The 55,463-nt window shown below is 73.4% G+C and carries 49 protein-coding genes, 1 pseudogene and 1 riboswitch (2 of these 51 running past the window's edge); of the genes and pseudogenes, 21 read left to right on the forward strand and 29 right to left on the reverse strand.

What is annotated here, in order from left to right; genetic code table 11:
- Both ACF9IK_RS02670 and ACF9IK_RS02675 read left to right on the forward strand, forming a co-directional pair.
- Positions 1-1,006 carry the 3' portion of a protein kinase domain-containing protein gene (locus ACF9IK_RS02670; protein ID WP_395292606.1) on the forward strand. The gene continues 2,222 nt to the left of window position 1, outside the view, so only the last 1,006 of its 3,228 coding nucleotides appear in the window; its start codon lies beyond the left edge, outside the window; its stop codon occupies positions 1,004-1,006.
- Positions 1,007-1,255: 249 nt separating this feature from the next.
- Positions 1,256-2,452 (forward strand): glycosyltransferase, encoded by a 1,197-nt coding sequence (locus tag ACF9IK_RS02675; RefSeq protein ID WP_395292607.1) that lies wholly within the window; start codon positions 1,256-1,258, stop codon positions 2,450-2,452.
- Between the two features lie 233 nt (positions 2,453-2,685).
- Here the strand turns inward: ACF9IK_RS02675 and ACF9IK_RS02680 are convergent, their stop codons facing one another.
- Entirely contained in the window at positions 2,686-3,639 is a 954-nt protein-coding gene (locus ACF9IK_RS02680; RefSeq protein ID WP_395292608.1) for a LysR family transcriptional regulator, read from the reverse strand.
- A 105-nt stretch (positions 3,640-3,744) separates the two neighbouring features.
- Between ACF9IK_RS02680 and ACF9IK_RS02685 the strand changes: the two genes are divergently transcribed.
- Positions 3,745-4,725 (forward strand): reductase, encoded by a 981-nt coding sequence (locus ACF9IK_RS02685; protein WP_395292609.1) that lies wholly within the window; start codon positions 3,745-3,747, stop codon positions 4,723-4,725.
- Between the two features lies 1 nt (position 4,726).
- Positions 4,727-5,623, forward strand: a complete 897-nt coding sequence (locus ACF9IK_RS02690) for an aldo/keto reductase (RefSeq protein ID WP_395292610.1) — start codon at positions 4,727-4,729, stop codon at positions 5,621-5,623.
- 148 nt (positions 5,624-5,771) lie between these two features.
- Here the strand turns inward: ACF9IK_RS02690 and ACF9IK_RS02695 are convergent, their stop codons facing one another.
- The 3 genes from ACF9IK_RS02695 to ACF9IK_RS02705 all read right to left on the reverse strand — a co-directional run bounded on the left by ACF9IK_RS02695 (position 5,772) and on the right by ACF9IK_RS02705 (position 8,058).
- A complete protein-coding gene (locus ACF9IK_RS02695) occupies positions 5,772-6,011 on the reverse strand; it encodes a hypothetical protein (protein WP_395292611.1) in 240 nt (79 codons plus the stop codon).
- A 228-nt stretch (positions 6,012-6,239) separates the two neighbouring features.
- On the reverse strand, positions 6,240-7,124 hold the full coding sequence (locus ACF9IK_RS02700; RefSeq protein ID WP_395292612.1) for a carbohydrate kinase family protein: 885 nt from the start codon (positions 7,122-7,124) through the stop codon (positions 6,240-6,242).
- A 4-nt stretch (positions 7,125-7,128) separates the two neighbouring features.
- Positions 7,129-8,058 (reverse strand): pseudouridine-5'-phosphate glycosidase, encoded by a 930-nt coding sequence (locus ACF9IK_RS02705; protein WP_395292613.1) that lies wholly within the window; start codon positions 8,056-8,058, stop codon positions 7,129-7,131.
- A gap of 112 nt (positions 8,059-8,170) precedes the next feature.
- Here ACF9IK_RS02705 and ACF9IK_RS02710 point away from each other — a divergent pair, with 112 nt between their 5' ends.
- Both ACF9IK_RS02710 and ACF9IK_RS02715 read left to right on the forward strand, forming a co-directional pair.
- Positions 8,171-9,073 carry a LysR family transcriptional regulator gene (locus ACF9IK_RS02710; protein WP_395292614.1) on the forward strand — a complete coding sequence of 301 codons (903 nt, stop codon included), beginning with the start codon at positions 8,171-8,173 and terminating at the stop codon, positions 9,071-9,073.
- A gap of 339 nt (positions 9,074-9,412) precedes the next feature.
- Positions 9,413-9,700, forward strand: coding sequence for a hypothetical protein (locus tag ACF9IK_RS02715; RefSeq protein ID WP_395292615.1), 288 nt, complete (start codon positions 9,413-9,415; stop codon positions 9,698-9,700).
- 80 nt (positions 9,701-9,780) lie between these two features.
- Here ACF9IK_RS02715 and ACF9IK_RS02720 read toward each other — a convergent pair whose 3' ends face one another.
- The 3 genes from ACF9IK_RS02720 to ACF9IK_RS02730 form a co-directional block, all read right to left on the reverse strand.
- The gene (locus ACF9IK_RS02720) at positions 9,781-11,436 is read right to left on the reverse strand and encodes a phospholipase D-like domain-containing protein (RefSeq protein ID WP_395292616.1); all 1,656 of its coding nucleotides are present in this window, start codon (positions 11,434-11,436) and stop codon (positions 9,781-9,783) included.
- Positions 11,437-11,824: 388 nt separating this feature from the next.
- The gene (gene pgm, locus ACF9IK_RS02725; RefSeq protein ID WP_395292617.1) at positions 11,825-13,474 is read right to left on the reverse strand and encodes a phosphoglucomutase (alpha-D-glucose-1,6-bisphosphate-dependent); all 1,650 of its coding nucleotides are present in this window, start codon (positions 13,472-13,474) and stop codon (positions 11,825-11,827) included.
- Between the two features lie 189 nt (positions 13,475-13,663).
- A complete protein-coding gene (locus tag ACF9IK_RS02730) occupies positions 13,664-13,963 on the reverse strand; it encodes a YciI family protein (RefSeq protein WP_395292618.1) in 300 nt (99 codons plus the stop codon).
- Between the two features lie 312 nt (positions 13,964-14,275).
- Between ACF9IK_RS02730 and ACF9IK_RS02735 the strand changes: the two genes are divergently transcribed.
- Positions 14,276-14,581, forward strand: coding sequence for a hypothetical protein (locus tag ACF9IK_RS02735; RefSeq protein WP_395292619.1), 306 nt, complete (start codon positions 14,276-14,278; stop codon positions 14,579-14,581).
- A 218-nt stretch (positions 14,582-14,799) separates the two neighbouring features.
- Here ACF9IK_RS02735 and pstS read toward each other — a convergent pair whose 3' ends face one another.
- Complete coding sequence (gene pstS / locus ACF9IK_RS02740) at positions 14,800-15,927, reverse strand: phosphate ABC transporter substrate-binding protein PstS (protein WP_395292620.1); 1,128 nt, start codon at positions 15,925-15,927, stop codon at positions 14,800-14,802.
- A gap of 333 nt (positions 15,928-16,260) precedes the next feature.
- Entirely contained in the window at positions 16,261-16,689 is a 429-nt protein-coding gene (locus ACF9IK_RS02745; protein WP_395292621.1) for a MarR family winged helix-turn-helix transcriptional regulator, read from the reverse strand.
- A 133-nt stretch (positions 16,690-16,822) separates the two neighbouring features.
- On the opposite strand from ACF9IK_RS02745, the gene ACF9IK_RS02750 reads away from it, so the two are divergent.
- Positions 16,823-17,707 (forward strand): MBL fold metallo-hydrolase, encoded by an 885-nt coding sequence (locus tag ACF9IK_RS02750; RefSeq protein ID WP_395292622.1) that lies wholly within the window; start codon positions 16,823-16,825, stop codon positions 17,705-17,707.
- A gap of 242 nt (positions 17,708-17,949) precedes the next feature.
- Here the strand turns inward: ACF9IK_RS02750 and ACF9IK_RS02755 are convergent, their stop codons facing one another.
- On the reverse strand, positions 17,950-18,954 hold the full coding sequence (locus ACF9IK_RS02755; protein ID WP_395292623.1) for a chitinase: 1,005 nt from the start codon (positions 18,952-18,954) through the stop codon (positions 17,950-17,952).
- A gap of 731 nt (positions 18,955-19,685) precedes the next feature.
- On the opposite strand from ACF9IK_RS02755, the gene ACF9IK_RS02760 reads away from it, so the two are divergent.
- Complete coding sequence (locus ACF9IK_RS02760) at positions 19,686-20,300, forward strand: hypothetical protein (protein WP_395292624.1); 615 nt, start codon at positions 19,686-19,688, stop codon at positions 20,298-20,300.
- Between the two features lie 309 nt (positions 20,301-20,609).
- Here ACF9IK_RS02760 and ACF9IK_RS02765 read toward each other — a convergent pair whose 3' ends face one another.
- Together ACF9IK_RS02765 and ACF9IK_RS02770 are read right to left on the reverse strand one after the other, a co-directional pair.
- A complete protein-coding gene (locus ACF9IK_RS02765; protein ID WP_395292625.1) occupies positions 20,610-21,821 on the reverse strand; it encodes an ROK family transcriptional regulator in 1,212 nt (403 codons plus the stop codon).
- 145 nt (positions 21,822-21,966) lie between these two features.
- A complete protein-coding gene (locus ACF9IK_RS02770; RefSeq protein ID WP_395292626.1) occupies positions 21,967-22,812 on the reverse strand; it encodes an SDR family oxidoreductase in 846 nt (281 codons plus the stop codon).
- Between the two features lie 112 nt (positions 22,813-22,924).
- Here ACF9IK_RS02770 and ACF9IK_RS02775 point away from each other — a divergent pair, with 112 nt between their 5' ends.
- Both ACF9IK_RS02775 and ACF9IK_RS02780 read left to right on the forward strand, forming a co-directional pair.
- Entirely contained in the window at positions 22,925-23,407 is a 483-nt protein-coding gene (locus tag ACF9IK_RS02775; protein ID WP_395292627.1) for a MarR family winged helix-turn-helix transcriptional regulator, read from the forward strand.
- Positions 23,408-23,557: 150 nt separating this feature from the next.
- The gene (locus ACF9IK_RS02780; RefSeq protein WP_395292628.1) at positions 23,558-25,363 is read left to right on the forward strand and encodes a SpoIIE family protein phosphatase; all 1,806 of its coding nucleotides are present in this window, start codon (positions 23,558-23,560) and stop codon (positions 25,361-25,363) included.
- A 90-nt stretch (positions 25,364-25,453) separates the two neighbouring features.
- On the opposite strand, the gene ACF9IK_RS02785 is transcribed toward ACF9IK_RS02780, so the two are convergent.
- On the reverse strand, positions 25,454-27,958 hold the full coding sequence (locus ACF9IK_RS02785) for a DUF6185 family protein (protein WP_395292629.1): 2,505 nt from the start codon (positions 27,956-27,958) through the stop codon (positions 25,454-25,456).
- Positions 27,959-28,150: 192 nt separating this feature from the next.
- Positions 28,151-28,972, reverse strand: coding sequence for a DUF2182 domain-containing protein (locus tag ACF9IK_RS02790; RefSeq protein ID WP_395292630.1), 822 nt, complete (start codon positions 28,970-28,972; stop codon positions 28,151-28,153).
- A gap of 284 nt (positions 28,973-29,256) precedes the next feature.
- Here ACF9IK_RS02790 and ACF9IK_RS02795 point away from each other — a divergent pair, with 284 nt between their 5' ends.
- Both ACF9IK_RS02795 and ACF9IK_RS02800 read left to right on the forward strand, forming a co-directional pair.
- On the forward strand, positions 29,257-29,910 hold the full coding sequence (locus tag ACF9IK_RS02795; protein ID WP_395292631.1) for a DUF1326 domain-containing protein: 654 nt from the start codon (positions 29,257-29,259) through the stop codon (positions 29,908-29,910).
- Positions 29,911-30,495: 585 nt separating this feature from the next.
- Positions 30,496-31,419, forward strand: coding sequence for an ATP-grasp domain-containing protein (locus tag ACF9IK_RS02800; RefSeq protein ID WP_395292632.1), 924 nt, complete (start codon positions 30,496-30,498; stop codon positions 31,417-31,419).
- 49 nt (positions 31,420-31,468) lie between these two features.
- Here the strand turns inward: ACF9IK_RS02800 and ACF9IK_RS02805 are convergent, their stop codons facing one another.
- Both ACF9IK_RS02805 and ACF9IK_RS02810 read right to left on the reverse strand, forming a co-directional pair.
- Positions 31,469-33,178: a vWA domain-containing protein gene (locus tag ACF9IK_RS02805; protein ID WP_395298454.1), complete on the reverse strand. Its 1,710-nt coding sequence runs from the start codon at positions 33,176-33,178 to the stop codon at positions 31,469-31,471.
- A gap of 56 nt (positions 33,179-33,234) precedes the next feature.
- Positions 33,235-34,329: an ATP-binding protein gene (locus ACF9IK_RS02810; RefSeq protein WP_395292633.1), complete on the reverse strand. Its 1,095-nt coding sequence runs from the start codon at positions 34,327-34,329 to the stop codon at positions 33,235-33,237.
- A 461-nt stretch (positions 34,330-34,790) separates the two neighbouring features.
- Here ACF9IK_RS02810 and ACF9IK_RS37020 point away from each other — a divergent pair.
- Positions 34,791-34,964 (forward strand): annotated as a pseudogene (locus tag ACF9IK_RS37020) (IS701 family transposase); the annotation flags it as partial.
- A 325-nt stretch (positions 34,965-35,289) separates the two neighbouring features.
- Positions 35,290-35,889 (forward strand): NPCBM/NEW2 domain-containing protein, encoded by a 600-nt coding sequence (locus tag ACF9IK_RS02815; RefSeq protein ID WP_395292634.1) that lies wholly within the window; start codon positions 35,290-35,292, stop codon positions 35,887-35,889.
- A gap of 92 nt (positions 35,890-35,981) precedes the next feature.
- Here ACF9IK_RS02815 and ACF9IK_RS02820 read toward each other — a convergent pair whose 3' ends face one another.
- From ACF9IK_RS02820 to ACF9IK_RS02830, 3 genes are all read right to left on the reverse strand, one after another.
- Positions 35,982-37,070: an IS630 family transposase gene (locus tag ACF9IK_RS02820; RefSeq protein ID WP_395292202.1), complete on the reverse strand. Its 1,089-nt coding sequence runs from the start codon at positions 37,068-37,070 to the stop codon at positions 35,982-35,984.
- Positions 37,071-37,122: 52 nt separating this feature from the next.
- The gene (locus ACF9IK_RS02825) at positions 37,123-38,256 is read right to left on the reverse strand and encodes an IS630 family transposase (RefSeq protein ID WP_395292635.1); all 1,134 of its coding nucleotides are present in this window, start codon (positions 38,254-38,256) and stop codon (positions 37,123-37,125) included.
- Between the two features lie 105 nt (positions 38,257-38,361).
- Positions 38,362-40,065, reverse strand: a complete 1,704-nt coding sequence (locus tag ACF9IK_RS02830; RefSeq protein ID WP_428846364.1) for an IS1634 family transposase — start codon at positions 40,063-40,065, stop codon at positions 38,362-38,364.
- A 792-nt stretch (positions 40,066-40,857) separates the two neighbouring features.
- On the opposite strand from ACF9IK_RS02830, the gene ACF9IK_RS02835 reads away from it, so the two are divergent.
- From ACF9IK_RS02835 to ACF9IK_RS02855, 5 genes are all read left to right on the forward strand, one after another.
- Positions 40,858-41,184: a hypothetical protein gene (locus ACF9IK_RS02835; protein WP_395292637.1), complete on the forward strand. Its 327-nt coding sequence runs from the start codon at positions 40,858-40,860 to the stop codon at positions 41,182-41,184.
- A 333-nt stretch (positions 41,185-41,517) separates the two neighbouring features.
- Positions 41,518-42,195, forward strand: coding sequence for a Tat pathway signal sequence domain protein (locus ACF9IK_RS02840; RefSeq protein WP_395292638.1), 678 nt, complete (start codon positions 41,518-41,520; stop codon positions 42,193-42,195).
- 235 nt (positions 42,196-42,430) lie between these two features.
- Positions 42,431-43,021, forward strand: a complete 591-nt coding sequence (locus ACF9IK_RS02845) for a DM13 domain-containing protein (protein ID WP_395292639.1) — start codon at positions 42,431-42,433, stop codon at positions 43,019-43,021.
- 258 nt (positions 43,022-43,279) lie between these two features.
- Positions 43,280-43,933 carry a molybdopterin-dependent oxidoreductase gene (locus ACF9IK_RS02850; protein ID WP_395298455.1) on the forward strand — a complete coding sequence of 218 codons (654 nt, stop codon included), beginning with the start codon at positions 43,280-43,282 and terminating at the stop codon, positions 43,931-43,933.
- Positions 43,917-44,537 (forward strand): cytochrome b/b6 domain-containing protein, encoded by a 621-nt coding sequence (locus ACF9IK_RS02855; protein WP_395292640.1) that lies wholly within the window; start codon positions 43,917-43,919, stop codon positions 44,535-44,537. The genes ACF9IK_RS02850 and ACF9IK_RS02855 overlap by 17 nt, the downstream gene beginning before the upstream one ends.
- A gap of 152 nt (positions 44,538-44,689) precedes the next feature.
- On the opposite strand, the gene ACF9IK_RS02860 is transcribed toward ACF9IK_RS02855, so the two are convergent.
- The 9 genes from ACF9IK_RS02860 to ACF9IK_RS02900 all read right to left on the reverse strand — a co-directional run bounded on the left by ACF9IK_RS02860 (position 44,690) and on the right by ACF9IK_RS02900 (position 52,975).
- Positions 44,690-44,947 carry a PLP-dependent transferase gene (locus ACF9IK_RS02860; protein ID WP_395292641.1) on the reverse strand — a complete coding sequence of 86 codons (258 nt, stop codon included), beginning with the start codon at positions 44,945-44,947 and terminating at the stop codon, positions 44,690-44,692.
- Complete coding sequence (locus ACF9IK_RS02865; protein ID WP_395292642.1) at positions 44,842-45,960, reverse strand: trans-sulfuration enzyme family protein; 1,119 nt, start codon at positions 45,958-45,960, stop codon at positions 44,842-44,844. The genes ACF9IK_RS02860 and ACF9IK_RS02865 overlap by 106 nt, the downstream gene beginning before the upstream one ends.
- A gap of 176 nt (positions 45,961-46,136) precedes the next feature.
- Positions 46,137-46,415, reverse strand: a complete 279-nt coding sequence (locus tag ACF9IK_RS02870; protein WP_395292643.1) for a hypothetical protein — start codon at positions 46,413-46,415, stop codon at positions 46,137-46,139.
- 297 nt (positions 46,416-46,712) lie between these two features.
- On the reverse strand, positions 46,713-47,732 hold the full coding sequence (lepB, locus tag ACF9IK_RS02875) for a signal peptidase I (protein WP_395292644.1): 1,020 nt from the start codon (positions 47,730-47,732) through the stop codon (positions 46,713-46,715).
- Between the two features lie 56 nt (positions 47,733-47,788).
- On the reverse strand, positions 47,789-48,505 hold the full coding sequence (locus ACF9IK_RS02880) for a helix-turn-helix domain-containing protein (protein ID WP_395292645.1): 717 nt from the start codon (positions 48,503-48,505) through the stop codon (positions 47,789-47,791).
- A 336-nt stretch (positions 48,506-48,841) separates the two neighbouring features.
- Complete coding sequence (locus ACF9IK_RS02885; protein ID WP_395292646.1) at positions 48,842-49,060, reverse strand: hypothetical protein; 219 nt, start codon at positions 49,058-49,060, stop codon at positions 48,842-48,844.
- Between the two features lie 178 nt (positions 49,061-49,238).
- Positions 49,239-50,408 carry a magnesium and cobalt transport protein CorA gene (locus tag ACF9IK_RS02890; protein WP_395292647.1) on the reverse strand — a complete coding sequence of 390 codons (1,170 nt, stop codon included), beginning with the start codon at positions 50,406-50,408 and terminating at the stop codon, positions 49,239-49,241.
- Between the two features lie 367 nt (positions 50,409-50,775).
- A riboswitch (M-box (ykoK) riboswitch) is annotated at positions 50,776-50,950 on the reverse strand.
- A 124-nt stretch (positions 50,951-51,074) separates the two neighbouring features.
- Positions 51,075-52,073, reverse strand: coding sequence for an ATP-grasp domain-containing protein (locus ACF9IK_RS02895; protein WP_395292648.1), 999 nt, complete (start codon positions 52,071-52,073; stop codon positions 51,075-51,077).
- A gap of 143 nt (positions 52,074-52,216) precedes the next feature.
- Complete coding sequence (locus ACF9IK_RS02900) at positions 52,217-52,975, reverse strand: class I SAM-dependent methyltransferase (RefSeq protein ID WP_395292649.1); 759 nt, start codon at positions 52,973-52,975, stop codon at positions 52,217-52,219.
- 184 nt (positions 52,976-53,159) lie between these two features.
- Here ACF9IK_RS02900 and ACF9IK_RS02905 point away from each other — a divergent pair, with 184 nt between their 5' ends.
- Positions 53,160-54,641, forward strand: a complete 1,482-nt coding sequence (locus ACF9IK_RS02905) for a bifunctional phosphatase PAP2/diacylglycerol kinase family protein (RefSeq protein ID WP_395292650.1) — start codon at positions 53,160-53,162, stop codon at positions 54,639-54,641.
- Positions 54,642-54,669: 28 nt separating this feature from the next.
- Here ACF9IK_RS02905 and ACF9IK_RS02910 read toward each other — a convergent pair whose 3' ends face one another.
- A protein-coding gene (locus tag ACF9IK_RS02910; RefSeq protein WP_395292651.1) for an erythromycin esterase family protein crosses the window boundary here: on the reverse strand, positions 54,670-55,463 show its 3' portion. The gene runs 502 nt beyond the window's last position; 794 of the gene's 1,296 nt are visible here — the last part of the coding sequence; its start codon lies off the right edge, out of view — the gene reads right to left on this strand; it ends in the stop codon at positions 54,670-54,672.

Raw genomic sequence — 55,463 nt, forward strand, 5'->3', positions numbered from 1 at the left:
ACAGGTCGGCGCGGTCGCGCTGGTGACCCTCGCCCTCGCCCTGATGCTCTGGTCGGGCGCGGTGTGGCGGTTCGCCCTCGACGCGCGGGCCGAGCTGCTGATCCTGCCGAACGGCGGCTTCGGCGGCCCGCTGCGGGGCGCCGGCGAGCTCGCGGCCCGGCAGGTGGTCGGCCAGCTCGGCGCGGCCCTGGTGGCGGCGGTGGTCGCGGCCGTCTTCCCGGCCCGGGTCGGACGCTGGACGCTGCTGCTCGCCGCCGCTGCCGCGTTCGCCGTGGGCTACCTGCGGCTCGGCCCGCCCATGACGTTCGCCCAGCCGCCGCAGGCGCTGGCCGACCGCATCGTGGTGTTCGAGGGCGGGCTGGGCAGCTGGGCCGGCGTGGCCGCGGCCCTCGTGGTGCTGCTGGCCGTGTTCCTGGTCGAACGCGCCGCGACCGGGATGCTGAAGCCCGTGCACGAGGCCCGGGGGCGCACCGCCCGCGAGTGGAGCCGCCTCGCCGCCCGCCGCCGACCGGCCGGTACGGGCTCGCCCGCGCCCGCGCCGGACCCGGCCCGGTGGCGGCCCGGTCGCGCGGGCCTGCGCGACCGCGTGCTGTACGTGCTCGGCACCGCCCATCTGCTGGTCGTCCTGCTCTGGGCGACGGTCGAGGTCCGGCTGACCGCCACCGGGCACCATGCCACCCCGTCCTCCTGGGGCACCGGTCAGGTCGGTGCCGGCTACCAGGCCGACTTCGCGCTGCTGTTCGCCGTCCTGGCCGTGCTGAGCGTCCTCGCCACGCCGCGGACCGCGCGTCGGCTGCTGGGCCTCTGGGTGGTCGGCGCCATGGTGCTCGGCTCCTGGCCGCCGCCGCTCGGCCCGCTGGAGGCTCTGCGCATCCCGGTGGCGCGCGGGCAGTTCGAGGCCGTCGCCGAGCTCTGGGGTCACGGCGCCTTCTGGGCCGCCCTGTTGGTGGCGCTCCCCGTGGTCACCCTCGGCGTCCTGCGGACGGCGCGCCGCACCACGCGGTGACCGGGGCCCCACACACCCGGCCGTGGAGAGAGTCCCCGACTCGGCGCTCCTGCAGCACCTGTGACGGTACGTAGGGGCATGGCGCACCGCCTTCCACCGCCAACATACCGCGCACCGGGGGGCTTGCGGCAAGGCGGTGATCATGATGCATGATCGTCGACCGAGGCCGAAGTCTCACAGGAGAGAACGGGGGACCGCGACGTGCGCGTGTTGTTGACGGCTTACGGGTCCCGCGGGGACATCGAGCCGATGATCGGGCTCGCGGGACAGCTGCGGGCGCTCGGCACGGAGGTGCGGGTGTGCGCGCCGCCGGACTTCGCCGAACTGCTGGACGCCGCCGGCCTCCCGCTGGCGCCGATCGGACAGCCGATGCGACCCGTGGCGACCGCGGCGGTGACCGGGAAGACGCCGATGCCGGCGGAGGGCCTGGCCCAGCGCGCGGCCGCGCTGGTCGCCACGACCTACGACGCGGTCGTCGCGGCGGCCGAGGACTGCGACGCGGTCGTGGCGACCGGGCTGCTCCCGGCCGCGGCCGCGGCGCGGTCGGCGGCCGAGACGCTGGGCATCCCCTACGTGTTCGTGGCCTACTTCCCGAGCTACCTGCCGTCCCCGCACCACCCGCCGTTCCCGCGGCCGGGCAGGCCGTTCCCGCCGGAGGTGACCGACAACCGGGTGCTGTGGGACCTCGACGTCGAGACCATGAACGTCCTGTTCGGCACCGGTCTCAACGCCCACCGGAAGACGGTCGGCCTGCCGCCGGTGGACCACTTCCGCGACTACGTCCTGACCGACCGGCCGTGGCTGGCGGCCGACCCGGCGCTGAGCCCCTGGCTGCAGCCGGCGGACCTCGACGTGCTGCAGACCGGTGCGTGGCTCCGGGCCGACGAACGTCCGCTCCCGGCCGGGTTGGAGGCGTTCCTGGCGGCGGGCACGCCCCCGGTGTACGTGGGCTTCGGGAGCATGCCGATCCGCGACGCGCAGGACGTCGCCCGCGCGGCGGTCGAGGCGGTCCGTGCGCAGGGCCGCCGCGTGCTCCTCTCCGGCGGCTGGGCCGACCTGGCCCTGACCGACGACCAGGACGACTGCCTCGCCGTCGGCGAGGTCGACCACCACGCACTGTTCCCCCGGGTGGCCGCGGTCGTGCACCACGGCGGCGCGGGCACGACGACGACGGCCGCCCTGGCCGGCGCACCCCAGGTGGTGGTGCCCCAGCTGGCCGACCAGCCGTACTGGGCCGGCCGCGTGGCCGAGCTGGGCATCGGCGCGGCCCACGACGGTCCGACGCCGACCTTCGCGTCCCTGTCGGCCGCGCTGGAGGTGGCCCTGAGCCCGGAGACCCGCGCGCGGGCGGCCGCCGTGGCAGACACGGTCGGCGCCGACGGGGCTGCGGTGGCGGCGAAGCTGCTGCTCGACGTCATCGGCGGGGCCCGGGAGGTGTCCGCGTGAGGCGCGGGAGCGCGTAGCGCCCGTCCGGCGTGCCGACCCCGGCGCCCGGTGTCGGCCGGGTGCGGCACGCTGGGCCCCGACCGCCCCACGAGGGGAACGATCACGCACCGGCCAGCGACGACGGCCCCGCACCGCTGCGGACCGAACCGGCGCTGGGGGTCGCCGTCCCGGCGGGGCTCACCAGGCAGGTCTGACCCGGACGGCTGCGGGCCGGGCAGCTGTCGACCGACCGCTCACCTGCGCGCGGCGCCGCCGTCGGCCCCGGCCGCGGGCCGTTGCCGCCCCCGCCGATGCTCCTGCGCGGCCTCGCGCAGGAGCCCGGCCAGGGCGTCGGCGTGCGGGTGCGGGCGGCGCCGGGCGCGGGCGATCCCGAAGTGCCGGGCCGGGCGCGGCGGCGTCACCGGCACCGTACGGGTGCCGGGCAGCACCGGGTCGAGCGCGACGTAGGGCACCAGCGAGACCCCGACGCCCGCGGCGACCAGGGAGCGGGCGAAGAAGTAGTCGGTGGTGGAGCCCGCCACCCGGAGGTCGAAGCCGGCCACGGCCGCGTGCCGGCGCAGAAAGGCCTCCGTCTTCAGGCAGCCCATGACCCAGCGCTCCTCGGCGAGTTCGGCCAGGTCCAGGGCTTCCCGGCCGGCCAGGCGGTGGCCTTCGGGCAGCACCACCGAGAGCGGATCGTCCATCAGCGGCTCCCAGTCGAGCCCGGAGCGGTCCCCGGGCAGGACCGGCAGCGGGCCGTCGAAGTGGTAGGCGAGGGCGAGGTCGGCGGTGCCCTCGCGGACCATCGGCAGGCTGTCCTCCGGCTCCCGTTCGAGGATCCGCAGTTCGACGTCCGGGTGGTCGGCCGCGAAGCGGCTCAGCACGCCCGGCAGCAGGTGGCGGCCGCCGCTGGTGAAGGTGGCGAGGGTCAGCCGGTGCCGGGCCGCACCGAGGCGGCCGATCTGCTCCTCTGCGTGTCTCAGCTCGGCGGAGATCGCCGTGGCCGCGTCCACCAGGAGCCGCCCGGCCTCGGTGAGCCGCACCCCGCGGGTGGAGCGCTCCACCACGGCCGTCCCCAGCCCGCGTTCGAGCGCCGCGACCTGCTGGGAGACCGCGGACGGGGTGAGCAGCAGCGCGGCCGCCGCACGGTTGAAGCTGCCGTGCTCGGCGACCGTGCGCAGCACGGTCAGCCTCCGGACGTCGATCATCGCACTCCCACGGTCAGGACGTGTTCCCGGTCAACAGCTCTGCTGATGACGCGTTCAGCAAGTCGGCAGTTCTGCTGGGGAGCATAGGCGAGCAGAGTGGTGCCCGTGAACGACACCCTGCGAAACGTCTGCGTCATCGGCGGCAGCCGCTACTTCGGCCTCCACCTGGTCACCCTGCTGCGGGACTCCGGTGCCCGCGTCACCCTCGTCAACCGCGGTTCGGCACCACCGCCGCCCGGGGTCGACCACGTCGTCGCCGACCGGTCGGACGGGGCCGCCCTCGCCGCAGCGCTCGGCGGGCGCACCTTCGACGCGGTGCTCGACCAGGTGCTCTACACCCCTGCGGAGGCCCTGGTGGCCCGCCGGGTCTTCGCCGACCGCACCGGCCGGTACGTGATGACCTCGACGATGGAGGTCTACGACCCCGCGACCTCGCCCCTGGTGCACACCACCCCGGGCGTCCCGGTGCCCGAGGAGGCCGTGGACCCGGCGCAGTGGCCGGTCGACCTCGGTCTCCCCTGGCAGGACGCGGCGGCGCTCGCCCGCCGCTTCGACGAGGCGACGCGCTACGCGGAGGGCAAGCGGCAGGCCGAGGCCGTCCTGGCCCGGGACGCGCCGTTCTCCTGGGCCACCGTGCGAAGCGCACACGTCCTGGGCGGCGGCGCCCGGGACTTCACCGGCCGGCTGGCGCACTACACCGGGCTGATCGCCGCGGGCGGGCCGGTCGCCGTGCACCGGCGGCCGCAGCCGACCTCCTTCGTCCACCACGAGGAGATCGCCGCCGCGCTGGTCCGCGTGGCAGCCTCCGACGCCGCCGGGCCGGTCAACGCCTGCTCCCCGGAGCCACTGGACGTGCTCGCGCTGGCCGACCTGATCGCCGAACGGCTCGGCGCCACCGCCCACCACCGGGTGGTCGAAGGCGGCGAGGCCTCACCGTTCTCCTTCGACCGCTGGTACCCGATGGACGGCCGACGCGCCCAAGGGCTCGGTCTGCGCTTCTCCCCGGTAGCCGACTGGCTGCCCGGGGCCGTCGCCGAGGCCGCGGCTGCGCCTGCGGCCGACGCCGCGTCACGAAGGGCGGCGTGACGTGCGACAGCGCACCGTCGGCGGGGCTGCCGTCAGCGCGATCGGGCTCGGCGCCATGCCGCTCTCGGTCGAGGGCCGGCCGGACGAGGAGACCGCCCTGGCCACCCTGCACGCCGCGCTCGACGCCGGCGTCACCCTGATCGACACCGCCGACTCCTACCACTGGCACGCCGCCGAAGTCGGCCACAACGAGCGGCTGGTGGCCCGCGCGCTGGCCGAGCGCCCGGCCGCCGACCGGGCGGCCGTCCTGGTCGCCACCAAGGGCGGGCGCGGCCGTCCCGGCGACGGCTCCTGGACGGTCGACGGCCGGCCGGAGCACCTGCGGCGTGCCTGCGAGGGCTCGCTGCGGCGCCTCGGCACCGAGGCCGTCGGCCTCTACCAGCTGCACAAACCCGACCCGCGGGTGCCGTGGGCCGAGTCGGTGGGCGCCCTGCGCGAGCTGGTGGATGCGGGCAAGGTCCGCGCGGCGGGCATCTCCAACGTGGACGAGCAGCAGATCCTGACGGCCCGGGAGATCCTCGGCCCGGCCCTGGTCTCCGTGCAGAACCGTTTCTCCCCTGCCGTCCGCACCTCCGAGCCCGAGCTGCGGCTGAGCGAGCACCTGGGCCTGGCCTTCCTCCCGTGGAGCCCGCTCGGCGGCCTCGCCTGCAGCGTCCTGGACGACCCGGCGGACCGGGCGGCCACGACCGGCGCCTTCCACCGGATCGCCGCCGCGCGCGGGGTCTCGCCCCAGCAAGTCGGCCTCGCCTGGCTGCTCGCCCTCTCCCCCGTCATGGTGCCGATCCCCGGCGCGCGCCGCGCGGCCAGCATCCGCGACTCCGCCGCGGCCGCGGAACTCGACCTCGGCCCCTCCGAGCTTGCCGAACTCTCCGCCCCGTTCGACGCGGTCGGGACGTAGGGTGCCGGGCCGGGAGTGCCGTTCCCGCCCGTCTCACCAAGGCCTCCGGGCGGTCGTCCCGGCGGGCGGGGCCGGCGGGTCCGCCGGTCCGCCCGCGCGGCTCTCCCGACACGAACGGCCGGGGGGCGTCAGGAACGGTCGGGGACGGTCACGAGCCGTCGGCCGGTCCCGGCTGGACGGCGCAGAGCGCGTTGACACCGCCCGCGCCGAACGGCGCTCCACCGAGCAGGGTGGTCAGCACGCCCCGGCAGACGGCCGCCTCCTGCGGCGTCTTCGGCCCCTCCGCGGCGGCCGGCTGGGCGAGCAGCAGCACGGGCGCCGTCAGCAGCAGTACGGAACAGGCCGCACGGGCGGCGTACTTCGTCGACTTCGACAGGACCGGGTTCATCTCGGGACCTCCGGATCGGGATCGGGACGAGCGATTCCTATCCGAAGCAGCGCGCCCGAGCGCGGACGCTGCGCCGTCCGAGGGCGTGTCAGTGCTCCGGCCGCTACGGTCGCGCCCCACGTCAGCCCCCGTGCGTCAGCCCCCGTGCGTCAGCCCCGGGCCCGGGCCCGGGGCTGACGGCGGTTCGGGGGCACACCCACCGGTCCCGGCGGCGCGGCGGCGGCGCGCTCAGCCGCTGGTGAAGGAGGCGCCGGGCGAGGCCAGGACCTTCGCCGCGCAGGCGTGGCCGCGCTCGGCGGCGGCCCGCAGGTCCCGGCCGGCCAGGAAGCCGGCCAGGAAGCCGGCGGCGAACGCGTCGCCGGCGCCGGTGAGGTCGCGCACCTCGCCGACCGGCGGGACGGGCACCGCGAACGCGTCCCGGCCGGGGGCGTCCACGGTGGTCGCCTCCGCGCCGGACTTGGTGACCACCGTGGTCGCGGCCAGCCGGGCGCGCTCCGGGCCGGGGCGGCCGTCGACGAGCAGCCCGAGGAACGCGGACTCCTCCCGGTTGGCGAACAGCAGGTCGGGCGCCAGCTCGGCGGCGAGGGCGAGGAAGCGCTCGCGGCCGAACGCGGCCAGCATGCCGGTCGAGGAGGCGTCCAGCGAGACGGTGCCGCCGGCCCGGCGCACCCGCCGGACGGCGTCCACCGCCGTGGTGCCGACCGGCTCCCCGTCGAAGGAGTAGGCGGGGACGTGCAGGTGGGTCAGCCCGGCCAGCCAGGCCTCCGGAACGGCGTCGAGCAGCAGGGCGGCACCCCGGTCCGGGAGCATGGTCCGCTCGCCGGCTTCGTCGATGAGCACCACGATGCTGCCGGTCGCGCCCCGGCGGGCCACCCGGACGTCCACGCCGTGGCCGGCCAGTTCGGCGACGACGCCGTCCCCGGCCGGGTCGTCCCCGACGCAGCCGATGAAGCGCACGGGCCCCTGGCCGGCGGCCGCGAAGCAGGCGGCGACGTTGGCCGCGCTGCCGCCGCGGCGCCGGAACACCCGGGCGCTGGAGTCGGTGCCGTGCCGCAGCGGGCCCTCGACCCAGACGACGACGTCCTCGACCAGATCGCCGAGTACCCCGAGCACGGGCTCAGGCCTCGTCGCGCAGGGCCGCCAGCGCGGTGGCGATCTCGCCGCCGAGCCGGACGTTGCCGCGGTAGACCTCCACGTTCACGTCCAGGCTGCGGCCCTGGGTGTCGCGCTGGATGAAGTCGAGCAGGAACGGCGTCGAGGCGTTGCCGGTGATGCCCCGGCGCTCGGCCTCGGCCCAGGCCCGGCCGAGGAGTTCGTCCAGCTCCTCCGGCGGCAGCTGCTTGGCCGGGTCGACCGGGTTGGCGACCAGCACCGCCTGCGGCAGCTCCAGACCGTCCCGGGCGGCGATCACCCGGGCGGCCTCCTCGGGCGTGTCCACCTTGAAGTTGATCTCGTGGCCCGAGTCGGTGATGTAGAAGCCGGGGTACTTGCGGGTCCGGTAACCGACGACCGGGATGTTCAGCGTCTCGAACCGCTCCAGGGTGGCCCCGATGTCGAGGATCGACTTCACTCCCGCGCTGACCACGGTGACCGGCGTGGCGGCGAGCGTGGTCAGGTCGGCCGACTCGTCGAACGTCTCGGACGCGCCGAAGTGCACGCCGCCGAGCCCGCCGGTGGAGAAGACCCGGATCCCGGCCCGGTGGGCGAGGAAGGCGGTGGCCGCCACCGTCGTCCCGCCGTGCCGGCCCAGCGCGGCGACCACCGGCAGGTCGCGCAGGCTCGCCTTGTCGAGGTCGTCCGACTCCGACAGCTCCTTGATCTGCTCGGTGGCGAGACCGACCGTCGGCACACCCGCGTACACGCCGACGGTCGCCGGCACCACGCCCGCGGTCCGCAGCCGCTCCTCCGCCTCCAGCGCGACCGTCAGGTTGCGGGGGCGCGGCAGCCCGTGGGTGAAGATGGTCGACTCCAGGGCGACGACGGGGCGCCCGTCGGCGACGGCCTGGGTGACTTCGTCGGAGATACGGATGGGCAGTCGTCCGGTCATGGCGCGAACTCTCTCTGCGATGCCACCACGGTGTGGCAACCGCGGCTCAGCCTAGGGATCGTTCGCATCGGTATCCAGAATGACTCCTGCCCCTTCCCATAGCCTTCCGCCTATGGGATTCACCTTGCGTCAGCTCGAAGTCTTCCTCGCCGTCGCCGACACCCTGCACTTCGGCCGGGCCGCCGAGCGGCTGCACATCTCGCAGCCGACGGTCAGCCAGGAGGTGGCCCGGCTGGAACGGACCGTCGGGGTCGAGCTCTTCGACCGGAGCCGACGGGCGGTCGTGCTGACCTCGGCGGGCGAGGTGATGGCCACCGAGGCCGCCGGGCTCCTCGACCGGGCCGGCACGCTGCTCGCCCGGGTCCGGCTGCACGAGGAGTCCCGGCTCGGTCTCGCCCGGATCGTCGCCTCGCCCAGCGTGATGAACCGTCTGCTGCCCGCCGTGGTCAGCCGCGCCGAACGGGAGCTGCCCGCGCTGGAGACCGTCGAGCTCGCCGTCGACACCGGCCAGGTCTCCGCCACCCTGGCCGCCGAGCTCGCCGACATCGGCCTCGGCCGGTTCCTCGACGAGACGCCCGGCTACCGGCGCGAGAAGCTCCTCGACGAACCCGTCCGGGTGGCACTGAGCCGCGGCCACGCCCTCGCCGGACACGCCGCCGTCCACCTGCACCACCTCGGCGACCTCCCGCTGCTCCTCTGGCCGCGCGAGCAGCACCCGCGCTACTACGACCACGTCCTCGGCCTCTGCACCGACCACGGCGTGGAGCCGCCGGTCCTGGTCAGCCCGCCCAGGATCGTCGGCTCCCGGCTCTACCTGCTCTCGCAGAACCGCGCCTTCTCCCTCGTCCCCGCCTCACTGGCCGGTCACCTCACCGAGGACGTGGTCACCGTCCCGCTCGCCGGACCCGCCGCCCTGCCGCTGGAGATGCAGTGGCGGCTGGACGACCACCGCCCCCGTCTGGCCGCCCTGCGCGCCCTGATCCGGGAGGAGGCGACCACCCTCTCCACCGGCTGAGCGGGCGGGTCGGCGTGCTCCCGGAGCACGTCCCGGGCCAGGGCGTCGAGCACCCGGGCGAGTTCGCCGGCTCAGCACCCGACCGGCAAGGCGTCGACGCCGTGCGCGGCCCCGAACAGCGCGCCGGCGACGGACGCCCGTCCCGGTGAGCGGCTTGCGAGGTGTGCGTGAGGTGAGTGCGAGGTACCTGTGAGGCCGGTGTGAGCGGGCCCGGGCACGCGGTGCGCAGGGGGCCGGGGCTGCACCGAGGTGCGCGGCGCGGACGAGGGGCGCGCGCGGTGGCGCGTGCGTCCGCGGGTCCGGTTCCGGCCACAACCACCCTGGTCACCGTCACGTTGCATGCGCGTGAACCGCTTCGCCCGCCCCCTGCAGACCGTCTGCCGGAGCGCCGTCCGCGCGGCCGCCGTACTGCACGGCGCCGGCCGCACCCTCGTCGCCGCCGTCGTCCGTGCCGACGCCCGCGCCGAGGCCGCCCTGCGCTCCTGGGCCCGGCCCCTCACCACCCGGGTCACCGAGGTGCTCCGCCGGCTCGCCGCCGCCAACTGCGGTGACGCGCTGAGCCGTCACCTCCCCTGCCGCTCCCGGGAGCGGACCCGCGACGCGGGCCTGCTCGACGACGGGCCCTGACCTGCGACGCACCGGCCGGCAGAGCGGCCGCGCGCCCCGGACCACGTGGTCCGGGGCGCGCGGCAGGTCACGCCCTGGCGTCAGGCCTTGCAGAGCCCCGTCGTCCAGTCGACGGTCGCGGCGGCGCGGGAGTAGCGCCACTGCGGGGCGAGCAGGTCGCGGTCCAGCTGGGCCGCGGCCGGCTTGTCCTCGACGACGTAACCGAAGTCCTGCAGCCACGCCGGGTAGAGGTTCTTGGAACCGATGTAGAACGTCGAGCCGTCCACCGCGACCAGCTTGTGGTGCAGCTGGTACGGGTGGCCGTCCGCCCAGGTGGGGGCGTCGGCGACGCGGAACGAAGCGAGCTGGAGGTTGCCGCAGAGCGCGGCACCGGCCTTGGCCGGGTCACCGGTGACGGCGGTCAGCCGGGACCTGAGGACGTCGCTGATCTCGGACAGGGACTTGATCTGCGAGTAGCCGCCGCTGCCGACCGCGCCGCGGTTGGCCGGGTCGCTCACCACGATCCGGACCTTGACCCCGGCCGCGAGCTTGGCGGCCAGCAGTTCGTAGAGCCGGGCGTCGTAGCGGGGCAGCGGCGGGCAGGTGCCGTTCATGTCCTGCTGCGAGATCTCGACGTGGCTGGTGGCGCTGGAGACGAGCGCACGCAGGGCGTTCTCCTCCGGGTTCACCGTCTCGTAGTCGCGGTCGGCGTTGGTGTTGTCGTGCAGGGCGAGCGGGCCGCACTTGGTGTCGGAGACGCCGGGGACCGGGCCCTGGCGGTACGCCGAGGACGGGTCGTCGGTCTTGACGCCGACGCCGAGGCCGCCCACCGCGATCACCGGTACGGTGCCGGCGGCGGGAGCCGCGGGGTTGAGGTCGCGCCCCAGCGAGGGCCGGCAGGACCCGCCGTTGCTGGCGGCGAACCAGGCGTTGCCGAACACGCCGGTGTGGCCGCAGGTCCACTCCCACAGGGTGTCCAGGTAGCGGGCGGCGGAGGTGGCGGCGGGGCCGGTCAGGGCGAGGTCGACGTCCGAGACCGGGTGGGCGGTGTCGAGGTAGTCGTCCTTCCAGCCGTTGATGCCGCCGGCGACCACGCTGCGGCCGTCGACCACCAGCAGCTTGGAGTGGTTCCAGGAGAGCGCGGTGCGCGAGGTGGTCATGGAGGCCACGGTGAGGGTGACCGAGCCGGCGGCGGGGCCGAGCTTGGCGACCAGCTCGTCGCGGTAGCGGGAGGGCAGGACGTTGGCGTTGTAGACCGGTGCGGCACCGACCAGGATGCGGACCTGGAGCCGGTTGCCCGCGGCGACGGAGGCCTTGAGACCGTCGACGAGGGCGTCCTGGAACCCGCCGTTGGGGAACGGCGCCAGGGTGGAGACGTCGACGGTGCGGGTGGCGGCGGAGACATCGGCCCGCATCCGGTCCAGCAGGGCGCGGGTGCCGGGGCGGTCGGTGCAGGCGGCGTCGCCCCAGCAACCGGGGGTCTGCAGCAGCCAGCCGGCCGGGTTCTCGGCTCCGGCGTGCAGGCTGTTGCCCTCGGTCCGCTCCCAGACCGTGCCCTCCAGACCCGGCGCCACCTCGCGCAGGGCACGCTCGACCGCGTCGAGATGGGCGGTGTCGGCGGCGTCCCCGGCGGTGCCGGACGCGGTGTCCGCGTGAGCCGGCAGGGGCGGGACGACGGCGAGCAGGGTGGTGGCTGCGGCGGCGGCCAGGGCCGCCCGCACGAGGCGGCCGGACCGGCGGGACCAGGACAGGGACACGTGTGTGGTTCCTTCGGGGAGCTGCGGGGAGCTGCGGGTGGATCGTGGTTCACCCGTGGGACGACCCGAGATTACCGGAAAGTAACTTGATGTCTAATCTGCCCATGACAATGAGTCACCCGGCCTGAAACACACCCGCCGTTCGGCCCCCGCCGACCGGCAGGGGAGCATCGGCAGAGCCCAGCACCCCTCCCTCCCTGACGTCGTGTCGGAAGGGCCGGAAGGGCCGGAAGGGCCGGAAGGACCGGAAGCATCGTCCGGCCGGAACGAGGCGTCCCCGCCCGGAGAGACCGGACGGGGACGCGGCACGAGGCGTGGAAGCCCAGGGGTGCACGGACCCGGGGCGCAGCAGGGTCGCGCGGGTGCAGGGAGCCCGCGCGGTGCGGGGTCAGCTCGCGGGGCCGGCCAGGACCTCGCTCACCAGCTCGCGGGCCTCCGCCTGGACCCGGGCGAGGTGCTCGTCGCCGTGGAAGGACTCCGCGTAGATCTTGTACACGTCCTCGGTGCCGGACGGGCGGGCGGCGAACCAGGCGTTCTCGGTGCACACCTTGATGCCGCCGATGGCCGCCCCGTTGCCGGGTGCATCGGTCAGGACGGCGGTGATCGGCTCACCGGCCAGCTCGCCGGCCTTCACCTGCTGCGGGGAGAGTCGCGCCAGCAGCGCCTTCTGCTCCCGGTCGGCCGGGGCGTCCACCCGCGCGTAGGAGGGGGCGCCGAACCTCGCGGTCAGGTCGCGGTAGTACTCGCTCGGCGTGCGGCCGGTCACGGCGGTGATCTCCGAGGCCAGCAGGGCGAGCAGGATGCCGTCCTTGTCCGTGGTCCAGACCCCGCCGTCGCGGCGCAGGAACGACGCCCCGGCCGACTCCTCGCCGCCGAAGGCGATCGAGCCCTCCAGCAGCCCGTCCACGAACCACTTGAAGCCGACCGGGACCTCGACCAGCTCGCGCTTGAGGTCGGCCGCGACCCGGTCCAGCATCGAGGAGGACACCAGGGTCTTGCCCACCGCCGCGTCCGACGGCCAGTCGGCGCGGTGGCGGTAGAGGTAGTCGACGGCGACGGCCAGGTAGTGGTTGGGGTTCATCAGCCCGCCGTCCGGGGTGACGATGCCGTGCCGGTCGGCGTCGGCGTCGTTGCCGGTGGCGATCGCGTACTCGTTCCGGCGCCCGATCAGCGAGGCCATCGCGGCGGGCGAGGAGCAGTCCATCCGGATCTTGCCGTCCCAGTCCAGCGTCATGAACCGCCAGGTCGGGTCGGTGACCGGGTTGACCACGGTCAGGTCGAGGCGGTGCGTCTCGGCGATCCGCGCCCAGTAGGCGACGGAGGCGCCGCCCAGCGGGTCCGCACCGATCCGCAGACCGGCCGCGCGGACCGCGTCCAGGTCCAGCACCGAGGCCAGGTCGTCGGTGTAGGTGGCGAGGAAGTCGTGGCGGCCGGTGGTGGCGGCGGCCAGCGCCCGCGCGTACGGCACCCGCTTGACGCCCCGCAGGCCGTCGCGGATCAGCGCGTTGGCGCGGTCCTGGATCCAGCCGGTGGCCTCGGAGCCGGCCGGCCCGCCGCTCGGCGGGTTGTACTTGAAGCCGCCGTCGCGGGGCGGGTTGTGCGAGGGCGTGACCACGATGCCGTCGGCAAGAGCCTGCGGGCGGCGGCGGTTGTGCGCGAGGATCGCGTGCGAGACGGCCGGGGTCGGCGTGTAGCCGTCGGCGCTGTCCAGCAGGACCTCGACGCCGTTGGCCGCCAGCACCTCCACCGCGGTCACCCGGGCCGGCTCGGAGAGCGCGTGGGTGTCGGCGCCGAGGAACAGCGGGCCGGTGATGCCCTGTTCGGCCCGGTACTCGCAGATCGCCTGGGTGGTCGCGGCGATGTGGTCCTCGTTGAACGCCGCGTCCAGCGAGGAGCCGCGGTGTCCCGAAGTGCCGAACGCCACCCGCTGGCCCGGCTCCTCCGGGTCCGGGTGCAGCGCGTAGTACGCCGTCACCAGCCGCGCCACGTCGACCAGGTCGTCCGGCTGTGCCGGCTGGCCGGCCCGTGCGTGTGCCATGGGTGTCTCCCACCTGTTCCCTGTCCGTGCGCCGGCCCGCGGTCGCGCGGCCCGGCGCATCCTGCCCCGTGCTCACCGATCGTAACCAAACATGCCCCCGCCCCGTACCGGGCACGGAACGGGGCGGGGGCGGGCGGGGACAGGGACAGGAGCCGGTTGCGGCGGGGTGCGCTCCCCCGGCCCCGACGGTCAGGCGGGCAGTTGCTCGCGGTAGGCGTCCAGCGCCGGCGCGGTGGTGGTCGCGACGAACTCCGTCACCCGGTACTCGGCCAGTCCGGCCAGCGTGAAGGGATCGCTACCGGTGATCGCGTCGATCGTCGCGCGGTCCTCGGCGACGGCCAGGATCATCCCGCCGTCCCGCGGCACCTTGCGCCCCGAGGCGAGGAACGTCCCGGCCTCGTAGTGCCCCTTCAGCCAGGTCACGTGCTCCGGCAGCACGGCGTCGATGCGGTCCAGCGGTGCGGTGTACGTCAGCTCCAGTACGAACATGCCGCCAGGCTAGCCGCTCGCCCCGACGCTGCGTCAGCGGTGGCGGTGGGCCGACGGTTCCCGCAGGGTGTCGGCGGCACGTCGTCCGGAGCCGGCCGCGGCAGCGTGTCGAACCACATCATGCCAGGCCGGGAGCGCCCCCGGTAGGACTCAGCACACGCCCGATCGGCCTTGTCCGGCACCGCTCCGAGCCCGCAGACTCGTCGGCATCCACTCCCCCGGCCCCGTGCCGGCACCCGTCTCCGGGTGCCGGCGCGCACGTCGTGCTGCCCAGGCGGCCGGGCGGACGAGTGGCCGAGCGAGGGGGAACAGATGGTGAACCAGGATGCGGTGCTGCGGGCCCGGATGCTGCTGATGAGCACCGACCGACGGGTCTTCCGCGGCCCGGACGCACTGGGCGTGTACCGGCTGCTGACCTCCGTCGCACCGGAGGTGTACGGCTCCAAGCTGGCGTACGTGCTGGTGGAGGCGGCCGGCTCGCCCGTGCTGCGCGACCTGCCGCGGGCCCGGACCGCGCTGCTGGACGAGGCGGTCGCCGTGGCGCGGGCCCTGGAGGAGCGGAACCCGTTCCGCGCGAAAGTGCTCGCCAGGGCACTGGCAGCCCGTCAGACGGTGTAGTGCGCAGGGCCCCCCGGGCGTTCCGGCCCGCGGCGGGCCGGTCGCACGTACGTGCCGGCCGTGATGCAGCGCGGCCACGCGTCACGCGGGGGGCGTCGGTACGCGGTCCGGTGCAGCCTGCGCCGGACCGGACCCCTGGGGCGTGGCCACCGGCGCAGCGACCCGCCGCGGCCGGGCTCCGTTCCCGCCCGGCGGCGGGAACAGGGCCGGCGGATGCGTCAGGAGAGCTGGGGGATCACGGCCTTGACCTTGTTCGTGATCTCGACGGGCAGCGGGACGTAGCCCTTCTGGCCGATGGCCTGCTGGGCTTCGTCGCTGACGGTGTAGGTCAGGAAGGACTTGAGCGCGGGCAGGGTGGCGGGCTTGTTGCCCTTGTCGCAGACGATCTCGTACGTGACCAGGACGATCGGGTAGGCGCCCTCCTCCTTGGTCGCGTAGTCGAGGTTCAGGGCGAGGTCGCTCCCGGTGCCGGCGACCTGGGCCTTCGCGAAGGTGTTGGCGGCGTTGGCGGCGGTGGCGTCGACGGGCTGGGAGGCGCCGGTGGCGACGGCGGCGCTCTTGAGGTCGTTGGTCTGCGCGAAGGAGAGCTCGACGTAGCCGATGGAGTTGTCGACCTGCTTGACCTGGGCGGCGACGCCGGCGCTGCCGTTGGCCGACTGGCCGCCCTTGCCGGCCCAGCTCTTGCTCGGCGGGTACGGCCAGGCACCGCCCGAGGTGGCGGCGAGGTAGGCGGTGAGGTTGGCGGTGGTGCCGGAGTCGTCCGAGCGGTGCAGTGCCTGGATCTCGGCGTCCGGCAGGGGGACGCCGGGGTTGAGGGCGGCGATCGCCGGGTCGTTCCACTTGGTGACCTGGGAGTCGAAGATCTTGGCGACGGTCGGACCGTCGAGGACGAGCTTGTCGACGCCCTCCACGTTGAAGACGATCGACACCAGGCCCGCCACCATCGGCAGGTCGATGCCCCGACCGCCGGTGCAGACCGCCCTGGTGGCGTCGACCTCCTCCGGCTTCAGCGCCGAGTCGGACCCGGCGAACGCCACCTTGCCCTGGATGAACTGCTGCACACCGGCACCGGAACCGCCACCGCCGTAGTTGACGGTGATCGCCGGACAGGCGGCGCTGAAGGCGTTCTTCCAGATGTCCATCGCATTGGCCTGCGCGGTCGATCCCGCGCCCAGCAGTTGCCCGGACCCGTCGCAGGCGATGGCGGCGCTGGTCTGCTGGAGGGGGGCGGGCTCGGTCGCGGTCTCGGCGCCGGACGCGCAGGCCGACCCCGACAGCAGGAGGACGGCCACGGTGGCGGCACGGATCAGGGTCTGGTGGCGGGGGGAGGCGGCCCGGACAGGCATCGTGGTCTCCTGGACGACAATCGGCGGGTGACCCGGCCAATATCGGCTGCGGCGCAGCCCCGCAGCCCCGCGACATGCCGCGAACCGATCCGGGACCACGCCGACGGCGGCCCTGCGGAGGGTCCACCCCTTGCCCAACTGCGCTTCGACACCATGGAGATGGTCCAGATTCACCTGAAGGCAAGGTCAGGTTCACAGTCCGGCCCGCGGCGGCACCCGGCCGCCGTGCGCCCTGGACCCATCCGGGCCCGAGGGGACGTCCTGGCCGCCGCCCGGCACGTCACCGACCGGGGCGACCGCCGGCCACCGAACCCCCGGGCACCCGGAGCCTTCTCACGAGCCCGCGACCACCTGCTCCAGGAGCCCGTGCAGGACGCGCTGGTCCCCGGCGGTGAGGGCGGACAACGGGGAGTCCAGGGCGAGGAGTCCGAGCAGACGTTCACGCAGTGCGGCGCCCTCGACGGTGAGGACGAGGTGCTTGGCGCGCCGGTCGGTGGGGTGCGGACGGCGCTCGACCAGGCGCTGCTTCTCCAGCTTGTCGACCACGAAGGTGGCGTTGGAGGGCTCGCAGCACATCCGCTCGGCGAGCTCCCGCATGGTCATCGGCCCGCTCATCTCCCGCAGCGCGGTCGCCTGGGCCGAGGTGAGGCCCAGGGTGGCGGCACGCTCCCGGACGTGCTCGGCGATCCGCTGGGCCAGCCCGTTCACCAGCCCGCACAGCTGCCGCTCGGCGATGGCCTGCGACTCCGGGGACGTCGTCATGCCGCCAGTCTAGCAACTCCATCAAGCCATCATATTTCTAGCTTGAATGATTCAAGCTAGATGATTATGGTTGCCGCCGTCGCCGTGAAGAGCGCGGCGCCATGCCGACAGCGGCACACAGGGGAGAGGACTCATGACCGACGTGACGGTGAACCGGAACGAGCGACTGCGCCGACCGGCGGGAATCCGCTCGATACGGCTGGGCGACACGAAGGTGTCGTACGTACCGGACGGCGACGTGCGGCTCCGGCCGCTCGACCTGCTCCAGGACACCACCGACGAGGTGTGGGCAGCACACCCCGAGTACCTGGACGCCACCGGCCACCTCGTGGGAAGCATCGGCAGCCTGCTGGTGGAGCACGGCGGCCGGGCACTGCTGATCGACGCGGGCTTCGGCCCGCAGACGCTGGAGATGCCGGAAGGCCCCCTCGGCGCGATCCACGGCGGCGCGCTCCCGCAGAGCCTGGCCGAGCTCGGCCGGAGCCCCGAGGACATCGAGGCGGTGGCCTTCACCCACCTCCACGCCGACCACCTCGGCTGGGCCTGCCATCCCGCACCCGGCGGCGACCGGCCCGTGTTCACCCGCGCCGACTACCTGATCTCCGAGTCGGAGTGGGACCGGCGCGACATCCTGGAGGACCAGGGCATGACGGAGCAGGTCGCAGCCCTCGCCTCGCGCGTGCGCACGATCACCGACGGGCAGGAGATCTTCCCCGGCGTGCACGTGCGGATCACCCCCGGCCACACCGTCGGGCACGCCGAGTACGTCATCACCGGGGGAGGACGGCGCCTGATCGCCTTCGGCGACGCCGTGCACTCGCCCGTCCAGATCGACCATCCCGCGTGGTCCGCGGCCTTCGACCACGACCGGGCCCGGACCGCCGACCACCGCCGCCGCCTCGTCGCCGAGCTGGCGGAGCCGGACACGATCGGCTTCGGCGTCCACTTCGCCGACGTGGTGTTCGGACACGTTCAGCAGGACGGCGACGGGCCCGCCTGGCGACCCGTGGACGCCTGAGCCGCGGCTGCACCCGGGACCGGGCGAACGGCGGGACGCCGTCGCCCCGGTCGCGGGTGCAGCCGCGGGCCGGTCGGCCCCGCGGCGGGCGGCGCGCCGCCGTTCGCCGAAGCCCGGCCTCCGCCGGGCAGGGCCCCGGCGCGTCCGGCCGCTTCGGCCCAGGTCCGCGCCCCGGCGTCGCGTACGGCCAGTGGCGCGGCCGAACTCCGACCGCCGGGCCGGGCGCCCGCCGGCGCGTGCGTTCAGCCCCGGTACTGCGCCACGATCTTGGTGAACTCGTACGGGGACTGCGCGACGCCGCTGCAGGCGTCGGCGTCAGCGCCGGAGCCGCAGGCGCGGTCGCGGTTGACCGCCCAGAACGCGAAGCGGGCCAGGTGGTGCTGCCGGGCGTAGCCGAGGATGGTCCGGAAGTCGGCCGCGGTGACGGTCTCGCCGGCCTCGTCGGTCCTGCCGTTCATGGAGGAGACGCCGGTGTGACGGTAGGCGGCGTCGTCGCTGTAGCCGTAAGCGCTCTTCACGACGGCCTTCAGGCCGCTGAGGGCACTGACCGTCGCCTGGCCCATGGTCCCGCTGTGGCCGCCGAAGTCGAAGGGCATGACCACCCAGCCGTCGTTCGCCAGACCGGCCGCGGCGCCGCGCTTGATCAGGTCCTTGCCGTTGGCGTCCGGGCCGGTCGGGGTGGTGCCGAGGGTGACGTAGGTGACGATGCCCGGGTTCCTGCTCTTGACGATCTTCAGGGCGTCGACCACCCGCTGACGGACCGCCGCGTCGGCGAACTCGGTGTTCTCGATGTCGATGTCCAGCGCCTTGAGCCGGTAGGCGTCGATCACCTTCTGGTAGGCGCCGGCCAGCGCGCTGGCGCTGGAGCACTTCTCACCGAGCTTCTTGCCGCTCCAGCCGCCGACGGACACCATGACGTCCCCACCGGCAGCCCGGATCGACGCAATGGCGGCCGCGTCCGAGCCGCCGGTCAGCGGGCGGCTGCCGTCCCACTTCGGGTTGCAGCCGCCGTCGGAGAGGATGAACGCAAGGGTGAACCACTTCACGCCGGTCGCCTTCATCACGTCGGTGGGCTTCTGCGGGTTGCCCCAGCCCAGGTACTCGTAGGGCGCGGAGGCCATCCCGGGCACGGCCGCAGCGGCGGCGGGGGCGGGGGCGGGGGCGGCCGCCGCCTGAACCGGGGCGGCCAGCAGAGCGGCCGGGCCGAGGACTGCGAGCGGGGCGGCGAGGCCGACTACGGTAGACATGTGCATGCCAACTCACTTTCGCGACTCCGCCACGCGGTGACGGCGGATCAGGAAGGTCGGGACGGTACCGCGGTGGACGGCGGCGGCCACCCCGGGCGCCTACAGAATCGAGGCCCGGGGCCGCACGGTCAATGGCTTTCGTTAGGAAAGTTTCCCAACCTTTCCGCCCCCGGCACGACGTCCCCGCTCCCCCGGCGCCGCCCGCCCCGCCCGGGGCGCCGACAAGCCGCCGGTGGATCCGCCGCAACGCCCCACGTCAGCCACCATGGCCCGAAGCCCACTGCCCACGGCGAAGACTGATGAATCGCCACGGCCTCGGCCGGTTCCCGTCCCGCCTCCCCCCATCGGGTTCGAGCTGAACGGCAAGGCGCCCCGGAGCCCCGCGCCGCCCGCCCACGTCCCGCTCCCGCCCTGCCCACCGTGGGGCCCGCCCCACCCCGGCCAGTTCATCCCGCCGCGGCGCCCGACCCGGCCCTTCCCCGGCTGAGGCAGGTCCAGCACAACACCTGCGCCAGGCTCGGCAGGAGGCGACGGCGATCGGCTGACATGAACCGGAGGAACCGTGCGCAGGCGTGTAGACGGCAGTCGGCGGAATGATCAATCCGGCACGACACACCGGGCTGACGGCCGACCGTGCGTGCTAGAACCTTCGACGGCGGCGAACGCTCACCGGCGACCCACCGCCGTCAGCACCGTGCATCCACCGGCACCTCCTCCACCGAAGGAGAACCATGTCCGCCGCACGAACCGCACGAACCCTCCGATCCGCCCTGCTCGCGGCCTTCGCCGCGCTGGCGCTGCTGCTCTCCGGCGCGGTCACCGGCACGCCCGCCTCCGCCGCCACGACCACCACCACCGGCCTGGACGGCGTCTGGGCCTGTGACGTCCCGGCCGGCTACGTCTACGACCAGGTGTCCATGAACCGCAGTTGCAGCGGCGGCGGCACCTGGAACTCGCCGCAGTTCCACCTGCGCACGCCCGTCGACGGGCTGACCGCGTGCATCAGCTCGCCGGCCTTCGTCTACGACTCCGTCTCCTGGGGCTACGCGTGCAGCCAGCAGTCCGGCGTGGTCTCCAACGCCTACCACCTGCGCACCCCGTACGACGGCCTCACCGCCTGCGTGGGCACCCCCGCCTTCACCTATGACTACGTCGGCCGCAGCACCTCCTGCAGTCTGTCGTACGGAAGCGGCGTCCCCTCCACCACCTTCCACCTCCGCACACCGGTCAACGGCATGTGGGCGTGCGACGTCCCCCGCGGCTGGACCTACAGCGCCACCACCTCGAACCTGGACTGCGCCAGCATCCAGGGCGTGCCGACCACCAAGTTCCGCCTGGTCGGCTGAGTCCGAGCGGAACCCGCGGAACAGGCGGGTGATCCGGCGCCGGCCGGGTCGCCCGCCCCGCCCCGTCCGCCGCACCCATCGGCGGCGGGTCCGACCGACGCCGACCCTCAGTCCACGGGGGAATCCCGCGGCCGGCGGGCGCAGGATGCCGACGCTTCGGGTGCGCGGAGCACCTGTGAGGACGCCGCCGACGACGCCCCCGGGTCGGCGGTGCAGGCCGACGGGAAGATCGTCGCCACCGGCCGCACCGGGAACGGCGGTTCACCGGGAACGGCGGTTCACCCGGGGCAGCTCGGTCCGCAGGACCGCTCAGTTCACCGGGGCGCCGCGGCGTTCGAAGACCTCGGGACGGGCGATGTCCAGCGCCGTCGCGACGGCACCGAGCAGGACGACCTCCTCGCCCAGCTCGCTCGGGGCCAGCTTCGGCCGCAGCGGGGTGAGGCGGTGCAGGGCCCGCTCCAGCGGCTCCAGCAGGAGGTCCGCGCTGTTGCCGATGCCCCCACCGAGGACGACCAGATCCGGGTCCAGGACGGCCGACAGGACCGCGACCGCATAGGCGAGCTGTTCGGCGGCGCGCTGAACGGCCTCGGCGGCGAGCGGGTCGCCGGCGCGGGCGGCCTCGAAGACCTGCTTCGCCGTCAGCGGGCCGCGCATGCCGAGCTCCAGCGCGGTGCGGACCACCGCGTCGGCCGCGACCGCCTGTTCGAGCGTGCCGCCCGGTTCGCCGTCCGGCCGGGCGGGCAGCGGGACGATGCCGACCTCGCCCGCCGCGCCGTGGGCGCCCGAGAGCAGTTCGCCGTCCTTGACCACGCCGACGCCGAGGCCGGTGCCGACCAGCAGGTAGGCGAACATCCGGCTGCCCCGGCCCGCGCCCAGGGTGAACTCGCCGTGCGCGGCGAGGTTGGCGTCGTTGCCGACGGTGATCTCCGTCTCCAGACCCGCCGCGATCCGGTCGAACAGCCCGCGTCTGCCCCAGCCCGGCAGGCTGGTGGCGTAGCGGACGCCGCGCCGCTCCTCGTCCCAGACCCCGGGCGTGCCGATCACGGCGTGGACGATCTCACGGGCTGCCAGGCCCGCCTCGGCGGTGGTCTCCCGGGCCGCGGCGACCACGGAGTCGGCGACGGCGTTGGCCGAGCGGCCCTTGTTGGGGACGTCCCGGCGGGCGACGATCCGCCCGGTGAGGTCGGCGACGGCCACCCGCAGCCGGGCCCGGCCGATGTCGACTCCGAGCACGTGTCCGGCGGTCGGGTCCGGCTCGTAGAGCACGGCCGTGCGCCCGCGTTCGGGGACGAACCGGCCCGCTTCCCGGACCAGCCCGGCCTGCTCCAGCGCGGCCAGCGCGGCGGAGACCGTGGGCTTGGAGAGCCCGGTGTCCCGGGCGAGCTGGGCTCGCGAGGAGGGGCCACCGGTGCGCAGCAGTTCGAGCAGCAACCACTCGTTGTTGCTGCGCAGCCGCTGCCGGTTCCACGGCTGCGCCGGTGACGCGCCCGGCGGAACTGCGGTCGGCAGGTGGCGGCTCATCGGGTGTCCTCCGGTCTCGGGCGCTGCGCGGGGCGCCCCCGTCGGCGCCGCCCTGGGCACCGCCCAGTATGACCGCTCGTCAATCCGGCAGGCGGGCGCGGTGCCCCGGCGGCGGCCGGCAGCTGCAAGCCGTCGGTCTCAGGCGTCAGGCGACCCAGGATCCGGTGAGGTGCTGGACGACCGAGCCGTCGAGGTCGGCGAGCTTGGTGCCGACGAAGGCGCGGGCGCGGTCGGAGGTCTGGACGCGGAACGGCGGGTGCTCGGCGGTGAGGGCCTCCACGATCGGCTCGGCGGCCTCCTGCGGGGTCTGCGCCTGACCGAAGGCGGCGAGCGTGCGGTCGACGTAGGCCTTGAGGGCGGGCGCGTACGGGCCGGCGGCATCGAGCAGCGCGGGGAGGTCGATGCCCTGGTTGCCGATGAACTCGCTGGCCACCGCGCCCGGTTCGACGACGCCGACGTGGACGCCGACGCTCGCGGCGACCGGGGCGAGCGACTCCATGAAGCCCTCGACGGCGAACTTGGCGGCGCAGTAGGCCTCGTTGAAGGGCTGGCCGACGACGCCGCCGACGCTGGTGACGGTGATCACCCGGCCGCCGCTCGCGCGCAGGTGCGGCAGCGCCGCCCGGGTCACGTCGACCACGCCGAAGAAGTTGACCTCCATCGTGGCGCGGACCGGGTCCAGGCCGTCCTGTTCGACGGTGCCGACGTAGCCGGCACCGGCGTTGTTGACCACGGCGTCGAGCCGGCCGTGGCGGGCCAGCACGGCGTCCAGGCACTCGGTGACGGAGGCGGTGTCGGTGACGTCCAGCCGGGCGACCTCCACCCGCTCGGCGACGCCGGCCTCGGCGGCGGCCGCGCGCAGGGCGTCGGCGCGGCCGGTGTCGCGCATGGTGGCGACGACGTGGTGGCCGGCGCGGGCGGCGGCCACGGCGGCCGCGAGGCCGATGCCGGAGGAGGTGCCGGTGATCAGGACGACACGGGTGGTGGCCATGGGTGCTCCCGGGATTTGGGCGAGGACTTACGTGTGTGCACACACACCATGTGCGTGCACACACACCATAAGCAATGCGTGCACGCACACGCAAACAGGTAGAGTGCTCGGCATGGCGCGCACCGATCTCACCCTGGGCGAGCTGAGCACCCGCGACCACGCGTTCTACGGCCTGGTCTGGGCTGGCACCACGCTCAGCGCCCTGGTCGACCAGGCCCTCAGCAGGGCACACGACCTGCCACTGTCCTGGTTCGAGGTGATGCTCTGGCTGAACGGCCAGGACGAACCGGTGGCCGCCTCCGACCTCGGCGCCAAGACGCTGCTCAGTCGCAGCCAGGTCTCCCGGGTGGTCGACGCGCTCCGCGCCCGCGGCCTGGTCGAGCGCGCCCCCTCCCCCACCGACGCCCGCTCGGTACGGATCACCCTCACCGCGGAGGGCCGCCGGGCCTTCGCCGAGGCCGACGCCACCCGACGCGCCGCCCTCGCCGAGGCGTTCGACGACCGGCTGGACGAGGCCGACATCGCCGCCCTGGAGGCCGTCTGGGCCAAGCTCAAGCAGCCTCGACCCCAGGAGGGCCCGACCGCCACGGGCTGAACCCGCCCCACGACCGCCCCGCGCATTCGCACCCATGCGCGCGCCCGCGCCGCACCGCGCCCGCGACGGCGGGCTACAACACGGCAACCGGTCGGTCAAAGTTTCACCAGCCCCTGGGCGTGCCGCGCCGCAGCGCGTGATCATGGAGCTATGCGGTTCCGGCACGGCAACGGAGGAGAGCGCGCCACCGCCGCAGGCCCGATGAGTCGGGCCCGTGCGGCGGCGGCGGCGCTCGTCGGGGGCGGTGGCGCCCCGGCCGGCGACCGCCCCGATCTCTTCCGTGACGTGCTCGCGACGGCTCCGGTCGGCATGGCGCTGGTGGACGAGCAGCTCCGCTGGCAGTACCTCAACGCGGCGTTCACCACCGCCACCGGCCTGCGCCCCGCCGACCTCCTCGGCCACCCGGTCGACGAGACCGCCTTCGCCGGGACGGCCGGGACACTGCGCCGGGTCCTGACCGACGGCCGCGAGCGCGAGCAGCTGACCGGCGACCCGGAGACACCGGGCGCGCCGGTGCCGCCCGGCCTGCGGCTGCGCTACCGGGCGCTCGTGACCGGCGGGCGGACCACCGGCATCGTGGTCGCCGTCCTGGAAGACCCCGAACCCGCGGACGACCTGCGGCACGAGCTCACCCGGGCCCGCGCCAGGCTGGCGCTGCTGGACGCGGCCGCCGAGCGGATCGGCACCACCCTGGACGTCGACACCACCTGCGCGGAGCTCGCCGCCTTCGCCGTGCCCGGACTGGCCGACCTGGCCACCGTCGACGTCCTGCCGCCCGACGCACCCGTCCGCGCCGGGCGCCCGCTGCGCACCCGGCTGCACCGCACCGCGGTCGAGTACGCCGAGGGACTGCGCGACGCGGTCGCCGAGCTGGCCGGGCCGGGCCAGTCCGTGCGCCACCGGGAGGGCTCGGCCGCCGGCCGCAGCCTGGCTTCCGGCACGGCGGTGCTGGCCGACGGGCTCCGGGGCGACGACCTCGCCGAGTCCGCCCCCGATCCGGCGAGCCTGGCGGCGTACCGGGCGACGGGGGTGACCTCGCTGCTGGCCGTGCCGCTGATCGCGCGCGGCCAGCTGATCGGGCTGCTGACGCTCGCCCGCACCGCCGCCTCCCCCGGCTTCAGCCCGGACGAGGCCGTGCTGATCGGCGACCTGGCCGGCCGCGCCGCCACCAGCCTCGACAACGCCCGCCGCTTCGCCCGCTCCCAGGGCATCGCGCTGGAGCTGCAGCGCGCGCTGCTCAGCGAGCCCGGCAGCCCGCACCAGAACCTCGACCTGGCCTCCCGCTACCTGCCCTCCGGCACCAGCTCGGTGGTGGGCGGCGACTGGTACGAGACGGTGCGGCTGCCGTTCGGGCGGACGCTGCTGGTGATGGGCGACGTGATGGGGCACGGCGTCGAGGCGGCGGTCGACATGAGCACCTACCGCTCCACCCTGCGCGACGTGGCGGGCATGGACCTGCCGCCGCACCGGATCCTGCGGCAGCTCGACACCGTCATCGCGGCCAACGAGTCGGCCCGCCCGGCGACCTGCCTGCTCGCCCTCGCCGACCCGGGCCGCGGCCGGTGGACGCTCTCCAGCGCCGGCCACCTGCCGCCCGCTCTGATCGCCCCCGGCCGGCCCACCGAGCTGCTGAAGATCCCCACCGGTCCGCCGCTCGGCACCGGACTCGGCGGCTACGAGCAGACGGCAGTCGACCTGAGCGTCGGTGAAACGCTCCTGATGTACACCGACGGGCTGGTGGAGCGGCGCGACGAGGACATCGACGTCTCGCTCGAACGCCTCGCCGCCCTCCGGCTCCCCGCGGAGGGCGAACTGGACGACCTGCTCGACGCCGTGCTGCACGCCCTCGCCCCGGCCGGCCCGTCCGCGCCGGGGGCCGAGGACGACATCGCCGTCCTCGCCGCCCGCCCGCGCCCCCGCCCGGAGGGCGCGCCCCCACGCGGCGTCCTCCGCTGACCGGCCCGGGGCTCCGGGAGGCGCGAGGCCGGCTCGCTCCGTCAGGCCCGCGCGATCGCTCACCGGGCACTCCATGCGGGACCGCGCCGGTCAGGGATTCTCCGAACCGCTGGGAGGGTGACCGGCGCCGCTGCTGAAGAACTGCCAGATCGTCAGCATGGCGACGATCTGTGCCACCAGATAGGCGACCTGGACCGAGAAGGCGCGCATCTGGTAGAGCGAGAACAACAGGCCCACGCGGGTCGGCCAGTACTGCCGCTCACTGTGGAACGTGTCGATGTCCATCTGCAGGCTGGTCAGCGTCAGCACGAAGAGCATCAGCGATGCCGCCACGGCGGTGTTCCCCAGCGGCTGGTCCAGCAGGTGTCGGACCAGGATGTCGATCGCGACGGGCAGCGCGAACGCGATTCCCAGGCAGAGCGCCCTGGCCGGTCCCCGGCGTCCGGGAAGGAGCCGCCAGAGAACACCCAGGGTGAACCCCGCCCCGGCCCACGTCACCTCCCATGCGAGAAACGATGTGACGATGCCCGGCAGGCCGAGATAGGTGTAGAGGGTCGTCACCCACGCGTCCCCCTTGATGAAGTCCTCCCACAACATGACGCAGGTGGCGGGGATTCCGACGATGCCCGCCAGGGATGCGGCACGGCTACCGTTCTCCCACCAGGAGTCGTGCGGGCCGAAGCTCAGGGCAACGTCAACGGGCGTCACCTGTGGAGGGAACACGGCACTTCCGGCGCGACCGGAACGCAACCACGGCAGCTCCTGAAGCTCACCTTCAAGGTCGTTCCTGCTCTTTCCGGGCTCTCCAGAACTACCCCGATCCGCTTGGTGCAACCGAGAATGAAGCTCTCGATAGCGCCGCGCGAGGTCCATGACGCCATCCCGGTCACTCTTTCGAAGCCTCGAACCGAGCCGAACACGGTCCCCCAGCTCCTGGTAAAGCACCGCGTAGCGCCGACCGACCGCCAGGAGAAGTTTGATGACGGCGATGTTGAGCACCAGCCACATGGAGACGAGAAGATCGCTTCCCGCATACCACCCCAGCCCGAGCGCAACGACCGTGGAGAAGAACAGCGCGATCAGGATGCTCTCACGCCTCCCCGGCTCCAACCAGGTCGGAGACTCGCTCGGGCGGGACTTCAGGACGACGGCGATGGCAAGCCCGGTAAGCGCCCACGCCCAGTTGAAGTAGGCCCATGACGGGACCAAGCGGGGCAGCCAGTCGAGGTCCCGCCCCAAGGCCTGGAGGTGATCCGGACCGTAGGACGGACTGAGCTTCTCGTGGAGCCAGGATGCGCGCTGCCAATCGCGCTCCGTCGCCCACACGTAGCAGCCGACGACAAGTACGGACACGGCGAGTAACCCCGGCACCCAACGAGCCGGCGGGATGCCAGCGGCCGTGCCGGAGCGGTTCCGCAGCGTCCGCGAGACCCAGGCCGCAATTCCCACGAGCCACATCCAGAGTGCGACTGTCCCGACGAGTGTGATGGCCAGGAGGGCGCGTCCGCCGATCACGGCCGATCCGGAGAAGAGATCCGGCGGCAGGCCGAACAGCTGTGGCGCGCCGACCGTCAGAAGAGCCCCGGCGCCGACCGACGAGACCGCCAGCCCCGTCCGACCCCCCGGCCTGGCCAGAAGCACCAGTGCCCACCCGGCTCCGAGACACAGGAGGGAGTCATCCCTGCCATCAGCCAATTCACGCAGGGTCAGCCCCGACACCAGGTAGAGCAGGACGGCGACGGCGGCGCTGATACCACCCCAGTGCAGCAGCGTGCGACTGGCCGATCTGCCCGCCGGCGAGGTGGGCTCAAGAGTTGCTCGCCTCGCCGCGATCACTGCGAGCAGTGAAACGCCCAGCCACCACGCCAGACCCCCGGTAGTGCTGAGCTGCCGCCACGGTGAATCGCCGGCACCCGCTGCCAGCTTCTGCTGCCACGGTGGCAGCAGGTACAACTCGACCGCGGGAGCCTGCGATCCGGCGGGGGTGACCCACGCGAGGGTTTCGGAATCGCTCTCGGACGGGGCGACACGAAGCCGCGTCACGTCGATGCCGTTGGGGTCCACCTCGACGCGCTTCCACCACGCCGACCGGAGGGCGCTGGGCCGCTCAAGAGTCACTCCCCAGTGCGCCCCGAGCGTCTCGACCCTCCAAGGCCCGACGTAGTAGTAGTCACCTCTGTCGAGCCACGAGTACGCCTCGTAGTAGACGGTGGTCGTACGCCCGGATGCCGTGACCCTCGGGCGGCGCGGAATCCACTCGTCGTAGCGGGTCGCGTCGAACTCCCCCTCCTGCCGGATGAGGCACCGCATCGCTCGCCGATACTCGTCCGAGGCCACGCTCAGCTTCAGGTCGGCGGCATACTTCCACTCCTGGGGGACGTCGATCGTCATCGTCGAGCGGGCTCGTACGTACGTCAGGTCCCGATGGTCCAAGGCGAGCGAAGCGGTGACGTTGGCCGTCGCCAGAGACCGGGCGTCGCACAGGTCCTCGTGGGCCGCCGCGGCCGGTCGAGCGGACCCGAGGGACAGGAGTGCGACGAGAATCGCCAGGCATCCGCACGCCCGCACGGAGAGGCACTTCACGAACCTCGACATGACTCGCCCCCCCGTTCAGATCTTGCGCGAGTTCAGATCCTGCACGAACCAGACAGGATTCGGAGCGAAGTCTGCACCGGCCGGGGCGGGGGTCACCACCTCGACCGGCCGGCCGGGCCGCAGAGATCACCCGCAAGGCGGCGTCCGGCCGAAGCGATCACGGTGCCGGGTCGGCAGCACACGGTGCGCGCCTCACATCGGCGCCATCATGCCGTCCGACGGCTGCAGCCCAGGCAGCAGCCAGTCCTGGAAGGGCGCGAGTGCTGCGAGGACCAGGAACGCCACGCCCATGACGCGGGCGAGCTGCGGCCCCCGGTACCAGAGCTTCTCCAGGAAGATCAGCACCGCGAGCCCGGCCATCGCCGCGATGTTCATGGCCCCCAACGGAATCAGGACCACCATCAGCGCCCAGCAGCAGCCCAGGCAGTACCCGCCGTGGTGCAGGCCCACCCGGAGGTCACGGACCGGTGGGCGGTAGGCCGCGTAGCGCATCAGCTGCGCCATCGGACTGCGGCAGTGCCGCAGGCAGATGTTCTTGAGCGGGCCCAGCTGGTACAGCCCGGCCAGCGCGAAGGCGGTCACGGCGATCCACGTCCCCGTCTCCGGGTCCCGCTCCACCGCACGGCCGGTGAGCGCCAGCCCACCGTACGCGAGCAGGCCGAAGGCCGCCCACACGACCAGGTAGCCGGCGAGGAACTCCGTGGTGCGCAGCGCGCGCGTGGAGCCGCCGGACTGCCTGGCGATCCCCTTCGCCCAGGTCACCGCGACGGGGGCGACCGACGGCAGCATCATGGCCGCCATCATGGCGACCCAGAGCAGCAGGAACGCGGGCAGCGCCATCCCCATGGTGCCGGGTTCGACTCCCATGTCCAGCGCCTGGCCCACGGTGAGCACCCAGGCCAGCGCGGCGATCAGGACGATCAGTGACCAGGCGACCGCGAGGTCCCGGGTCGGCAGCAGGACGCCGTCCCGCAGCGGGCGGCCGTTGGCGATGGGACGTTGAACGGTGTACATGGTTCTCTCCAGCCGACCCCCCCTCCAGCACAGCACGAAACCGGTCCCGGGAACACCCCGCGGTGCCCGTGCGCGACCTGTCGCCGCCGCAGACGGCGGCCGGGATCCCTTGGTCCTCCCCCGAAGAGAGCGCAGGATGGAGGGAGGGAAGGCGATGACCCGCCACCGGATACCGGGCACGGCCGGACGGACGCGCTCGTCGGGCCGAGGCCCCCCGGCCTGCCGGGGCCGCCAGGGCCCCGTTTCCCGGCTGCGCCGGAGCGGGTCGGTGAGGAGTGCGCGCGATGTCCGAGGCGGCGACGATCGTTCCTGCGTGGCGGGTTGCGGGCGACTGGTTCGATGTGTGCAAGTGCAACATTCCGTGCCCGTGCTCGTTCGCTCAGCCACCGACCTACGGTGACTGCGACGGGGTCCTGGTCTGGCACATCCGCGAGGGCCACTACGGCGAGGTACAGTTGGACGGCCTCAACGTACTGATGCTGGGCTCCTTCGTCGGCAACGTGTGGGCCGAGCACTCGGACGCGTACGCCGCCGTGTTCCTCGACGAGCGCGCGGACGAGGGGCAGCTGGGCGCCCTCCAGATGATCTTCGGCGGGCAGGCCGGCAGCTGGCCCGCGCAGCTGGTCACCATGCTCGGGCCGGAGATGCGGGGCATGGACGTCGCCCCCATCGAGGTCGAGATCGCCGACGACCGCGCCACCTGGCGGGCCGCCGTCCCCGGTCGGATCGAGGCCCGCGCCGAGGCGCTGACCGGCCCGACCACTCCGGACGGGACGCGGGTGCAGTCCACCGGGCTGCCCGGCTGCGAGACCGGCCCCGGACAGCTCGCGACCTGGGGCCGGGCCACGACGGACCAGGTCGACGCCTTCGGCTTCACCTGGAACCGGGCGGGTCGATCCAGCAAGACCATCACCTTCGACTGGTCCGGTCCCGGCTGAGGGAGCGCCGCCGCGCCCCTCGATGCCGGAAGGCGAGCGGGCCGGGTGACCGGGCCGGGTGAAGCCCCGAGTGACCGGCCGGGGGGCGCGAATCGGCGACGATCGCCGTCCGCCCCGGGCCGATCCTCGGGAGGTGCGTCCTACCCCCACGTGGAGGCGGGGGCGGCGCGAACGGTCGCGCTCGGCCTCGCGCAGCACCTCGCGGGTCACCGGGGCGAGCTCGCCCTGCCCGAGCAGGAAGGACCGGAGGAGCCGGGCGAACGGGCTGCCCGCAGCCGCCCCGGGGCCTCCCGCCGTGTGGCGAGGGTCTCGCCCCGGTGTCAGCCGGACTCGTCCTGTGCTCCTGTCCGAGTCGTTACCCGTGCGCCGCCCGGCCCGATGGCCGGGCGGCGCACGGGTACGTGAGCACCTGTTCGCCTCCGCCCCCGGCACCGGCCCGGCCCACGGCGGCCCGCCCCGCCCGGCGCAGCCCTTACCGTCGCGACCGTGCCCGGCCCCGCCCGCCTCCGCGGGGACCGAGGGCGTGTTGTCCAATCGTGGTCGAGCCGGTTTGATGTGCGCGTGCTGACGGATGCAGTAGTGCTGATGACCGATCAGGGCGAGACCGAGGGAAGCCGGGCGGCGCTGGCCCAGGCCGTGCTCCGTCTGACCGGTTCCGAGCCGATATGCCTGGACGCGCGGGACTTCACCCCGTGCGGTCCCGGCCGGGCGGAGATCGTGGCGGACCGGCTGGTCCTCGAAGCCGGCGGCGTGCGGGTGGTGGCCCCGGCCGCCGTCGTCGTCTACGAGATACCGCCGGCGGGCCGCCCAGCGCTGGAGCCGCTCCAGGACGTGCTGGCCCGCTCCTCGGTGCCGTGCCTCGGCACCGGCTCCGGCGCCTGGCGGACCGCCAGCGACAAGGAGACGATGGTGAAGGTGTTCGCGGCGGCCGGCGTCGCGCAGATGCCCTCGCTCTGCCTCCCGCCCGACGCCGGGGAGGCTACGGTGCTGGACGCCTTCACCGAGCTGGGCGGCGACGTGTGGGCGCGCCCGGTGTCGGGGATGGGCGGCCAGGACGTCTTCCACGTCACCGACGAGGCCGTGCTCCGGCAGGCGGCCCGGCGCTACGCGGCCGAGGGGCAGCGCTGGCTGCTGACCAGTGACGCCCGCAACTACAACCCCGACGGCCTGCGCCACCAGTACCGGGTCGTGGTGCTGCATGGACGGGTGATCTGGGTGGCCGAGCACATCCAGCCGGACTCCGACGCGCCGTGCAACGTCGCCCAGGGCGCCACCTCCACCCCGCTGTCCCCCGGCGTCCTTCCCGGCCACCTCCACGAGCTGGCCGCCGCAGCCGCGGAGGCCGTCGGCCTGCCCTACGCCGGCCTCGACCTGGCCGCCGAGAGCGGCGGGGTCGTCTTCGAGATCAACGTCCACCCCGCCTTCGGCGCGACCGGTGCGCTGGAGGGACTGGCCATGCCCTACGTACGGGCCCACCTCGACCTCGCCGCCGCGGTGTCCGCCGTCTGACCCCCGCGCGCCGGCCCGCCGTCCGGTCGGCACCGGCCGGCCGGGCGGGTCAGCGCATCCGGAACACCGGCCCGCGCGGCGTGAACGGCAGCCCGGCGCCCTGCGGGACCAGGTACGCGTGGTCCCGCCGCACCCGAAGCACGTCGCACTCGCCGTCGGTGATCACCAGGACCGGTGCGCCGGACGGGAAATCCTCGGCCCGCTCCAGCAGGTCGACGCCGGGCTGCAGCACGGTGCCGCCGCGCCCGCGCACCCGGACCCGTCCGGCGATGTCGTCCACGGGCACGAACCCTGCGTCGTGCGGCGCGGCGTCGCAGTACACCACCCGGGCCGCCGGGACGTCCCGGGCCGCGGCGTACGACGCGATCGCGCCGAGCGCCTTGCCGAGCAGGGTGCGGCTCATCGAGCCCGAGGTGTCGAGGACGACACCGAAGGTGCAACGGGCCACCTCCTCGGGCGGGAAGTACCGTCCGGCGCGCGGGACGTCCGGGGTGGAGGCCTGCCGCCGGGAGGGCCGGGAATAGCTCCGCACGGCCATCGGCGATGGGACGAACTCGTCGAACCAGCGGGCCAGCTGCGCGTCCCAGGGCAGTGGCGGATGGGCCAGCGCCCGGATCTCCTCCACCAACCCGGCCGGGAGCAGGCCTCGTTCGCGCCGGTGCAGCTCGAATCCCTGCTGCAGTCCGCGTCGATAGAAGTCGTCCAGGTCGACGTAGTCGCGCGGCGCCCCCAGCGGTTCGCCCAGGACGTCCGGCCGGCCCTTCCCCGCCAGAGTGGCCAGTCGGCGCAGCCGGCGCCGGTCACGGACGATCCGGTCGTAGACCTCCTCCGTCGACAGGCCCTTCAACTGCGGGTCGTGAAGGAGTCCTTCGGGCATCTCGCCGACACCCATCTCGACCAGCCAGCCGTTGACCACGTAGTCGGCGGCCACGTTGAACAGGTACGGGTCGCGGGCGCCGCAGCGTCCGGAGTGCTTGAGCGCGGCGTGCAGCATCTCGTGGCCCAGGATGAACCGCCATTCCTCGTCGCTGTGGTGGCGCAGCGGATTGAGGTAGATCTCTCCGGCCTCGGCGTTGACCGCGGCGACCGAGATGCCCTGAGCACGGGCGAGTTCGGCGTCGGCGACCAGCGTCATGCCGGCCGCGATGCCGCCGAGCAGCGGGTAGGACGAGATGAACCAGTTGAGCGCGCGGGTCCACGGCCGTTCCGGGAGCCGGTCGCCGGTCACCTCCTCGCGGCGCCCGCCGGCCACGTCCATCGCGGCGGACATGGTGCGGGTGAGCGCGGCGGCGAAGCCGACCGTCCAGTCCTCGGGCGCCCAGTGCGGGTGCTGGGAGGCCAGCGCCTGGTCGCTGCCGCGCCCGGCGGTGCCGGGGATCCGGGGCAGACCGTCCCGGCGCCAGCGGGCGGCCAGCTCCTCCTCGTCGCCGCTCACCACCGGCGGCAGTGCGAAGGGGGCCCGGCCGATCGCGAAGGAGGACAGGAAGCGGTTGACCACCGCGCAGCGGGCGGCCAGTTCGTACGCGTCGCCGGCCTTGCGCGGAGTACCGGCGGCGGGCACGTGGCCGAAGCCCAGGTGCAGCAGGCAGTGCGCCAACACCCAGGCCCACTCGGCGGGTTCGGCCCGGCGGCGGACGTTGACGTGCACGTAGCCGGCCGAGTCGACCACGGCCCAACCGTCCTCGGGCGTCAGGGCGCAGTCGGGGTCGCGGCAGAACCGGGCGTCGATCGAGGCGAGGGCGTGGTTTCCGCGCAGCATCGCCAGGCCGTCCGCGTACGCCTCTGCGGCCGGGTCGGGGCGGACCGGGGCAGGCTTCACCGGCGGGCCTCCACCAGCCGGGGCATGTCCCGCGCCGCCTCGATCAGGAACCAGGCGGGCAGCACGGGGTTACCGTCCGGGCCGTCCGCGATCACCGTCTGCGCCACCTCGACCGAGATCTCGGCGAGCTGCACCAGCAGCGACTTCGCCCGGAACGCGGTCTGCTTCAGCTGCGGCGAGACGTGCTCCTTGCGGGCCGGCAGCTCCTTGACCAGGCGGCCGCGGAAGGCGTCCGCCAGGTAGTAGAGCAGATCGCGGTCCTCCAGCCGGTTCGGCCAGCGGGCGTCGCCCTTGATGATCGCGTCCAGTCCGTAGGCGTTGCGGACGATCTTGGCGTAGCCACAGAACGCCACCGCGTGCTGCGGGGTGAGCAGCCCGTGCGCCAGGACCTTGAGGGTCTCCTCTCCCCCGGCCTGGCGGCCGGGAGGTGCCCCCGCCAGCGTCGGGCCGAAGGAGTGCAGCGCGTCGGAGAGCATGTGCCAGGCGCGCGGCGTGGAGAACGGCTCCTCCGACTTCGGCGGCGCCGACCACAGGTGGTCCGGCCGGTCGGTGAGGTGGTCCAGCACCCAGGGGTGGATGCCGTTGTCGGCCGCCCAGGTCAGCCAGTCGGCGGCACTGGCCCGCAGATGGACGTGGACCAGCCGGTTCACCAGCGCGGACGCCATCGGGCGGGCCAGCGCGCCATCGGTCGCCCGGTTGCCGGCGCCGATCACGATCGAGCCGGGCGGCAACTCGTACGACCCGATCCGGCGGTCCAGGATCAGCGAGTAGAACGCCTTCTGCACGTCCGGCGTCGCCGCGTTGAGCTCGTCCAGGAACAGGCAGTACGGCTCGTCGCGGGCGATCGTCTCCGGCGGGCAGAACCGGGACCGGCCGGCCGCGGTGATCTGCGGAACACCGACCAGGTCCTCCGGCGCCAGCTGAGTACCGATCAGACTGACGCACTCCAAGCCCAGCGAGTCGGCGAACTCCCTCACCAACGAGGACTTCCCGATGCCGGGCGCTCCCCACAGGAAGACCGGACGGACGGTGGCCAGACCCAGCAGCAACTCCGGTACCTGGGACGGCGACACGGTGACGGCACCCTGCAAGTGGGGCTCCTTCGGTTCAGGGGGATGCCCGGCCAGTGTGCGGTGCGACCGGCACCGGCCGCACCGGGTTTTCCCGTGGCGTCCGGCGGCCGGGGCACCGTACGGTCCGGGCATGACGAAGAGGCGTCCGCTGCCCGCCGCACCGGTCGAGGTGCAGACCAGGTGCAGTTTCAGGCCGCCGGGGAACCGGCGTGCGTGCGAGCAGCCGTAGCCGGCCCGGCCCCTCCGGACACCCGCGTACGACTGGACCGGTAGGACCGGGTCGCAGAGCGGGGTATCGCCTGGTACCGGGCCACCAGGTCGACGGCCGACGCCCTCGACCAGGCGGCGACAGCTCGGGTACAACGGAGTGGTTGTGCCGGGACCCCGCAGGTCGATCGGTGTGCGAGCAGGTCTCCCGCTGTCCCCTGTGGGTAGTCCCTCCCTTCAGGCTCCCCTGGCACGGGCCCTGTCAGGCCTTCGCGGAACTGCCGAGGAGGAACTGCTGGACGATCGCCGAGCAGGTCGGTGACGCGCGTCCGGCCGGCATGCAGCACCTGCTCGGCCAGGCATCCTGGGATGCTGACCGAGTCCTCTCTGACATAGGGGACTTCGACGTCGAACACCTCGGCGAGCAGAATGCGGTGCCGGTCGTGCCCTGGCCGTGCTCGCGCACGCATTCCTCGCCGCCACCGCAGCCATCGAACGCGCCACGGCGCCGGATCTCGGCCCGCTGACCTGCAGCGAGATCCAACGACCAAGCACGCGCCCGTACCAGCGCCACCAGCGACAAGCCGCCCGACAACGGCGAAGATCACGATCTGCAGTCGGAGTACTGGACAGTGAGTCCTCCCAGCGGCCAAGGTTGCGCTGGATGCATCGACCGGCTGGGGGCCCATGGGTGAATCTGAAAGTCAAGTCGAAGAAACCGACGAAGGGCGGGCGCCTCGACCCCGTCGCTCACTCACCGAGGTCGCAGCGTTGATCACTGCAGCAACTGGATTGGCCGGCCTACTGCTCGGCTTCTTCGGACTTCCTGCCGTGGTGAACTCGCCGACCGCCTCGCGGCCAACTGTGACGATCACAGAGGAGGTTCCTGGCCCGACCGTCACCGTGACAGCTCCAGCGGCGACGAGCGGCTCGCCAACGTCGAGCGGTAGCGAAGCACCAGGCACCTCCAGGCAGCAACTCCTCGCCCAAATGCAGCCGGTGGACGAGCTAGTGGGTCTCGAACGCGCGCAGTCCTACATGAAGGGCAAGGAGTACCCGAACTCTCTGGCGGCTGCCGTCTGCACACCGAACACTCGCCCGTACAGCTACATCACCTTCAATCTGGGCTCCTCTTGGAAGCGGCTCACAGCGACAATCGGACTCGATGACAACTCGACAGGCTCGTGGAGCATGACCATCGACGTCCTCGGTGACGGAAGGCCGCTTCAAACGGTGCAGGCAGACCTCGCCGACCCGAAGCCGCTCGTCGTGGATGTCAGCGGTGTCACACGCCTGGAGGTCCAGTACCGCCCCACAGGCTATTGCGACAGGTACAAGGACCCGGGTTCGACAGTTGCGGGTCGTTCCTAGTCCACGAATCTGGGGGCTGACCTGCGGGAATGCTTGATTGCACGCCGAAGAGGCGTGTCACTAGTGTCCTGAGTCTTAGAACCACTTCATAATTAGGGTTTGGTTGGCAGGCGGTTCAGGTAGCCGGCGAGGCGTTCGAAGATCTCGTCGGCGGACTTGGTCCAGGTGAACGGCCTGGGGTCCTCGTTCCAGTGAGCGATCCAGTCGCGGATGTCCTTCTCCAGGGCTTGGACGTTCTTGTGGACGCCGCGGCGTATCTGCTTGTCCGTCAGCAGGGCGAACCAGCGCTCCACCTGGTTGAGCCAGGACGAGCTGGTGGGCGTGAAGTGCATGTGGAATCGGGGGTGCGCCAGCAGCCACTTCTGGATCGCCTGGGTCTTGTGGGTGGCGTAGTTGTCACAGATCAGGTGGACGTCGAGCTCGGCGGGGACTTCCTTGTCGAGCTTGGCGAGGAACTTCTTGAACTCCGTTGCGCGGTGGCGCCGGTGGAGCGAGCCGATGACCTCGCCGGTAGCGGTGTTGAGTGCCGCGAACAGGGTGGTGACACCGCCACGCAGGTAGTCGTGGGTGCGGCGTTCGGGCATGCCGGGCATCATCGGCAGGACGGGTGCCGAGCGGTCCAGCGCCTGGATCTGCGACTTCTCGTCCACGCACAGCACGATGGCCCGCTCCGGCGGATCCAGGTACAGGCCGACGACGTCGCGGACCTTCTCGATGAACTGCGGGTCCTTGCTCAGCTTGAAAGTGTCCGTGAGGTGGGGCTTGAGACCGAAGGTGCGCCAGATCCGCGAGACGGTCGACTGGCTCAGCCCCATCTCCTTGGCCATCTCGCGGGTCGACCAGTGCGTGGCGCCCTTCGGCGTGGTCTCCAGCGTCCGCACGACCACTTCTTCGACCTGCTCGTCGCTCACCGTCCGGGCCGGCCCAGGGCGTTTCTCGTCCGCCAGCCCCTCCAACCGGTCCGCGGCGAACCGCTTGCGCCACTTGGCCACGGTGGTCGGATGAATATTGAGGCCTGCTCCCACCTGCGTGTTTGACAGCCCTTCGGCACAGGCGAGGACGATGCGGCAGCGCAACGCGAGAGCCTGGGCCGAGGTGGCCCGCCGGGACCAACGCAGCAGCGTCTCACGCTCGTCGTCGGTCAGAACCACCTCGGCCGTCGGCCGTCCCATGCGTGCCATGAGATCAGCATACTTCTATAGACTTCCTGAGACTCGGGACACTAGTGCCGCATCAGGCAACGTTCGCCCTGTCTACGATCTCGCGTAGCCGTTCGTCGGCGGCGTGCTTGTTCCGCCAGATGATGTAGCGGCGGATCATGCTGCCCTGTTCCTTGTGGCTGGCGTGGTCGGTGCCGTCCAGGGTGAAGTACCGCAGGGCGGTGAACTGGGCCTCGATGCGGTTCAGCCAGGAGGAGTTGGTCGGGGTGTAGGCGATCTCGACGTTGTTCGCCGCCGCCCACGTCCCGACCCGCTGGCACCGCTTGGTCGTCAGATGCGGCGAGTAGTTGTCACAGACGATCGCGATCCGAATGTCGGCCGGGTACAGGCTTCGCAGATAGCGGCAGAACTCCAGGAACTTCGACCGGTTCTTGGTCTTCTTGACGTGTCCGTAGAGCTTGTCCTTGGCCAGGTCGTAGGCGGCGAACAGGTGCCTGACCCCGTACGGGCGGGTGTAGGTCGCCCGCCGCCTGGGCCGGGGCTCCCTGTCGGGATCCTTGCCCTTGCCACCGCGCTCGGCCCACTGCCGACCAGGGTGGGGCTGAAGGTTGAGCGGACCGAACTCGTCCAGGCAGAAGACGACTTCGGGTTCGCCCTCCTCGGGTATCACCTCGCCGTCGGCGATCGCGTACAGGTGCTCGACGCGGGCCTTCTTGATCGCGTAGTCCGGATCGCGGGAGGCCTTCCAGGTCTTCACACGTTGAAACGAGACGCCCTCCTCGCGGAGCAGGACTCGAAGGCCCTCGTGGCTGATGTCGTCGACCACCCCCTCGGCGACCAGGAAGTCGGCCAGCTTGACCAGGCTCCAGGTCGAGAACGGCAGGCCGTGCTCGGCCGGCTTGGACTTGGCGATCTTCTTGATCTCGCGGCGCTCTGGCAGAGTGAACGTCTTCGGCCGCCCGCCCCGGTACTTCGGGTAGAGCGCCTCGAAGCCGTCGGCGTTGAAGTTGTGGATCACGTCGCGCACCCGGTCCGCGCTGGTGAACGTGACCTCGGCGATCTTCGCCACGGGCATGCCCTGCGCGGACAGCAGCACCATCTGGGCCCGCCGCCAGGTCACCACCGACCCGGTTCCCCGGCGGACGATCCGCAGCAACCGTCTGCCCTCGTCGTCATTGATCTCCCGGACCTGCACGCGTTCAGCCACGTGATCATTCTGATGGTTCGGTGTCGCCGGCGCAGCAACCGGACGTCGCGTCACAACGAGGCGAACGTTCCCTGAAGCGGCACTAGGCGCGGGTGTTCGTGCTGGTCAGCGCGTTGCGGTGAGCTCGATGACCTTCCTGGGCACGGGCAGGTCGAGGGCGGCGAGGATGTCGCGCTGGGGCTTGGTGGGCTCGGTGGTCTGGCGGTAGGTGCCGGCCGGGCCGGTGAAGGTGGCGGCCTGCAGGCGCTGGAGTTCGGCGCGTAGGCGGTTCCAGGTCTGGCCGGTGGCGTTCTCGGCGACGCGGATCAGCAGCAGGGCGAGCCAGCACAGCAGCACGTGGGCGCGGATGCGGTCCTCGCGGCGGTGGTAGACCGGGCGGAGGTCGAGCAGTTGCTTCATGTCCCTCCAGCCGCGTTCCACCTCGAGAAGCTGCTTGTATCCCAGGGCGATGTCCTCCGGGCTCAGGTGCGGGTCGGAGGAGCGGAGCAGGTACTTCCCGTCGAGCTTCGCCTCGGCCTCGATCTTCTTCTTGTCGACCCGCAGCAGGCCGCCGGGGGTGGTCCGCAGGAACCGCTTCAGTCCCGGCTTGGTGGACAACTGCCCAGCCAAGTGGGCGCGTTCCTCCTTGGTGAGCTTGTCGGTGTCGGCGATGGCGTCTTCGAGTTGGGCGACGAGCTTGGCGCGGATCGCGGCGTCGCGGGTGGCCTGGTCGGGGTTGAAGCAGATCACGAACCGGTCGTCGGTGGCGATGTTGACCTCCTTGACCTGCATGTTGTCGCGGACGGTCGCGTAGCGGCCGGGGCGGGCCAGGGCGGCTTTGACTTCGGCGGATCCGGAGCGGAGCTTCTCGCCGATGATGTAGCCGCCGCCTCCTTGCATGAGCGCGCGGCGGTTGGCGGCGGAGGTGAAGCCGCGGTCGGCGACCCAGACGACGCGGGACAGGGACCACTCGCGCAGGTCGCGCTTGACCTGCCGGATCAGGTCGCTGTCCGCGGTCGAACCGGGCCAGGACCACACCCGGACGGGGATACCGTCGCGGGTGACGGCCATGCCGACGACGACCTGGGGCAGGTCGTCGCGGGAGTCCTTGGACTTGCCGTGAGTGCGGAACCCTCGCATTTGGGTGGCGAGTTGCGGGTCGGTTCCGTCGGGCAGCAGGCGGCCGTCGGCGTCGCGCGGGGCGGGCTCGTCCGCCTCCTCGGTCTCGAAGTAGGTGCTGGTGGTGTCGAAGAACAGCAGGTCCACCTCCAGGTTGAGCAGGTCGGTGACCTGGAAGTACGCCTCCTTGGCGAGGGCGGGCTCAATGTCGAGCAGCCAGTCCATGGCCCGGTAGCAGGACTGCTCGTCGATCGCGGGAAGGCCCTCGATGTGGACGTCGCGGCTGATCCAGTCGGTGGCGGCGAGCTTGCTGGAGGCATCCAGGGCCCGGTTGGCGACCAGCGCGAACAGCACCCGTTCCACGCGCGGGTCCAGGCGGCGGCCCGCGAGTTGGCGGCGCATCACCTGGTCCAGGCCGAGCCGGCGCCACAGTCCGTCCAGGACGTGGGTGCCGCCGAGCGGGCGGGCCTCGGTGAAGGCGAGTTCGGTCGGTCCGGTCAGCACGGCCGCGCGGGCCGGGTCAAGCAGCCGGGTCAGCGCGGTGACCAGGCGCTCGATGGCGTCGCGGTCGATCTCGTCCTCGCGGCCGAAGGAGTGCAGCACCTTGGTGCGTGAGGCCCCCGCGACCGGGTCCCACTCGTTGTGGGCGAGCTGGAGGTATCGCACCACCTGTCCGGACTTGTTCCTCCGCGAGGACGTACGCACATACACGTGGCTAGACGATACACGTATTGCCGCAGGTCAACGGACTGCGATCGCGCGAATCGTGTCACTAGGTCTCTTGAAGGTCGCCCGCCCGCGATAACGTCCTGACCTGCACGTTCATCCGATCCCGTGTCCAGAACCCGCCCTCAACTGTCGAACCCGGGAAGGAGCCAACCGTTGTGCTGGCCACCCCGATCCTCACCGACTGAGGCCCGGGCAGGCTCAGACGGGCACAACGGCGCGGTCGTTACACCGGTTCTCCTCGGTGCGATCCCGGAGCGAACACCAACGGCGAGAGGCGCGCGGTGGGTACGGCCGCGACCGGTTTGATCGGACGGACGAGCCCGTGCGAGAGCTCCAGGGGATACCGGTGCCGTCGACGTGGAGCATCGCGTCCAGGAGATCGCGCAGTTCATGCTCGGGAGCGTCGTCGACCTCATGGACGCCCCGCGCCACAACGTCGACGGCGCCCGCAATCCCGATCCTGCCGAGAAGAAGACGAAGGCTCCTCGGCGCGCAGCGCCTCGCACAGGTCGCCCAGGGGCGGTGGGCGGCGTCGGCCGCGGTGCCGGGTCGATCGGGCGGGCCCGCGGCCGGGTCGAGCGCAGGCTCCCGGGCCGGGACATCCGGCACCACCGCCGGCACGGCCGTCCTCGCACCCCCCACCACAAGCCCCGCGGTCGGCCTGACCTCTACGGCTTGTCTCTCGGATCACGCCCGACACCACCCCGCCCTGTCGGTGACGGGTGGCATACTCTCCCCCGGGCCGGCGGTCGGCCCGGGGGAGGGTGAGCGGAGATGGCCTTCGGTGGCACCTGGCGGCTCCTGCGCCGGGACGGTGACGAGCCCGAGTTGGTCGGCGAGATCCTGGTCGACGACGGCGACTTCCCCTGGCTGAGCGGCCGCTTCGCCCCCGCGCCCGGCTTCGCCGCGGTCAGGCCGTGGTTCGAGGAGTCGCGCGCGCTGCTGAACGCCGAGGACTACGAGGGGTTCGAGCGCTTCTACGACCGGATCGCCGCGGCCCTGACCCTGGTCGCCCCCGACGGACCCGTCGCGGAGTTCCTCCTCCACATCGACGGCGACCGGGCGTCCTTCCGCTGGTCCGACGAGCCCTTCGACCCATAGGAGCTGCGCGGCCGACCGTGGGACTCTCCGGTCCTGTCCTCTTCCCGAAGGGACGGCGGCGACGGAGGCGGCTCGTGAAACGGCCCGAACCAGGAGGAGCTTGGTGGTGGTCGGGCATCGGCGGTTCCCTCTGATGTCAAGTCAGTTCTGTTGTCACGGTGCGGCATCCGGGGCACCGTCGGGCGGAGTACCGCGATCCCGGCGAAGTTCCGCGCACAATCTTGACGGTGCATGGACACGGCTCTACAACGTAGTCAGCTCCCCGTTCCCCCACCACCGGGAGCAGCGAAAGGTCGTCTTCTCGTCCCCCCTCACCGAGGAAGAGGCTTCCCCATGCGCCTTCGCCGCCACCTTGCCCTCACCGTCGCGGTAGCCGCGCTCGCCCTGGGCGCGGTCCCCGCGTCCGCGACGACCGGTCCCGCCGCCACCCCGGTGCTGACCACCGGGAGCGCGGGCGGAGCCGCGGTCGCCGCAGGCGACTCGCTCGCCGCGCCGCTCGCCGCAGGAACCCGCGCCACCTTCTACTCGACCGCGACCAGCACGACCGGCGTCACCTGCGCCGTCTCCCAGCTCTCGGCCAAGGCCGTGAGCAATCCGGCGGCGCCCGGCGTCGCCACCGGGTCGCTGACCGGGCTGACCTTCGGGACGTGCACCAGCAACGTCACCGGCGTCATCTCCGTCCGGAGCCTGACCGTCGGCAACCTCCCCCACGGTATCGCCGTCGACGACGCCCCGGGCCTCCCGGTCACCCTCACCGGCGGGGCCGCCGGGCCGATCCAGGCGACCGCCGTGCTCAACAGCTGGTTCGGCACCATCACCTGCACCTACCAGCTCAGCGGCCAGTTCACCGGCAACGCGGACAACGCCGCCCACAGCCTGGCCTTCCGCAACGAGCACTTCGCCAAGAGCGGCGGCTCGGCCCTCTGCCCCGGTGACGGCTACTTCTCCGCCACCTACGGCCCCGTCACCGACACCTCGCAGCCCGGAAGTCCCGCGGTGTTCGTCAACTGAGCTGCTGAGCCCGGGAGTTCCTTGGCCGGAGAGCGCCGGGCCGGCTGCTGCGCCGTCGGAGGCAGCGGGCCCGGGGCGCCGTGCAGGGCGCACGGCGCAGGGCGGGCAGCCCTGTGCAGCCGGAGCGCAACCCTTACGGGTCTGTGACCAGGGCCCGATCGCCCTGGCCGACGGTCGCCGTGTCGCGATAGATCTGGCTCCGAACACGCGTCACCACTGCCCACGGGAGCCCACGATGTCCGACACCCCTCGCCGCTCCGGCCGGTTCCTCCGCCCCGCGCTCGCAACCGCGGCCGCGCTCGTCCTCCTCGGTGCCGGACTCGGCCTCTACGCCTTCCAGCCCTGGAAGGCCTTCACCAACACGACCGTGGACGAAGCGCTTCCCGCTCCCGCGGCCGCCGTGTCCACCGTCCCGGCGCCCTCGGCCAGCGCCGCGCCGTCCTCCGCCGCCGCCCCGGCGGCCACGCCCGCCCCGGCGGGGCCCGTCGACCTCGCACGCGGCGGCTTCCGGTCCGGCGAGCACACCACCACCGGCACCGCGCGTCTCGTCCGCCTCGCCGACGGCTCCGCCGTACTGCGGCTGGAGGGCCTCGACACCTCGGAGGGCCCCGATGTCCGGGTCTACCTCTCGACGCTGCCCGCCGACCGGTCCCGCCGGGACGAGCTCGGAGACAAGGCCCTCGAACTCGGCAAGCTCAAGGGCAACCACGGCAACCAGAACTACGCCGTCCCCGCCGGCACCGACCTCACCGCCTTCCACAGCACCGTCATCTGGTGCCAGCGCTTCTCCGTCACCTTCGGAGCGGCCGATCTCGCCGCGGTCTGACCGGTTCTCGTCGGGCCGGTGCCCGGCCCGGCCCGGCTCGGCCGCCGAGCCGGGCCGCGCCGCGCCGCGCCGCGCCGGTCGGCCCGCAGGTGACGCACGGCTCCCGGGAGCGTGCGGTACGCGACCGAAGATGACGAAAGGCTGACGGCCCGGTCCCGCCCCTGGCCGCGGTCCGGTCGCTCCTGGTCGAATCAAGCCGTGGACAGAACTGCGAAACACTCCGAGGGCACCCCGGTGGGCCGCCGGGTGGTGCTCGGCATGCTCGGGCTCGGCGTCGCGGGCGTCGCGGCCGGCCCGTACCTCCAGCGGGCCCAGGACGCCGTGGCCGGCAAGGACCCGACCGGCCTCACCGGGTTGCTGCCGGCCGGCGGCGGGTTCCGGTACTACTCCGTCGCCGCCTCGGTGCCGAACCGGGGCCCCGACGACTACACCCTGACCGTCGACGGGCTGGTGGAGCGCCCGGCGAGCCACCGCCTCGACGACCTCCGGGCCATGCCGCAGCGCCGACTCGTCCGGGACGTGCAGTGCGTGACGGGCTGGCGGGTACCGGCGACGCCGTTCGAGGGTGTGCCACTGGCGCACCTGCTGGACGCCGCAGGCGTGCGGCCCGGCGCCGGAGCGGTGCGCTTCGGCTGCTTCGACGGCGAGTACACCGAGAGCCTCACCCTGGAGCAGGCCCGTCGGGACGACGTCCTGGTCGCGCTGAAGCTCCAGGACGAGCCGATCTCCCACTCCCACGGTGGACCGGTGCGGCTCTACGTCGCCCCCATGTACTTCTACAAATCGGCCAAGTGGCTGTCCTCGATCACGGTCACCGACCGGGTGCAGCCGGGCTACTGGGAGCAGTACGGCTATGACGTCGACGCCTGGGTGGGCCGGTCGAACGGACGTGACGATGCACCGACCGCCTGACCGCCTGCTCCGCTTCACCCGGGCCGAACGCCGGGTGCACCGAGCCACCGCCGCCCTGATGCTGACCTGCCTGGCCACCGCCGCCTGTCTCTACCTGCCGCCGCTGGCCGAACTGGTCGGGCGCCGCCGCCTGGTCGTCACCGTCCACGTGTGGTGCGGCCTCGCGCTGCCGGTGCCGCTGCTGCTCGGTCTCGCCTTCCGGGCGGTACGGGCGGACGTGTCACGACTGAGCCGCTTCACCGCGGCGGACCGGGCGTGGCTGCGCGCGGTGCGCGCGAGGGCGTCCGCCCGCCCGGCGGGGAAGTTCAACGCCGGGCAGAAGCTGTACGCGCAGTGGACCCTCGGGGCGATGCTGGTGGCCATCGGCACCGGCCTGCTGATGTGGCTCACCCACCTGGCTCCGCCCTCGTGGCGGACCGGCGCGACCTTCGTGCACGACTGGATCGCGGCGGCCGCCCTCGTGGTGACCACCGGGCACGTCCTGATGGCCGTGCGCGATCCCGAGGCCCGGCGCGGCATGCGCACGGGGACGGTGGACCGCGCCTGGGCGCGGAGCGAGCACCCGCACTGGGAGGCCGAGAGCCGGGACGGGGACGTGGCGTAGCGCCGTGCCGCCCCGGCCGGTGCCTCAGCGGACTGCCTGCGGTCGGGAGCGGCCGGCGGCGGCCCCGTACGAGCGGCCGAGCGGGTCGCTCGGGCCGTTGGTACGGGGCCGGCGGCCCCCGCCGGTCGCGGCGCTGGTCCGGATGGCCGGGGTCAGATCTTGGCGAGCGCCTGCGCCAGGTCCGACCAGAGGTCCTCCGGGTGTTCGACGCCCACCGCCACGCGGACGGTGCCGGGGCTGATGCCGGCGGCCGCCAGCGCGGCGTCGTCGAGCTGGCGGTGCGAGGTGCTGGCCGGGTGCAGGATCAGCGTCTGCACGCTGCCGAGGGAGGGCGCGAGCGCCGCGAGCCGGACCGACTCGGTGAAGGTGCGGGCCGCCTCCCGCCCGCCGGCCAGGTCGAAGGAGAGCACCCCGCCCTGGCCCTCGGGCAGCAGCCGGCGGGCGAGTTCGTGGTCCGGGTGCCCTTGGGCAGGCCCGGGTAGTGGACCGCGGATACCGCCGGGTGGGAATCCAGCCGGTGGGCCAGGTCCAGCGCCGAGTCGCAGTGGCGGCGCATCCGCAACGGCAGCGTCTGCAGGCCGCGCAGGGTCAGCCAGGCCGCGTACGGGTCGGCCGCGGCGCCCAGCTCGACGGCGTGGTGCCAGACCGTCCGGTGCAGTTCGGCGTCGGCGAAGACGGCGATGCCCGCCAGGACGTCGCCGTGCCCGCCGAGGTACTTGGTGGCGGAGTGGACGACGATGTCGGCACCGTGCTCGATCGGCCGGCAGAGCAGCGGGGAGGCGAAGGTGTTGTCCACGACGCCGACCACCCCGGCCTCACGGGCCACGGCGAGCAGGGCCGGCAGGTCGGTGACCCGGGTGGTCGGGTTGGAGACGGTCTCCAGGTGCAGCAGCCGGGTGTTCGGGCGCAGCGCGGCCCGCACCTCGGCGGGGTCGTCGCCGCGGACGCGGGTGACCTGCACGCCCCAGCGGTCGGCCAGGTCCGCGAGCATCGCGAAGGTGCCCCCGTAGAGGCTCTCCTGGGCGATCACGTGATCGCCGGAGCGCAGCAGAGCGAGCAGGACGGTGTTGATCGCGGCCATGCCGGAGGCGGTCGCCAGGGCACCCGCCCCGCCCTCCAGCCCGGCGACGGCGTTCTCCAGCGAGCGGACGGTCGGGTTGCCGTGCCGGTTGTAGAGGAAGGCCCCGTCCGGGCCGCCGAACGCGTCCACCAGGGAGGCGGAGTCCTCGAAGGCGAACAGGTGGCCCTGGTGCAGCGGCACCCCGAGCGGGCGGCTTCCGGCCACGTCCACGACGGGTGGGTGGACGGCGCGGCTCTCGCGGCGCAGCGCGCCGCCGGAGCCCGGACGGGCGTCGAGGCCGGAGGCGGCGGCAGGAGCGGCGGCGGGGGAAGGCGCGGGGTGATCGCGGTCGAAGTCGTCCATGCCGTTCATCCTCGGGCGGCCGCGTCCGCCCGGCCAGGGCCAATCCCGGTCAAGTGGACTGAAGCGACGTGCTCGGGCCCGGTCCGCCCTTGCTCCCTTCCGGTTCCCGACGGGCGCGACGCGCGGTCACTCCTCGATGAAGACCGGGTCCTCCGCCGGGTGGAGGAGCCACAGGGTCAGAGGCCACCGGCCGGGAGCAGCACCACCCGGGCCTCGTCGAACGGCTCCCAGCGGGCCGGTCGCCCGCTGCGGGCCACCCGAAGCCGGCACCAGCGCGTGCCCGCGGCGTCCCGCCACCAGGCGCTGATCCGTCCGAGCGCCCAGTCACCGTCGGCGAAGTGCACCTCGACCGGCTGGTACACCCACTCGACGTCCGCCGTGACCGCGCCCACCGGGCCTGCGGCGCCGGCACCGCTTACGCCGCCGGGCACCGGACCGCGTCCGCTCTCCACCACGGTTCCGCCTCCGTTCCGGATCCGGCCGCCGTTCCGCCGTCGGGGTGGCCGCGCAGCCGGACGTACGGCACACCGCGCCGACTCTACAACGCTGTAGAGGGCGGCGCGGCGGAACCTGCACGCCCGTCGCCGGGACCTGCCCGGCGTGCGGAAGGCGCGCGCCGCCGGGGACGCCCGGCCGGGGACGTCTCCGGGCGGCGGCCGGGCCTCCGGGCCCCGGGACGGTCGGCGTGCGGATACGACTGCTCCCCCACCGGTCCTCCGGCAGGGGAGCAGCGTCGACCCGGGGGAGCCGGGTCAGGACGACGTGGTCGGCCGCGTCCGCCCGGCCGCCCGGGCGCGGCGGCGCTGCCACACGGCCAGCGGAACCGCGACCGCGAGCACGGCGGCCTCCGGAGCGGGCAGGTCCTCCAGCGAACCGGCCGCGCCCGGCGCCCCCGCTCCACCGGCGCCCGTGCGCTGGTCCAGCGCCTTCTGGTCGAAGGTGTCCGGAACCGGCATCGTGTCCCAGCGCGTGATCGGCCAGGCCACGACGAAGGCCCGGCCGATCACGTTGTCCACCGGGACGAAGCCGCCGCCGGGCTCGTTGACGTGGTACCGGGAGTCGCGGGAGTCGTTTCGATGGTCGCCCATCACCCAGATCCGGTCCTTGGGCACCTTCACCGTGCCGACCGGCGCGTCCCCGCACGGCGTCGACCCGGGGAAGAGGTACGGCTCGTCGAGCGGCACGCCGTTCACCTTCACCGGACTGCCGCTGTTGCACTCGACGGTGTCGCCGCCCACCGCGATCACCCGCTTGATCAGGTCCTTCTCGTCGTCCGACGGCATCAGGCCGATCACGCTCAGCGCCTTCCTGACGCTCCCGAGGAAGGAGTCGTCGGTCGCATGGGGCGCACGCTCCAGCCAGCCGCCCGGGTCCTTGAAGACGACGACCTCGCCGCGCTCCGGCTCGGCGCCGAACCACGGCGTCAGCTTGTCGACCAGCACCCGGTCGCCCTTCTCCAGGGTGTGCTGCATCGAGCCCGACGGGATCGAGAAGGCCTGGACGAAGAAGGTCTTGATGCCCAGTGAGAGCAGTAGGGCGACGACCACCAGGATCGGCAGCTCCTGCCAGAACGGGCGCTTGCGCCGCGCGGGCCGGCCACCGCCTTCGTCCCCGCCGTCGGTCGACGCCTCGGCGGGCGAATCCGGGCCGGTGTCCGGATCGGCCCCGGCGACGGCGACGGCCGGGCCGCCCGCCCCACCCTGGTCCGCCGGCGGCACGGCCGGGCCGGTCTCCCCTGCTCCGCCGGTCTCCCCGGTGTTGTCGACGCTCATTCCTCGGCCCCCTCCGAACGGCCCGGTGGGTCCCGACGCGGAACCCCCGTTGTCAGCTAACGAACAGAGGTTCCCGGTTTCGCCCGGACGTGGATGCGCTCGCCCTGCGCCCCGAACAGGCTGAGGAACTCTACGGCCTGTGTGCCCGCGTTGCCGAACGCGTGCGGGATCCGGGTGTCGAATTCGGCCGCCTCACCGGCCGTCAGGACGAGGTCCTGCGAGCCGAGCAGCAACCGCAGCTTGCCGGCCAGGACGTACACCCACTCGTGCCCCTCGTGCACCTTCGGCTCCAGCTCGGGACCGGCCCGGAAACCCGGGGGCATGATCTGCTTGTAGGCGTGCAGCCCGCCGAAGTGACGGGTGAGCGGCACGAAGGTCTGACCGCCGCGGGTGAACGGACGCGAGTGGACCCGCGGGTCGCCGGTGGCCGGAGCGCCCACCAGTTCGTCCAGCGGCACCCGGTACTCCCGGGCCAGCGGCAACAGCAGCTCCAGGGTGGGCCTGCGCAGGCCGGACTCCAGGCGCGACAGCGTGCTGAGCGAGATCCCGGTCGCCTCGCTCACCCCGGCCAGGGTGGCACCGCGCTCGCGCCGCAGGGCACGCAGCCGTGGTCCGACGGCCTCCAGCACGCCGGCCAGCTCGTCGCTGAGGGCCCCGGCGTCACCCGGCTCCGCCCCCTCGGCCGGGGCAGGAGCGGCGGGATCCGGGGCAGCCCCCTTGCGGCGGGCGCGATGGTTCCGGTGGGCGTGGTCGTCGTGCGAGGCGTTGGCCATGCCTCCTATCTGCCGTTGTGACAGGCCGTTCTGTCAATCCGGCCGGGGCCGGCACGCCGGGTCGGACCTGCACGCCGTCGTACGGCACTCGGTGGCGGCCTGCCCTCCAGCGTGCCGTCATGCGAGTCGAACCGACCGGGGCCGGCGTCGCGACGGGCGACGAGGTGTGGGCGCGCATGCCGCCGTGCGGGAGGTGCCGGACGACGCCTCGGTGGCCCGCCCGGCGCCGGATCTCCGGCACTGCTCGACGACGTCCCCGAGTCCCTCGGTGTCCACGGGGCACACCGCGTCACGGCCCATCCACGTCCGCCGGGGCCCGACGCCGTCCGCCGCAGGTCAGGGCGCCTCCCCCGGGCATCCGTCGCCCCAGATCAGGAAGCAGCCGCCGTGGTGGAAGAACTCCTTCGCCACGTCGAGCCAGTCCGTGAAGAGGACGACCCACATGGCGACGCAGAGGCCGAGCAGCCCGCCGAATCCGGCCGCCGCTGCCACCAGGCTCAGGAGGAGGCGCAGCCTGCCGCCGCCCCGTCCGTCCGCCACGTCGCGCTGCCCCACGGATACCCCCCTCGCCGTCCCCAGGTCCACCGAGCATCCCCGCCCGGCGCAGCGCACACCAGCCAACGGACGTGCAGTGAAGCCGAGTTGTGATGTACAGGCGAACGGTCGGCCCCCGGTTCCCGGCGGAGCGGCACACGGTCCGGCGGAGGGGCCGCCAGGCCGGGGGCGGCCGGCCTCAGAGCCAGTCGCGCCGCTTGAAGATCAGGTAGAGGCTGGTGCAGACGAGCGCCATCAGACCGATCGCGAACGGGTACCCGAAGGCCCAGTGCAGCTCGGGCATAGTGTCGAAGTTCATGCCGTACACGGTGCCGATCAGCGTCGGCGCGAAGAGGATGGCCGCCCAGGAGGAGATCTTCTTGATCTCGTCGTTCTGCGCGTGCCCGGCCTCCGCGAGCTGCTTCATCTCCTCGTTCTGCCGCTGCGACACCAGCGTCGCGTTGACGGTGAGGATGTTCTGCAGCATCTGCCGGAACCCGTCCACCCGCTCGGCGGCGTACGTGGCGTGGTCGGCCACGTCCCGCAGGTAGCGCTGGAGTTCGTCGTCGGTGCCGTACTTGCCGAAGCCGGCCTCCAGGCTCTTCATGATCTCCAGCAGCGGCCGGGTGGCCCGCTGGAACTCGATGACCTCGCGGGAGAGCTCGTAGATGCGCCGGGAGACGTGCGGGTCGCCGCCGAAGACCTCGGTCTCGATCTCGTCGATGTCGTGCTGCAGGCCTGCGATCACCGGGGCGTAGCCGTCGACCACGGCGTCCAGCACCGCGTACAGCACGGCCTCGGGGCCGAGTGCGAGCAGCTCCGGGTCGGCCTCCAGGCGGCGGCGGACGGCGGAGAGGTCGGGGGCCTGCGAGTGGCGCACGGTCAGGACGAAGTCCGGGCCGACGAAGAGGTGGATCTCGCCGAAGTCGACCTCCTCCACGTCGTCCAGGTAGCGGGCGGCGCGCAGTACCACGAAGAGGGTGTCGCCGTAGCGCTCCAGCTTGGGCCGCTGGTGGGCGACGATGGCGTCCTCGACGGCCAGTTCGTGCAGGTTGAACCGCTCGGCGGCCTCCAGGAGCTGGGCCTCGGCCGGCCGGAACAGCCCGATCCAGGCCATCGTGCCGGGCTTGCCGGGCAGTTCCCGGTAGATGTCCGCCAGGCTGGACGGCGTCTCGACCCGGCGGCCGTCGTGGTAGACGGCCGCGTCCACCAGCGAGCGCTCCAGCGTGACCGGCGCGACGGGCTGGTCGGGCCGCGGGTCCATCGAGTGCTCGGGCGCCGGCGCGGTCTCGCCGGACCGGGTGGTGGCGACGTGACGGGAGAACGGGAGCCTGCTCGCGCGCACGGCGCGCACACGCCAGTCGGACATGGCGGGGTACCTCCACGGTTCGGTGGCCGCCGCTCCCGGGGACGGGCAGGGGTCGCCGGGGCGGGGCGGGCGGGAGGCGCCCGGCCTGCCTCCACCGCGCACGGCGCCCGGCCGCACGGCGCCCGCCCACCGGAGTCAGCGGCGGGCGGTGCGGCGGCAGGGGGTGGGAGCGGTACGGGAGGAGGGGTGCCGGGTGCCGGGAGATGAGGGGGACGTCCTGGGGCGGGGCCGACTTCGGCCCGGACTACTGGAATCCACAGCTCTCACCTCCTCACCGCCGGGGCGCCCGCACACCGGGTCACCGCAACCGGGCACCAGGAGGATCCGCACCGAGCGGCCGCGGGCGGGCACGTCCGCGGGAGTCGGGCGGGCACCCCTGATCTCGTCAGAGCTTTGGCACGCCACGGCGTAGCACCCGACGGGTGCAGCCACTTGGGGTCACCCCTTAGGCCGGGGAGACCTGTCCTGAACCTGGGCGTCTCTCGACGTCGTGGGGTCAGTGGCCTGTGTCCGTGGCGACGCCTCACCGAACGAGGTGCCTTCACAACCGCACCGAGTGTAGTACCCGGACCCGGGTCGTTCCGACCCGGGTCCCGCCGCGCAGGCCCTGACCAGGGGCTCCGCCGACCGGAAGGCGGCCGGAGCGGTGGACTCCGGCCACCGCCCCTACCGAGGCCCGAGGTGCGCGGCGGCGTACGGGACGGCCACCGTCTCCAGACCGCCGACCGAGCCGAACACCGGGTGGACGTTGGCCTCGAACACCACCCCGCCGTTCTCCGCGGCGAGATCGACGCCGGCCAGCGGCAGACCCAGGGACTTCGTCGCCGCCACGGCCAGCTCGGCCAGCCCGCCCGGCAGCTCCCCCTCCTCCAGCAGGGTCGAGACGGCGCCCCGGCACTCGTTGCACGGGGCGTCGGGGTTCGCCTGCACGTGCTCGACGGTGCGCACGACGCGCCCGTCCAGGACGACCACCCGGTACTGGTGGCGCCGGCCGTCCGGGGTGAAGTTCGCGGCGTCCCGGGCGATCAGCCAGTCGGTGCCCGCCTCGGCGTAGTGCCGGGCGGCGGCGGCCAGTTGGGCACCGGTGGTGACGTGGAAGACGTCGCTGCCGCCCATCCCGACGGTCGGCCTGGCCCAGACGTCCCCGCCGAGGCGGTCGAAGGCCTCGGCCGCGGCCTCCGGGCTCGGCCGGGAGAGCGTGACGGTGGGCATGTGCGGAATGCCGTCGCGGACGAACCGCTCGACGGTGAGGTCCTTCTCGGTGGCCGTCCGCCAGGCCTCCGCGTCCGTGCCGAGCGAGCGGGCACCGTGGTCGCGCAGCAGTCGCTGGAACGCCTCGAAGCCGCGGCGGCGGTGCGGCGGGACTTCGTAGACGAGCACCGCCTCCGCCGTCACGGCGATCCTCTCCGCGGGTACCTCCAGCCGCAGGACGCCGCCCGCCGCGCCCGCCCCCGCCGCGCCGGCGTCCGCGGGTTCGGCGTCCGCGGTGTCGGCGTCCGCGGTGTCGGCGCGGGTGATCCGGCCGGTGCCGCCGGTCATGAAGTGCCGCGCGTCGACCAGCACCGGCGGTCTGCCGGTGAGCGACCGCACGGCCGTGGCGAGGACGTCCCGGCTGCCCTCGGTGGAGCTGTGGTCGGTCATCACTACGAGCTCACTGCGCACCATGCCGCCATGGAACGGCCGGCCGCCGGGCGCGGCAAGACGGCGTCTTGCGCCGGTCGGCGGCCGGGTGGCCGAAAGCGGTCGCCTCGGCCGGGATCGGAGCGAGGCCCGGGTGCGGTCCGCCACGACCACGGGCTCACACCGCCCTAGGCGGGCTTGCGGGCCTCGATCAGGTGGCGGGACGAGTGGGCCACGAACGGGCCCTCCGCGCGGATCAGGGCGTCGAGCTCGCGCAGGCGGTCACGGTAGGCGTCGACGGTGAAGCCGGGGACCATCCAGATCACCTTCCGCAGGAAGTAGACCACCGCCCCGATATCGAAGAACTCGATCCGCAGCCGCTCGGACCGCAGGTCGACCACCTCCAGCCCGGCCACCCGCGCGTCCGCGCTCTCCTGCTCGGGGTTGCGGCCCTTGCGCGCCTCCGGCTGCGGGCCGAGGAAGAACTCGACCAGCTCGAACACCGACGCCGGCCCCACGTGCTGTGCGAAGTACCTGCCGCCGGGCCGGAGCACCCGGGCGATCTCCGTCCACCAGACGGTCGCCGGGTGCCGGCTGGTCACCAGGTCGAACGCCCCGTCGGCGAACGGCAGCGGCGGCTCGTCCGGGTCCGCGACCACGATCGCCCCCAGCGGGTGGAGCAACTCGGTCGCCCGCAGGACGTTCGGCGGCCAGGACTCGGTGGCGACCATCGCCGGCGGGAAGGACCCGGCGCCGGCCAGCACCTCGCCGCCGCCGGTCTGCACGTCCAGCGCCGCCGAGGCCGACGCGAGCCGCTCCCCCAGCAACCGCTGGTACCCCCAGGACGGTCGTGCCTCCGTCGCCCGGCCGTCCAGCCAGGAGAAGTCCCAGCCGTCGACGGACACCGACTCGGCCTCGGCGATCAGGTCTTCGAACGTTCGCGACATGTCCGTATGATCCCCGCGCCTGACCGGTTCGGCCAACCGGATATCGGGCGTGCCGCGGGCTCTGCGGCAGGCAGCCACACCCGCCCGGCCCGCCGCCGCACCGTCCAGGGTCACGTGCGACACGCCCGCCACACCTTCCGCCGTTTCCGTGCGGGATCCCCCGCCCCCGCCTACGCTCGCTGGGATGAGGCGACTCGACGCGGTGGACCGGGCCCTGTTCGACCGGGTGGCGCTCTCTCGCCTGCGCGGCACCCACCCGTGGCTGCGCGGCCTGAGCCACGCCGCAGACCACGGGAAGCTCTGGTTCGGGACGGCAGCGGTGCTCGGCGCCGTCGGCGGCCGGACCGGCCGACGGGCGGCGCTGCGCGGCGTCGGATCACTCGCGCTCGCTTCGGCGGCCGCCAACATCGCCGCCAAGCAGCTGAGCCGGCGGCCGCGCCCCGGTCTCGACCTGGTACCCGCCGTACGGCGGCTGCTGCGCCAGCCGGTGACCACCTCCTTCCCCTCCGGGCACTCGGCCTCGGCGGCCGCCTTCGTGGCCGGCGTCGCCATCGAGGCGCCGATCCTCGGCGCCGCGCTGGCACCGGTGGCCGCGGCCGTCGGCGCCTCCCGGGTCTACACCGGCGCCCACTTCCCCGGCGACGTACTGGCCGGGTTCACGCTCGGCGCAGCGGCGGCCGCCCTGACCGTGCGGTGGTGGCCCCGGTCGAACGACACGCCGCCCCCGGCCGGACCGCCGCCGCGCACCGCTCCGGCGCTGCCGGAGGGCGCGGGCCTCTCCGTGGTGGTGAACAGCGGCTCCGGCAACGGCTCTCTGCTGGCAGCCGGCCCCGAGGAGACCGTCGCCGAGCTGCGCGCCCTGCTGCCGCGCGCAGACGTGTTGCTCTGCGGCCCGGAGGACGACCTACCCGCGATGCTGACCGGGGCCGCGGACCGGGCGGCCCGGTCCGGCGGGGCGCTCGGGGTCTGCGGCGGCGACGGCAGCGTCAACCTGGCCGCCTCGCTCGCCACCGAGCGCGGGCTGCCGCTCGCGGTCTTCCCCGGTGGCACGCTCAACCACTTCGCGCTCGACCTCGGCATCGAGTCGCCCGCGGACACCGCGGCGGCGGTGGTCGCGGGCTCCGCCTGCGGGGTCGATCTCGGACTCGCCGTCGACGACACCTCTCGCCGCCTCTTCCTCAACACCTTCAGCCTCGGCGTCTACCCCGAACTGGTCCGGGTGCGGGAGTCGTTGGAGGGCCGCCTGGGCAAGTGGCCGGCCCTGGCGGTGGCGGTCGGCCGGTCGCTGGCCTCCGCCGAGCCGGTCACCGTCCGGGCCGGCGGCCGCGACCGGCGCCTCTGGTTGCTGTTCGCGGGCAACGGCGCCTACGACCCGCCCGGCTTCGCCCCGACCCGCCGGACCGGCCTGGCCGACGGGCTGTTGGACGTCCGGGTCGTCGACGGCGGCCACCCCTTCGCCCGCACCCGGCTGGCGGCCGCCGTCCTGTCCGGCACCATGGCGCGCTCACGGGTCTACCACGCGGCCCGGCTGACGGCGCTCGACCTCGACTCCCTGGGCGACGCCGACCGGATCGCCGTCGACGGGGAGAGCCTGCCGGCCGCGGGGGCCCTCCGACTGGCCAAGGCCCCGAACGGCCTGACGGTCTACCGGCCTTCCGCCGGCTGAGTCGGCGCCGGGCCGATGTGGACGGGCGTCAACCGCTGGCGCCGCCGCTCGCGGAGGCCACGTGGAGCACTGCGTCGCACTGCTCCAGGATCGCGGCCCCGAGCGGGAAGTACCCCTGCTCCGGCCTGACGTCCGTACGGACCAGCGGTGCGGGTCCGTCGGGCGCGGCGAGGGCCTTGCGGAGCCGGTTCGCGTCGAAGAGGGCGCACCCGGCGGGCGCCGCCTGCTGCAGCACGTCCTCGTAGGTGTTCGCCGGGGGCGCGTCCAGCCCGATCGTGGTGCTCGAACCGAGGCTGGTGACGACGAACGCGTACTGGTCGCCGACCAGCGTGCTGGTGACGGCGCCGGCGCTGAACCAGCCGACGGCCGTGCCTCCCATGTCCATGCTGCTGGGGTTGCGCTGGAGGTGCGCGTTGTGGGCGAACACCAGGGTCGGGCCGCGGCGCCGTTCGCGGGCGCGGATGTCCAGCAGGTTCTCGGCCATCAGGGTGTCGCGGACGCCGGTCAGTCGGGACAGGCGCCGGTCGGGCGGCGCGATCTCGGCGAGCTGGGAGTGGTAGCGCAGCAGCCCGAGCGCGGTCCTGCCGTGCAGCTCGGCGAGCTGCCAGGCGGCCCGGGAGGACGCCGCGACCAGGTGCGGCAGCCGGGCGTACAGGGTGGTCAGCAGGTCGTCGGTGACCGCCCGCAGCTCCAGCGCGTCCGGCGAGGCACCGATGGACCTCCCGACCTCCAGCACCGCCGCCGAGTTGCTCCAGCGCTCGTCGTCGCCGAGGAGCCGGTCGAGGTGCCCGTCGCGGTCCGCGCGGCCGTGGAGGAAGGCGT

The organism is Kitasatospora hibisci (assembly GCF_043950205.1).
Taxonomy (GTDB): Bacteria; Actinomycetota; Actinomycetes; order Streptomycetales; family Streptomycetaceae; genus Kitasatospora; species Kitasatospora hibisci.

Bases quoted from the DNA above. Each gene is read 5' to 3' on its own strand.
- ACF9IK_RS02705 (WP_395292613.1), bottom strand. From the start codon at position 8,058: ATGACCGGACGACTGCCCATCCGTATCTCCGACGAAGTCACCCAGGCC.
- ACF9IK_RS02890 (WP_395292647.1), bottom strand. From the start codon at position 50,408: ATGTCCGACTGGCGTGTGCGCGCCGTGCGCGCGAGCAGGCTCCCGTTC.
- ACF9IK_RS02800 (WP_395292632.1), top strand. From the start codon at position 30,496: ATGACCGATCAGGGCGAGACCGAGGGAAGCCGGGCGGCGCTGGCCCAG.
- ACF9IK_RS02770 (WP_395292626.1), bottom strand. From the start codon at position 22,812: ATGGCCACCACCCGTGTCGTCCTGATCACCGGCACCTCCTCCGGCATC.
- ACF9IK_RS02715 (WP_395292615.1), top strand. From the start codon at position 9,413: ATGCGCGTGAACCGCTTCGCCCGCCCCCTGCAGACCGTCTGCCGGAGC.
- ACF9IK_RS02730 (WP_395292618.1), bottom strand. From the start codon at position 13,963: ATGTTCGTACTGGAGCTGACGTACACCGCACCGCTGGACCGCATCGAC.
- ACF9IK_RS02850 (WP_395298455.1), top strand. From the start codon at position 43,280: ATGCTCGGGCTCGGCGTCGCGGGCGTCGCGGCCGGCCCGTACCTCCAG.
- pgm (WP_395292617.1), bottom strand. From the start codon at position 13,474: ATGGCACACGCACGGGCCGGCCAGCCGGCACAGCCGGACGACCTGGTC.
- ACF9IK_RS02905 (WP_395292650.1), top strand. From the start codon at position 53,160: ATGAGGCGACTCGACGCGGTGGACCGGGCCCTGTTCGACCGGGTGGCG.
- ACF9IK_RS02900 (WP_395292649.1), bottom strand. From the start codon at position 52,975: ATGTCGCGAACGTTCGAAGACCTGATCGCCGAGGCCGAGTCGGTGTCC.
- ACF9IK_RS02835 (WP_395292637.1), top strand. From the start codon at position 40,858: ATGGCCTTCGGTGGCACCTGGCGGCTCCTGCGCCGGGACGGTGACGAG.
- ACF9IK_RS02680 (WP_395292608.1), bottom strand. From the start codon at position 3,639: ATGATCGACGTCCGGAGGCTGACCGTGCTGCGCACGGTCGCCGAGCAC.
- ACF9IK_RS02710 (WP_395292614.1), top strand. From the start codon at position 8,171: ATGGGATTCACCTTGCGTCAGCTCGAAGTCTTCCTCGCCGTCGCCGAC.
- ACF9IK_RS02840 (WP_395292638.1), top strand. From the start codon at position 41,518: ATGCGCCTTCGCCGCCACCTTGCCCTCACCGTCGCGGTAGCCGCGCTC.
- ACF9IK_RS02865 (WP_395292642.1), bottom strand. From the start codon at position 45,960: ATGGACGACTTCGACCGCGATCACCCCGCGCCTTCCCCCGCCGCCGCT.
- ACF9IK_RS02855 (WP_395292640.1), top strand. From the start codon at position 43,917: ATGCACCGACCGCCTGACCGCCTGCTCCGCTTCACCCGGGCCGAACGC.
- ACF9IK_RS02780 (WP_395292628.1), top strand. From the start codon at position 23,558: ATGCGGTTCCGGCACGGCAACGGAGGAGAGCGCGCCACCGCCGCAGGC.
- ACF9IK_RS02895 (WP_395292648.1), bottom strand. From the start codon at position 52,073: ATGGTGCGCAGTGAGCTCGTAGTGATGACCGACCACAGCTCCACCGAG.
- ACF9IK_RS02805 (WP_395298454.1), bottom strand. From the start codon at position 33,178: ATGCTGCGCGGAAACCACGCCCTCGCCTCGATCGACGCCCGGTTCTGC.
- ACF9IK_RS02765 (WP_395292625.1), bottom strand. From the start codon at position 21,821: ATGAGCCGCCACCTGCCGACCGCAGTTCCGCCGGGCGCGTCACCGGCG.
- ACF9IK_RS02845 (WP_395292639.1), top strand. From the start codon at position 42,431: ATGTCCGACACCCCTCGCCGCTCCGGCCGGTTCCTCCGCCCCGCGCTC.
- ACF9IK_RS02790 (WP_395292630.1), bottom strand. From the start codon at position 28,972: ATGTACACCGTTCAACGTCCCATCGCCAACGGCCGCCCGCTGCGGGAC.
- ACF9IK_RS02750 (WP_395292622.1), top strand. From the start codon at position 16,823: ATGACCGACGTGACGGTGAACCGGAACGAGCGACTGCGCCGACCGGCG.
- ACF9IK_RS02745 (WP_395292621.1), bottom strand. From the start codon at position 16,689: ATGACGACGTCCCCGGAGTCGCAGGCCATCGCCGAGCGGCAGCTGTGC.
- ACF9IK_RS02695 (WP_395292611.1), bottom strand. From the start codon at position 6,011: ATGAACCCGGTCCTGTCGAAGTCGACGAAGTACGCCGCCCGTGCGGCC.
- ACF9IK_RS02755 (WP_395292623.1), bottom strand. From the start codon at position 18,954: ATGTCTACCGTAGTCGGCCTCGCCGCCCCGCTCGCAGTCCTCGGCCCG.
- ACF9IK_RS02775 (WP_395292627.1), top strand. From the start codon at position 22,925: ATGGCGCGCACCGATCTCACCCTGGGCGAGCTGAGCACCCGCGACCAC.
- pstS (WP_395292620.1), bottom strand. From the start codon at position 15,927: ATGCCTGTCCGGGCCGCCTCCCCCCGCCACCAGACCCTGATCCGTGCC.
- ACF9IK_RS02795 (WP_395292631.1), top strand. From the start codon at position 29,257: ATGTCCGAGGCGGCGACGATCGTTCCTGCGTGGCGGGTTGCGGGCGAC.
- ACF9IK_RS02675 (WP_395292607.1), top strand. From the start codon at position 1,256: ATGATCGGGCTCGCGGGACAGCTGCGGGCGCTCGGCACGGAGGTGCGG.
- ACF9IK_RS02880 (WP_395292645.1), bottom strand. From the start codon at position 48,505: ATGGCCAACGCCTCGCACGACGACCACGCCCACCGGAACCATCGCGCC.
- lepB (WP_395292644.1), bottom strand. From the start codon at position 47,732: ATGAGCGTCGACAACACCGGGGAGACCGGCGGAGCAGGGGAGACCGGC.
- ACF9IK_RS02735 (WP_395292619.1), top strand. From the start codon at position 14,276: ATGGTGAACCAGGATGCGGTGCTGCGGGCCCGGATGCTGCTGATGAGC.
- ACF9IK_RS02760 (WP_395292624.1), top strand. From the start codon at position 19,686: ATGTCCGCCGCACGAACCGCACGAACCCTCCGATCCGCCCTGCTCGCG.
- ACF9IK_RS02820 (WP_395292202.1), bottom strand. From the start codon at position 37,070: ATGGCACGCATGGGACGGCCGACGGCCGAGGTGGTTCTGACCGACGAC.
- ACF9IK_RS02785 (WP_395292629.1), bottom strand. From the start codon at position 27,958: ATGTCGAGGTTCGTGAAGTGCCTCTCCGTGCGGGCGTGCGGATGCCTG.